Origin of the sequence: Clostridium sp. L2-50 (genome assembly GCF_000154245.1) — a bacterium.
Lineage (GTDB): Bacteria > Bacillota > Clostridia > Lachnospirales > Lachnospiraceae > Coprococcus.
Genome location: NZ_DS480312.1, coordinates 230,686 through 288,356, shown reverse-complemented (window position 1 = coordinate 288,356; position 57,671 = coordinate 230,686). Strand labels below are relative to the sequence as shown.

Below are 57,671 nucleotides of genomic sequence, written 5' to 3'. Positions count from 1 at the left end.
AGCAAGGGCGCAGATATTACAGTTGTATGTAAGGATCTCGAACCGGGAGAAGATGATGTGAACCGTTTCGGTGTAGTACAGATGGATGCGGACAACCGTATCATAGATTTCGAGGAGAAGCCACTGGTTGCAGGCAACAATACGATCTCAACCGGTATCTATGTGATCAGAAGAAGACAGCTCATCGAATTACTGGAAACCTGTGCAAATGAAGGCAGAACTGATTTTGTAAGAGATATTCTTGTAAGATATAAGAATGTAAAGAAGATTTATGGATATAAGATGGATACTTACTGGAGAAACATCGGAACCAAGGAGTCTTACTATAAGACAAACATGGATTTCCTGAACAGAGATGTAAGAAACTATTTCTTCAAGCAGCATCCTGACATCTACTCCAAGGTGGAGGATCTTCCACCAGCAAAGTATAATGGGGAAGCGGTTGTGAATAACAGCCTGGTAGCAAGTGGATGTATCATAAATGGTACTGTAGAGAATTCAGTATTATTTAAGAAGGTATACATTGGCAACAACTGTGTGATCAGAAATTCTATCATTCTGAACGATGTACACATTGGGGATAATTGTGTAATTGAAAACTGTATTGTAGAAAGTAGAGATACGATCCGTGCAAATACAGTTCATCAGGGTAGCCCGGATGACATCAAGGTTATCGTGGAGAAGAATTTCAGATACGCATTGTAGCAGATAAGAAAGACAAGGGGGTACACACGATGCAGGTGACCGATATCAGAGTCAGGGGTGTTGAAAAAGAAGGTAAGATGAAAGCCGTCGTTTCGATCACAATTGATAATGAATTTGTAGTTCATGATATCAAAGTGATCCAGGGTGATAAGGGATTGTTTATTGCGATGCCTAGCCGGAAAGCAGCAGATGGTGAGTACAGAGATATCGCACATCCAATCAATACTGAGACAAGAGAACGTCTGCAGCGGATGATACTTGAGAAATATCAGGAATCACTGGAAGCTTAAGACGTGAAACGGAGCCAGCCACTGTAGATGCAGTGGCTGGCTTTAGTGTTAGTATTGGTATTTATATATGGTAAAGATCTATAACAAGGGGAGAGAAGGTTTATGGAAATAAATAGAGTAATGATATTGTTTTCGGGTTGTTTTTTGATTGTTTGGTCTACTTTCAAATGGAAGATTCCAAATGTGATTTGGAACGCTAAATTAACCAAAGTATGTTCTGTGGCTTTGGGATTGTATAATATTATTTTAGCGATTTGTTATGAAAAAGATTTAAACATTGCTTTATTCATTGTAGACTTTATTCTCTATATTTTATTGGATGTAGGATTTTTAACAGTTAAGTTAAAAAAGGATAAAAAAGGAAAAATAAAGAATCTTCAACTGGGGATTTGCTCCATTTTTGTTATTTTGGCTATGATTATGGTATGTTTTAATTTGAATGAGATTTATGCCAGCATAATGATTTTAGCTGGTGCGATGATGGGGATATCTGTTCCTTTTCAGAAAATGAATTGTGATTAAAGTGTCGATTAATAAAGTGGTTGTGAGACGAAATTCAATAAATAAGTTGTTCATTTAATTTGAGAGGAGATTATATTTATGAAATGTTTATCATGTGGTAAGGAAGAATTTGATGAATGTACGAAATATTTCCACCATATGGTTGAAAATGAAATAGGGATAAAGTAAAATTAGCTGTGGTAATCTCATATTTTATTTGGAGGATAATAGGACAATGCTGAAAGCAATCATCCTTGCAGCAGGCAAGGGAACAAGAATGAAATCTGAAAAGCCAAAGGTTGTGCACGAGGTGCTTGGGAAACCGATGGTATACTATTCGATAGAAGCGGCAAGAGTTGCCGGATGTGATAAAGTCTGTGTGATCGTTGGATACAAGGCAGAAGAAGTAGAAAAAAGTATTAAAGATACTTATGCGAAGCTTGATAAGACAGAAGAAATGCAGGATGTAGTAAGCTATGCACTACAGACCGAACAGCTTGGAACCGGTCATGCGGTCAAGTGTGCTTCTGATTTTATCGGCACGGAGGGAGATGTTGTTGTCCTTTGCGGAGATACACCACTTGTAACCGGTAAGACATTAGAGCAGGCGATCAAGAAGCATGTTGCAGCAGGAAATGGTGTTACGGTTATCTCAGCGATGCTTTCAGATCCATTTGGATACGGAAGAATTATCCGTGATGAGAAAGGCTTATCAAAGATCGTAGAACAGAAGGATGCAACCGAGGAAGAACAGGCGGTTAGAGAAGTAAATTCCGGTATGTATATTTTCAAATGTGATGCATTACTGGCAGCACTTTCACAGATTACAAATGATAATGCACAGGGTGAATATTATCTGCCGGATACCATTGAGATCATCAAGAAAATGGGACTTCCGGTCGATGCGGCAGCCATGGAGGATGCAGATCAGATCAAGGGTGTTAATACACTGGAACAGCTTGCAGAAGCAGAAGAGATAATGAGGTCAAGATAAGATGAAACTGATAGTAGGACTTGGAAATCCGGGAACCAAATATGCGGGAACCAGACATAATGTAGGATTTTCCGTAATTGTAGGACTTGCAGATAAATATAATATAGAATTGAGTGAAAAGAAGCATAAAGCGATCTATGGCAGGGGCATGATAGAAGGAGAGAAAGTGATCCTTGCAATGCCACAGACATTTATGAATCTGAGTGGAGAAAGTGTCCGGGAGCTGGTCGATTATTACAAATGCGATCCATCCGATGTGATCGTTGCTTATGATGATATCGATCTGGCAGTCGGCAAGCTTCGGATTCGTGAAAAGGGAAGTGCCGGCGGACATAATGGAATGAAGAATATTATTTCACATCTGGGAACACAGGAATTTGTCCGGGTCCGTGTCGGAATCGGAAAGAAACCGGATCGTATGGATCTTGCAGATTATGTATTATCCAGATTTGGAAAAGATGAACTTCCGGAGATCAAGGCAGGCTGTGATAATGCCGGTGATGCGATCGCATTGATATTAAAAGACAGCGCGGCAGCAGCAATGAATAAATATAATTAACTGAAAGATAAAATGTGTTGATCGGAACAGGTCGTATACAGGGTAAAGCTGTGGATACGATCAGACAGGTATAAATAATCAGAAAATAAAAAAGAAAGGGAGCCAGGCTGTATCAGCCTGGCATTTGGCGTCGATATGAAGGCAATCAATGAGCCTGTAAAACATACCGAAAATTATATACAGATAAAGGACTGGTTAAAAGAGCAGGATGGCATCGTCAATATATCCGGAAATGACGGAACAGACCGGGTGTATCTGATGCATGCATTTTCATCCGATGCACATGTAAGGCTGGTCGTAACCTACAGCGAACAGAGAATGGAACAGTTATATGAGGACTTCCGTTTCTATGATAAAGCGGTGTATATGTATCCGTCGAAGGATATTTTATTTTACAGCTCAGATATCCATGGAAATTCTATCACCAGACGGCGGATGGATATTTTCAGACGACTGATCGAGGGAGAAGCCTGTACGATCATTCTGACGGTAGATGCGTTATTTGATAGGATGCCGGATCTGTCCTATATTAAGAAAAATGTGGTGACGATCCGTGAGGCAGAAGAACTGGACGTCGAGGCGCTTAAGAAGTGTCTGGTGGAACTGGGGTATGAAAAGGCAGACAGTGTAGATGGTGTCGGACAGTTTGCTGTGCGTGGTGGTATCATTGATATTTTCCCTCTGACAGAGGAATGTCCATATCGTATCGATATGTGGGATACGGAGGTCGATACCATCCGAAGCTTTGATGTGGAAAGCCAGCGGTCGATCGAACAGGTGCAGGAGATCCAGATCTATCCGGCAAGCGAGATGGTGTTGTCTGATCGCAGGACGGCGCAGGGTATCCGTAAGCTTGAGCAGGAGTTCAAGCCATATTATGAGAAGCTGCGGAAAGAGTTCAAGACAGAGGAAGCTGCCCGTCTGAAGAAGCAGATCGGGGAGATCAAAGAGCAGTTGACTGAGTTCCATGGAATGGCTGGAGTCGACAGCTATGTAGAGTATTTCTACAGTAAGACAGTATCACTTTTAGACTGCTTCCGCACAAAGAATACAGTTATTTTATTGGATGAGACTTCGCGGATATCAGATTATGCGGATAACTATATGGCGACCTTCCTTGAGAGCATGGAGAGCCGTCTGGAGGGTGGCTATATCCTTCCGGGTATGATGAATATTTTATTTACTTATCCGGCAATCGTGCAGAAGATGCAGGCGTTTCAGACGCTCGCATTTTCTATTCTGTATCATGAGGATCGGTATTTTACGATCCGGCATGATGTAACATATGACAGCCGTGTAGTTAATTCTTACAGAAATAATTTTGAAGCGTTGATTGCGGATATCGGAAAATGGCGAGAGAAGAATTACCGTATCATATTTATCTCACCATCGACGACCAGAGCAAAACGCATGGTTGAGAATCTGACCAGCCATGATGTGGCGTGCTTCTATTCAGAGGATACCGACCGTGTTCTTTCTGAGAAAGAGGTAATGGTTACGACAGGAAGACTTCGGGCAGGATTTGAGTTCCCGGAGCTGAAGCTGGTTGTGATAAATGAAGGCGACGTCTTTACTGCACGGAGCAGTATGAAGAAAAAGAAGAACCAGAAGCCGCGGTATTCCGGTGAAGTGATCAAGGATTTCTCTGATATCAGCGTGGGTGACTGTGTGATTCATGAACGCTATGGTGTTGGTATCTATGGCGGTATCGAGAAGGTCGAAGTGGACGGTGTCTTAAAAGATTATGTAACGATCAATTATGCAGAGGGCGGAAAGCTCTATGTGCTGGCCTCTGAGGTAGACTGTATCCAGAAATACAGTGATAAAGAGGGCAGACGGCCGAAGATCAACAAGCTCGGCAGCAAGGACTGGGAGAAGACCAGAAGCCGGGTAAAAGGTCATGTTGCAACGATCGCAAAGGAACTGGTGAACCTGTATGCGAAACGACAGGCATCACAGGGCTTTTGCTATTCGAAGGATACGATCTGGCAGCAGGAATTTGAGGAAATGTTCCCGTACGAGGAAACGGATGACCAGAAGAAAGCAATCGCAGAGACAAAGGCAGACATGGAGAGCAGCAAGATCATGGATCGTCTGATCTGTGGTGATGTGGGCTTTGGTAAGACAGAGGTTGCGATCCGTGCGGCATTTAAGGCGGTATACGATGGCAGACAGGTTGCATATCTTGTGCCTACTACGATCCTTGCACAGCAGCATTATAATACATTCAAAGAACGTATGAAGGAATTCCCGGTCGAGATCCGGCTGTTATGCCGTTTCTGTACACCGAAGGAGGTACGGGAGACGATCGCCGATTTGAAGGCCGGAAAGGTGGATATCGTGATCGGAACACATCGGCTGTTGTCCAAGGATGTGGCATTTAAGCAGCTTGGTCTGCTGATCATAGACGAGGAGCAGCGGTTTGGTGTAACACATAAGGAAAAGATCAAGCAGATGAAGACAAATGTAGACGTTCTGACCTTGACAGCGACTCCTATTCCTCGTACACTTCATATGAGCCTGATCGGTATCCGGGATATGAGTGTTCTGGAAGAAGCACCGGTTGACAGACGGGCGATCCAGACCTATGTCATGGAGCTTGATCCCGAACTTGTCAAAGAAGCGATCAAGCGTGAGCTGGCGCGGGATGGTCAGGTATATTATGTATATAACCGGGTAAATAATATAGAGATGGTCACATCGGAGATCGCATCCCTTGTACCGGATGCAGTCGTTGAGTATGCGCATGGCCAGATGCATGAACGACAGCTGGAGGACATCATGTACCGGTTTATCAATCATGAGATTGATGTGCTGGTTACTACGACGATCATCGAGACAGGCTTGGATATTCCGAATGCAAATACCATGATCATTCATGATGCAGATACATTTGGCTTATCCCAGTTGTATCAGCTCCGCGGCCGTGTCGGTCGTTCAGATCGGAATGCATATGCATTTCTGATGTACCGTCGGGATAAACTTATTAAAGAAACTGCGGAAAAGAGACTGAAAGCAATTCGGGAATTTACCGATCTTGGTTCCGGAATCAAGGTGTCCATGAAGGATCTGGAGATCCGTGGCGCGGGAAATATCTTAGGCGAGGATCAGTCCGGTCATATGGAAGCAGTTGGTTATGATCTGTACTGCAAGATGTTAAATGATGCGATCCGTCAGGAGATGGGCGAGAAGGTTGAAGAACGGTTCGAGACAACCGTACAGCTTCCGGTGGATGCTTATATACCGGCTGAATATGTCAAGAATGAATTTATCAAGCTGGATCTGTACAAGCGGATATCACATATCGCATCGGATGATGACTATGACGATATTATTGACGAATTAAATGACAGATTCGGAGAGATGCCGACAGAGGTTCTGAACCTGCTTGATGTATCTTTATTAAAGGCAAAGGCAAATCGTGCCTATATAACCAGCATTATGCTGGCGGGGGCGGAACTACGGTTTTCGATGTTTAAACAGGCGAAGATCGACACAGCAAAGATTGATTCGTTATTAGATAAATATAGAGGAAGCATGAAATTTGTGATCGGCAACAGTCCGTCTTTTGTGCTTAAGATGAAGACGATCACAGAGAAAGAGATCTGGAAGCAGGCGAGAGCGGTTGTAGCCGATATCGCGGAGCTTGCAGAAGAATAAAGGATGATCAGCATACCGAAATCTGTAATGTTTGCAGGGCGATGCAGACACCGAAATCGGTGAGTTGGAAGAACAGGAGGTTTGGTGGATGAAACGTAGAATTCTAAAGGCTATTTCTTTGATCTGCGCATGTGTGATGTTACTTACACTTGCAGCGTGCGGAGAAGAGAGTCAGGATAATACAGGAAAATATATTGTATTCAAATTCGGAAATGACAACATTTATTTGGACGAGGTGTATATCTATGCACAGACAACCATTGATGAGTACGAGAAAGAATACGGCAGCGACATCTGGGGCAAAACGATCGAAACGGATGGCGGTATTGAGATGGATGTCGAGGAAATGGCAAGGCGTGAAGTAATCTCCAACATTGTCCAGACTAAGGCATTGATCGCACAGGCAGATGAATACAAGATCAGCCTGACGGAGGAAGAACAGGCACAGGCAGAACAGGAAGCGGAAGATTTTTATAACAGTCTGACCGATGAGCAGTTGAAGGAAACCGGCATGGAGGCAGATACACCATCCCGTGTTCTTCAGGAGAATGCACTGGCGAAGAAGATTTACGATCATGTCATGAGCGATTCCTCTGCCGAGGTATCCGATGAGCAGGCAAGAATGACGACATTTTACGATATGTTCTTTGAATGTTATTATGAGGATGATTTTGGAAATATCGTAGTGTACAGTAAGGATAAGATTGCAGAACAGAAACAAAAAGCGGACGAGGCTTATACTTCGATCAAACAGCAGTTATCGGACAATCCGAACCTGAATATTACTTTCCTTGGCCACACAAACAACCTGCGATATGCCGGAAGCCATACGATGAGTAAGGATCAGATCCTGGAAAGCTATGGACAAGAGGTGCTGGATACTTTATATGATATGCAGGATGGAGATATCTCCCCGGTTATCGAGACTGAGAATGGCTATCATATCTTTCAGATGACATATCTGACAGATGAGAAAGCAACCGCTACGAATAAAGCGGAGTTGACAAAAGAGGCAAATGATGCCTATTTTAATAATCTTTTAACGAACTGGGTATCAAAGATTGATAAAGATTACACTTATTCCAAGAGCGTAAATACCGATGTGTATAGTATGATCACGTTTAGTTAATGGGATAGAATAAAAATGTCCATGGTACATTTCGTACCATGGACATTTTTTCGTTTGTTTATTTTCTTCCTGTTGAGCCAAATCCCCCTTCACCGCGTACGGTATCGGATAATTCATCTACAGTATGGAAACAGCCGGTAATGTATGGAGTGATAACAAGCTGAGCAATACGTTCGCCACTTTCGATTGTCTGATCAACATTAGAGTGATTGTGGAGTGCTACCATGATCTCTCCACGGTAATCAGCGTCGATAACGCCTACTTTATTGGCAGGTGCAAGACCACGTTTGCAAGCAAGACCGCTTCTTGCATAGACCAGTCCGGCATAGCCGGCCGGAATCTCGATAGCCAGTCCGGTGTGGATGAACTGGGTTTCTCCGGCAGCAATCGTTACAGGCTCATCCATGCAGGCATACAGATCTGCTCCGGCAGCAAATTCAGAACCATAAGAAGGAATCGTCGCATTTTCATTCAGTTTCTTAATGTTAATATCAAATGTGGCCATTAGAAGTACCTTCCTTTCTCGTCCCATAAGACTGCTTTCTTGGCAGTCAGTGATTTTGGAACATCTAATATTCTCTGATTTGTGGAACCCCTGAATCGCAGATCCAGAACTTTTTTCTCTTCAACAAATTCGCCATCGACTAAAACATCCAGATAGGACAGGAATTTGTGAGTGAAATCCCACTGATAATACATCTTGTCCAGAACGTCTTTTTCAAAATCGTAGCCGGTATAGCACCAGATCGTTTTATCCGGGTAAGTAGATTTGAACTGTTCCAGAAGTGGAAGCAGACCCTGCTGGTTGACGAATTCCAATGGCTCGCCACCCAGCAAAGTAAGACCTACAATATGATCCGGCTTACAGAGTTCAATGATCGTATCGATCTCTTTTTGCGTAAAAGGCTTACCTGCGTTGAAATCCCAGGTATCCTGATTAAAACAACCTTTACAGTGGTGTGTGCAGCCGGATACGAACAGAGAGGTTCGAACTCCGGTTCCGTTTGCAATATCACACCGTTTGATATCCATATAATTCATAATTATTATTTCTCCCATACAAAAAGTATGGCCCGCATTGCCCTCTACGACATGCAGACCATACAAATTGAAATTATTAATGCACTTAGTTAAAAATCGGATGTAAACTGTTCATACAAGTAAATACTTTATGCATAGCTTTAATATAAACCAATTTTTTCAATATAGCAAGTGTTTTTATAAAAATTCCGGTATATTCTGATCGTATGTGGTATATGTCTTTATCTGTGGTATGGCTGAACCACATGCATCAGACCTGAATTCTACAGGTGTAATACTCTGGAAGCCATTTCTTTTGTTTTGCCGACGTTCCAGAAGTTCTCACCGAGATAACCACAGGTTCTTCTTGTAACGTTCATTTTTGCATGGTCTTTGTTACCACACTGAGGACATTCCCATTCGCCGTCTGAATTAATGATAATCTCACCATCATAGCCACATACATGGCAATAGTCAGACTTTGTATTGAATTCAGCATACTGGATGTTCTCATAAATGTAACGAACCACTTCTGCAAGTGCATCCAGATTGTTGCGCATATTTGGTATCTCGACATAGGAGATTGCACCACCGGATGAGATCGTCTGGAACTGACTCTCAAATCTGAACTTGCTGAATGCATCGATCTTCTCACGTACATCAACATGGTAAGAGTTCGTGTAGTAGCCCTTATCTGTAACATCCTTGATCGTACCGAAACGCTCTTTATCAATACGGGCAAATCTGTAACATAAGCTTTCGGCAGGTGTTCCGTATAATCCGAAACCAAGTCCGGTATCAGCCTTCCATTTATCACAGGCTGCACGCATTCTATTCATAACCTTTAAAGCAAATTCTTCACCGACAGGATCTGTATGGCTGACACCCTTCATCAGGATAGAAGTTTCATACAATCCGATGTATCCAAGCGACAGAGTAGAGTAGCCGTTGTGAAGCAATGGATCGATAACCTCACCCTTCTTTAGTCGTGCAATTGCACCATATTGCCAGTGGATAGGACTGACATCGGATGTGATACCCTCCAGAGCTCTGTGACGGCACATCAAAGCGTCATAACATAACTGGAGTCTTTCGTCTAAGAGTGACCAGAATTTATCCTCATCACCTTTTGCCAGAATTCCGATCTGTGGAAGATTCAGGCTGACAACTCCCTGATTGAAACGACCTTCCCATTTGTAGTTGCCATTTTCATCCTTCCAAGGAGAAAGGAAAGAACGACAACCCATACATGAGAATACATTTCCTTCATAGTTCTCACGCATCTTTTTGGCGGAGATGTAATCAGGATACATTCTTTTTGCAGAACACTTAATGGCAAGACGAGTGATATAATCATATTTGCCACCCTTTAAGCAGTTGTGTTCATCCAGAACGTAGATCAGCTTTGGAAATGCCGGTGTCACATAGACACCAACTTCGTTCTTGATACCCTCTAAACGCTGACGGAGGATTTCTTCTATGATCATGGCATTTTCTTCGATATATTCATCATTTGGATCAAGATTCAGGAATAAGGTTACAAATGGAGACTGCCCATTTGTAGTCATTAAGGTGTTGATCTGGTACTGGATTGTCTGAACACCGGAACGAAGTTCATCGTTCAGCCTTTCTTTTACCAGTTCCTCTAATGTATCAGCATCCAATCTGTCTCCAAATTCTTCCTGATATAATGCTTTATATTTGTTATAGCTCTTGCGCAGATATTTTCCAAGGTGACGGATATCAACGGACTGACCACCATACTGGCTGGAGGCAACGGCTGCAATGATCTGTGTAACAATCGTACATGCAACCTGAAAGCTCTTAGGGCTCTCGATCAATTTGCCGTTCATGACAGTGCCGTTGTCGAGCATATCTCCAATGTTGATCAGACAGCAGTTGAAGATAGGCTGTAAGAAATAATCTGCATCATGAAAATGAATCGCACCTTCTTCATGGGCTTTTGAGATCTTTTCCGGAAGCAGGAGCCTCTTTGTAAGATCTTTTGAAACCTCGCCTGCGATCAGATCACGCTGGGTAGATGCAACTGTTGCGTTTTTATTCGAATTTTCTTCCATAACATCTTTGTTTCTGTTCTTGATCAGACTGAGGATCGAATCATCAGTTGTGTTTGCCTTACGAATCAGTTCACGGCTGTATCTATATATAATGTAAGTCTTGGCAAGAACAAACTTCCCCTCTGCCATGAGCTTTTGTTCAATGATATCCTGAATATCTTCAACCAGCATTCGTTTTCTGTTTTTTGCTTCGATGCCGTCTATGATCTCTTCGATTTTTTCTTCAGAAATTTTTTCGCAGTCTTCAACTTCGGCATTTGCCTTCTGAATGGCAACGATAATCTTGCTGCGATCATAGGATACGGCTCTTCCGTCTCTTTTGATTACCTGCATTTTTCTATTCTCCTCCTAAAATGGTTATCTAGATATTGAGTGCAATATTTGCTCGCCCCACAACATATTGCGTCGTGCGCGAAAAAAAGACAAAAAAATGAACGATTTAAAATCTGTGAGACTAAAAAATCGTTTTGAATATTTTGTAACTCTATGTCCCCGACAGTTACACATTATAGCATCACCATTCTGGTTTGTCTATATCAAATGGTACAAAATATTGAGAAAAAAATAAAGAAACAATACTAGATATTGTGTTGCATGGGAAAATGTGATTTAACGTTCGAGCGGTGCTTGATAATATGTGAAATTGTCGGAAATTGTATTCGGAGGACCGGATACTGTCGAAGTATTGCAAACAATTGAAGATATAACGATAATGTTATATAGTTTGTGACATTTCTATGAATTGCGTAAAATAGCTTTATTTTTAATAGAAAGTGTGATATAAAGCTATGATAGGTGATACCTAATTTTATAATAATATAGAGGTAAGTACAATGAGAAAATTAAAAAAGGGATTTGCGGTTGCTCTTGCAATGGCAATGACAGTATCCATGGTTGCAGGTTGTGGAGATAAGGGTAAAGATGTGACCGGTAATTTGAATAAAGCGACACAGACGGATGCAACAGAGGACAGTACAGAAGCTGATCTGACAATTGATGAATATATTGCCAAGTATGCGGAGGGAGTAACTCTGGGGGAGTATAAGGGTATTGAATATGAGTATGCTCCTGCAGAAGTAACTGAGGATGATGTACAGAAGAAGGTAGATGATTTTGTTGAATCCTGTGCGACATATAATGAGGATAAAACAAGTGCGGCAAAATCAGGAGATACAGTAAATATTGATTTTGTAGGTACTGTAGATGGTGTAGAATTTGATGGTGGTAATACGAACGGTTCAGGATATGATGTAACACTTGGATCAAAATCCCTCATCGACACATTTGAAGATCAGATCGTGGGACATAAGGCAGGAGATACATTTGATGTAAATGTAACCTTCCCGGACGGATATGGCAATGATATGGATGGCAAAGCTGCTGTATTCAAGACTACATTGAACTATATCAAGATTCCTGTGGAAGCAGAGTATAATGATGCGCTGGTAGCTGCGAATACTTCTTATAAGACAACAGCCGAGTATGAGGAATCCATCAGAAGTGAGCTGAAAGCAAGTAATGAAGCAACTGCACTTACATCGGCACAGAATGTTGTTATGACAAATGTTATCAATAAGGCAACAATTGAGGATATTCCGGCAGAAGAGGTAAGTAGTCTGGCAGATGAGATCATTACACAGTTGAAATCACAGGCAAGTAATTATGGCATTGATTATGCAACATTTATCCAATATTATTACGGTTATGAGGATGAAGATTCATTCAAAGAATATGTGAATCAGATCTGTCAGGAATCCGTAAAAGAAAAAAAGGTAGTATGCGCGGTTGCAAAGGCAGAAAATATTACAATTGATTCGGATGATGAAACAGCCTATATCAAGAAACTCGCGGAGGAGAATGACGCAACAGAGGATTCTGTAAAGGAACAGTATTCATCTCAGGATCTGATGTATTATACACTGGCTGACAAGGTTATGACTTTCCTTCTTGATAATGGTAAGAAGACGGAGACAACGACAGAAGCAGCGACAGAAGCAACGAGTTCCGAAGAAGAAACTACAACAGAAGCAATAACAGAAGCAAACTAGAGCAGATGTCGAAACAGAGTTCGGTAAATAAAGAATTAATAAGATGAAGTTCTGAGGAGAAAGATTATATTATGAAAATGAAGAAGGTAATGGCTCTGTGTCTGACTGCGGTTGTCGGCATGGGGGTGCTTAGCGGATGCGGAAGCACAAAGAGTGAATTCAGACAGTATGCAAAATGTGCGGAAGTAAAGGATTATGATGGTATCGAGTATGTACCAACGTCCAGAGAAGTAACACAGGATCAGATTGACGAGAAGATTAATTCATTCTGTACAGATAATAATGTAGAAACAAAGGATTATGACAGCGTGATCAAGGATGGTGACGATGTTAATATCAACTACGTTGAAACCATCAACGGCGAGGAAAAGGCAAAGAACGATGACGAAGCCGGAACCAGTATTGTTATGGGTAAGGATGCGTTAGCACCCGGACTTGATGAGCAGATGATCGGATTAAAGCCCGGTGTACAGAAGACATTCACAATCACATATCCGGACGATTATTCAGATACAACGGTTGCCGGTATGGAAGCAAAATTTGATGTAACGATCAATTATATCAAGATAACGACAACACCGGAATATACAGATGACCTTGTGAAGTCGGCTACGGATGGTAAATATACAACGACAGAGGATTATACCAAGTATCTGACGGATGAGCTTCAGAAGGATACAGATAAATCGGCAGACAGTACTGACCGAGCTAATGTGTTAAAAGCAATTAAAGAGAAAACAACGTTTACCAAATATCCGGAAGGCGAGATTGATGCATATGTAAAGAGTGTTATGGATAATATCGAATCCAGTGCTTCTCAGTATGGAATCGGTGTACAGACATTCCTACAGTATTTTTATGGATACACAGACGAGGCCTCATTTGTTTCCTATCTTCAGAGCACAGTTGAATCTGTAATGCAGGAGAAGATCGTTGTCAGCTCGATCGCGTTAGAAAAAGATCTGGTCGCAAATGATAAAGAGACTGATGCATATAAGCAGAAGCTGATGGATGATAATGAAGTAGACGAGGATACGATCAACTCCAAATATTCAGCGAGCGATCTGAAATTCTATGCAACAGAGGAAAAAGTTCTTGATTATCTGATGGGTACAGCTGTTCAGGTAGATTCAACAGAAGCAAGTTCAGAAGATGCATCGGAAGATGGTTCCACTGAAGCAGAGAGCACAGAGTCAACAACAGAGACAGCTTCAGAGGCAGAATAAAAAAATTAACGTTTTTACAAAATTTGTTTTGACAAGAAGCAGATGACGTGCTATATTAAACGAGTGCGTGAGATAAAGCACGTTTTCATGCAGTTGTGGCGGAATTGGCATACGCGCATGATTCAGGTTCATGTCCACTTACGTGGGTGTGGGTTCAAGTCCCATCAACTGCATTGATAGAAGAAAAAGAAGTCTTAGCTTTAAGGCTTCTTTTTTTCTGTATACAGGTTTGACATTACAGGGAAACTGGAATATAATGTAGGATACTTGTGAGAACTTAACGGAAAACACAGATATTGTTTAGGAGGTAGTCGGCGATGGCTGAAAAGAAACAGGTAGTTACCTATACAGGACTTAAAAAAATTGAAGAAGAACTTCAGGATCTGAAAGTAAATAAACGTAGAGAGATTGCTGCCAAGATCAAGGAAGCAAGAGAGCAGGGAGACTTATCTGAGAATGCTGAGTATGATGCGGCAAAGGACGAGCAGCGTGATATCGAAGCAAGAATCGAGCAGTTAGAGGCTATCCTGAAAAATGTAGAGGTCGTTGACGAAGATGAGGTTGATACAGAGGTTGTCGGTATCGGCCGTACCGTAACAGTATATGATTATGAATTTGACGAGGAAGTTGTATTCCACATCGTTGGTTCAACAGAAGCAGATATCATGAAGAATAAGATTTCTGATGAATCACCGGTTGGTATGGCATTAAAGGGTGCGCGCGTTGGTGAAGAAGTAATAGTAGAAGCACCGGACGGAGAATTCAAATACAGAATATTAGATATCAAGAGAGCAATCTAATAAACAGAATAATCAATATAGTAGAAAGAGATTAAACAAAGATGGCAGAGAATAAGCAGAATAATCAGGCTAAGCCACAGGATGTAAATAAGCTGTTACAGGTTCGTCGTGAGAAGCTGGCAGATTTACAGGCGGCAGGCAAAGATCCATTTGAGATTACAAAGTATGATGTGACTTATCACAGCACAGATGTAAAAGAAGCATATACAGCGCATGAGGCAGAGCTTCTTGCAGGCAGACAGGAGCCGGACGTAGAGGGACTGGATGATGCACAGAAGAAGGAAGTGCTGAACAACGATTATAACGAGAGAAGAGCAATCATGGATGCATCACCGATCCATGTAAGCATTGCAGGACGTATGATGTTCAAGCGTGTTATGGGTAAGGCATCCTTCTGTAATATTCAGGATCTGAAGGGTAACATTCAGGTGTATGTTGCAAGAGATCAGATCGGTGAAGAAGCTTATGCAGATTTCAAGAAATCCGATATCGGTGATATCTATGGTGTAAAGGGCTGGGCATTCCGTACAAAGACAGGAGAGCTTTCTATCCATGCAGAAGAAATGACACTTTTAAGTAAGTCATTACAGATTCTCCCGGAGAAGTTCCATGGCTTAACAGATACAGATGTCAGATATCGTCAGAGATATGTAGACCTTATCATGAATCAGGAGAGCAAGGCTGTATTTATTAAGCGTTCACAGATCTTAAAGGAGATCCGTAACTTCCTTGCAGACCGTGATTTCATGGAGGTTGAGACTCCTATGCTTGTTGCAAATGCAGGTGGTGCGGCAGCAAGACCATTTGAGACACATTACAATGCATTAAATGAGGACGTAAAGCTTCGTATCTCTCTGGAATTATATCTGAAGCGTCTGATCGTAGGTGGACTGGAAAGAGTTTACGAGATCGGACGAGTATTCCGTAACGAGGGTGTTGATACAAGGCACAATCCGGAATTTACGTTGATGGAATTATATCAGGCATACACAGACTATGAAGGTATGATGGAACTGACAGAGTCCATGTTCCGTTATCTTGCTGAGAAGGTTTGTGGAAGCACAAAGATTTCCTATAATGGAATCGAGATTGACTTCGGTAAGCCGTTTGAGCGTCTGACCATGAATGATGCGATCAAGAAATATACCGGAATCGACTTCGATCAGGTAGAAGATGATGCAGCAGCTAAGAAGCTGGCTGATGAACACAATATTGCATATGAAGAACGTCATAAGAAGGGTGATATCATTAACCTGTTCTTTGAGGAGTTCTGCGAAGAAAAGCTGATCCAGCCTACATTTATCATGGATCATCCGATCGAGATCTCACCTTTGACCAAGAAGAAGCCTTCTGATCCAAGCAAGGTTGAGCGTTTCGAGTTGTTCATTAACACATGGGAGATGTGTAATGCATACTCCGAGCTGAACGATCCGATTGATCAGCGTGAGCGTTTTGCAGCACAGGATGCAAATGCAGCAGCCGGTGATGATGAAGCAGAGCACACAGACGAGGATTTCTTAAATGCATTAGAGATCGGTATGCCTCCTACAGGTGGTATCGGTTATGGTATCGACCGTCTGGTTATGCTGTTGACTGATTCACAGGCAATCCGTGATGTGCTCCTCTTCCCGACTATGAAGTCGTTGAATAGCGAGAACTAGGATTTATGCGGGTTTGCAGAGATATTACAGGAGATGGTACGACACTTAGTACGACAAAATTCAAAAACAAAATACAATAATATTCCGCTTAGTGCATAGAAATTAAATATTTGCAAAATTTTAAGGACACTTTCCATTAAGAAATTATTGGAAGGTGTCCTTTTTGTGTCATGAGATAAAACTAAGAGGAGTGATCAGATGTTAAAGATTAGACTTCAGGGAACAAAGAATGATATACGCTGGTTTGTCCGTCTGCTTCAGAGAGATAAAAGATTTGAATTGAATAATGTCTCGACATTTTTTGACAATGTGGGGACAGATAAATACAAGCGTGTATATGCAGAAGTGTCGAGAAAGAAAACGGATTCTGATAAGAAATCCATCAATGCAAAACAGTTGAATGAACAATGCCACTATGTAGGAAGTGGCATGGTGATTCGATAGGGAATGGAGGTACAACGGTATGTGTAAAGTAATAGCAATCGTGAATCAAAAAGGTGGCGTAGCAAAGACTACGACAACAGTGAACTTAGGTATAGGTTTGGTAAGAGAAGGCAAGAAGGTACTACTTATAGATGCGGATAGTCAGGGATCCCTTTCATCAAGCCTTGGCGTAGCAGAGCCTGATGAGCTTGATGTTACTCTCTCGACGATCATGGGTAAAGTGATCAATGATGAAGATTATGGAAAGCGGGAAGGGGTTATTGTACATGAGGAGGGAGTATCTTTTCTTCCATGCAATATCGAACTTTCCGGACTGGAAGTCACATTGGTAAATACCATGCGGAGAGAGTACATATTGAAAGAGTACATAACAAGTGTGAGAAACTTGTATGACTATATCCTGATTGACTGCAATTCCAGCCTTGGCATGGTGACAATGAATGCCCTGACTGCGGCTGATTCGGTCATCATACCGATAGAAGCAGCGTACCTTTCCGTAAAGGGGTTGCAACAGCTTATCACTACCCTTGGCAGGACAAAGAAATATCTGAATCCGAATCTTGGGATAGAGGGAATCGTTTTCACAAAGATGGTTGGACGTACCAATTACGCAAAGGAAATCAAGTCCATGGTGGAAGAAATCTATGGCAAAAATGTCCGTGTGTTTGGTGCGGTTATCCCACATTCTGTGAGAGCGGCAGAGACTTCCGCAGAGGGTGTGAGTATATTCAAGCATGACCCAAGAGGAAAAGTTGCGGCGGCGTATAAGAAGCTCGCAAAGGAGGTGCTTGCAGATGAATAAATCCAATAGTGCTTCCAAGATAAAGATGAAATCATTTGACGATCTGTTTGGTACAAACGAAAATCTGGAACAGGCAAATGCAAATGGTGGTGAAATCCGAGAAATACCTTTAGCAAGTCTGCATACATTCAGAAATCATCCGTTTCAGATCCATGAAGATAAGCTAGAGGAAATGGTAGAGAGTGTCAGACAGTATGGCGTGCTTGTTCCAGGAATTGCGAGAATGCGACCGCAGGGTGGTTATGAAATTATTGCCGGACACACAAGAAAGGCTGCCTGTGAACTTGCCGGTCTTGATACCATGCCGATGTTCATTCGCAATCTGAATGATGATGAAGCTACCATTGTCATGGTGGACAGTAACATTCAGAGAGAAGATATCTTTCCAAGCGAAAAGGCAAGGGCGTATAGTATGCGTTACTATGCCATGAAACATCAGGGCATTAAGGGAGATAAGGGTAGTAGCCTTGATATCATGAGTGAGGAAACCGGCGAGAACGCAAAGAAGATTCAGCGATATATCAGACTTGCAAAGCTCTCTGATGAACTGCTTGACTTTGTTGACAGGAAAAAGATTGGTTTTATTCAGGGTGTTGATCTTTCGTATCTGAACGAGAAGCAGCAGCAGTGGGTACTCGATATAATACTCGACAGGAATATATTCCCTAATATAGAGCAGTCGGCAAGACTAAAGGCATCCTGCCGGGAAAATATGCTTACACAGGAAGAAGTGAGGAACATCATGCTTCCGGAACAGGTGTTAGCAAAGCCGAGAAAGGTAACGTTCAAGGCAGACAGATTGGATGACTACTTTGATGAAGGATATACGGAAGAAAAGATTACAGAGGTTATAATAAACCTCTTAGATGAATGGAAGAAAAGAGGTGAGAGGGCATGACTAATATTGTAAATACCGGTAATGCGTCGGTGGATGCGCTGGCAGAGATGAGCATTAGTGGCAATGTTACACCGGTAAATTGGTATAAAACAATTTTGCGTGAAAATGGCAAGCCATACCTTCTCGCTATCTGTGTGTTGTCGGAAATCGTGTATTGGTATCGTCCTGTGGAAGTACGGGACGAGCATAGCGGCATGACAATTGGTTACAGAAAAAAGTTTCGAGAGGATTTGCTACAGAAAACCTACAATGATTTTGCCGAGCAGTTTGGAGAATCACGGAGAAGTGTGAAGGCAGCGTTTGACAGACTAGAGGAAATCGGTGTGATCCGTCGTGAATTCCGTAACATAGAAACAAATAGCGGAATGGTCTTAAATAATGTCATGTATATTGATCTATGCGTTGATAGACTTTACACATGTACATATCTGGACATACCAGGAGATGACGAAGATGTAGAAAACACAGGGGAAGAAATACAAAAACAGGCTGAAAACCAAGCAAATAAGCCTGTTACAAAATTTTGTACCTCCTCATACAAAACTTTGTATGACCCTCCTACAAAATTTTGTAACACCCCCTACAAAACTTCGTATGACCCTCCTGCAAAATTTTGTAACACCCTCCCACAAAACGATGTACCACCTCATACAAAGTTTTGTAAGACAAATACAGAGAATACTACAGAGAATACGGAGGAGATTACCTATCCTATCATTCCATCAGGCACAGGCGTGAAAACTGATACGATGGATAGGATGGATGAAGTGCGCTCATTTATCAAAGACAATATTGATTATGACGTATTGCTTCAGTGCCATCCTACAGAGAAGATGGACATAAACGAATTGGTGGAGCTGATGGTTGAGACCATAGCGGTTAAACAGCCAGTAATCCGTATCAATAAATATGATTTCCCATATGATGTTGTTCGGAGCAGATTGGAGAAGATAGATTTTCATACGATGGAGTATGTGCTGGAATGCCTTCGCAACAATACTACAAAGGTACGCAACATACGAAGCTATATGCTCACGACACTGTATAATGCTCCGGTAACATGTAGTAATTACTATAAAGCAGAAGTAAACCATGACTTCTATGGTAAGTAACGATTCATAGCTGCTGGAAACAGCAGTTGACTATATATTTTTCACCTTCCCTTCCTTTTGAGGGGCAGGAGGGCACACCTGCCTCTCGTTTTAAGGGGATTGCTGCAAGTATGATTCTTTGATATAATCAATGCAACAGTTTTACAAATCGGAATTTGTGAGGGTAATTATGATAAATTTTTTGAATGATATAAGGAATGCAGAAAATCCAATATCCAATAATAGAAAACTTATAAATACCATAGCGATATTGTTTCTCGGAATAGCTTTGGGAACTTTCTCAAAATATCTGGATTTTCGTCAAACTGAACTTCCAGGTGTGCTTATGGCAATAAATGGAGTCTTAGATATTGGTAATTTTCTTGGGCGTTTTGCAATCTGGATATTGATTGCACTGTGTATTTCTATTTATAGCAATTCTGCAATAAGAGCAAGCATCAATGTTTTTGTATTCTTTGTTGGTATGGTTGCAAGCTACTATTTGTATTCAAACTATATTGCAGGATTTTTCCCAAGAAGTTATGCGATGATTTGGTTTGGATTTACAGCTGTTTCTCCATTATTGGCTTTTGTCTGTTGGTATGCAAAGGGGAAAAGCAAACTGGCATTTATACTATCAGCGCTGATTTTGGCAGTATTGTTCAATATGTGCTTTGTATATGGATGCTGGTATTTTAATGCAAAATCTGTTTTGGAAGTGATAGTCTTTATTATTGGACTTATTGTTTTGAGGAGAGACACATTGAGGAGTTCTGCGCTAATGGGAACGATTAGTATAGTTCTTGCAGTTTTACTTGATATGGTTATTCCATTTCATTTTGGATAAACAACTTCCAGTTTGTCGAACACATGAAAATTTGAATTTAACGCACATCTAAAAAACGAGAATTCACAAAAACGTAGCCATAAAATGGTGATGAAAGGACGTATAACTTATGAGTAAAAAAGTATTTGTTTTGGTACACGATTACTGGCATCACGATGATTCCATCAAGCCTATGATGAACTATCTGTTTAACGCAGATTATGAAGTAACATTCACAAAGAATCCAAATGATTATTTCAAGGGGCAGTTTGATTTGTTTTTGTCTTTCAAAGATCCTATTGAAAATGATCAGATTCCTACTCCAATCTGGTGTGATGAAAAATGGACGGAGAAATTTCTGAATGATATTCAGAATGGTATGGGAACGATTATGCTTCACGCATCACTTACTGATTACACAGAAAATCACGCAATCCTCACAAATGTTGTAAGAAGTAACTTTATCACTCATCCCGAACAATGTCCGCTTACTGTAAAACCGATAGCAGAACATCCGATTATTGAAGGCATTGGCAAATTCACATTCCCTGATTTTGACGAACATTATGTAATGAAAATGATTCCGAATGCTGATACAACGATTCTTGCAGAAACCGTTTCAAAGAACGGCGTTCAGCCTGCTGTATGGATTCACACCTATGGCAAGGGAAAAATCTGCTGTATCGTTCCTGCACACACTACCCAAAATCTGACCTGTGAACCATTTGTCAAACTTGTAAAGAATGCTATTGATTGGGTTTAATAGCATTAATAGAGCGTCAAATTCCAGTTTGGAGAATTGAGAAAATCGGAATTTTATGAAATGTTAAGAGAAAGCTAATGAGAATGATGGTAGAAAAAAAGAAATCAATAGCATTAATTATTATTTTACTTACAATTGTTGTTATTTTTATTTGTGGTCGATATTATTTTGCACACAATAAAAGTTATAAAAATGAGGCAATTGAAAAAGGAGATTATATATATCTTAATGGAGTAAGATATTCTCAAACATCGAAACTGGAAAATTATAAAATATCAAATGTGGTAATTTGTACATCTGACAGTGGGAGAAAATTATATGAGATAGAAGAATATCCTGATTATGAATATATCGCGGGATATTATGCATGGGACGGCGTAATATATAAAAAAGATGAAACAGATTGATAACTTCCCGTTTATGAGGATAAAAGATGAAAATTATAGAAATCACAGAAAGTAAAAAACAATATCTTGAGTTGCTCTTATTGGCAGATGAGCAGGAAAATATGATAGATCGCTATCTTAATAAAGGCAGAATGTATGTGTTAGATGATAATGGGATTAAATGCGAGTGCGTCGTTACCAATGAAGGAAATGGAGTGCTTGAAATAAAAAATATTGCGACTGCTCCGGAATATCAAGGGAAAGGATATGCAAAAGCCCTGATTGATTTTATTGTTGAGAAATACGGAGAACAATATGCTATTCTGCAAGTAGGAACAGGAGATAGCCCACTTACAATACCATTTTATGAAAAATGTGGTTTTGTCCGTTCGCGTATCATTCCCCATTTTTTTACAGAAAATTACGATCATCCAATATACGAAGATGGAATACAATTGGTGGATATGGTATATTTGCAAAGAAAGCTATAAAGAAACATGTTCTAATAATCCGTTGACATTTTAAAATTGCCGTGGGTATACATATGCACATACCTATATTGAGTACATAGAAACAACCTATGGTTGGAATGCTGTTTTGAACATTATACAGAGCGGGGATTATGAAGCGGTCTTTAGAAAATCGAAACGGGATATATACGCTGAATGGGTAGCGTGCGTGATATAAGAAATGCTTCGGTGCATAGTAATTGTTTAATCAATAAGTTGTTTGAAGAATTACCAGCTACACAACAACCAGATGCGGAGATAACGGAATATGTGAAACGGATAAAAAATATTCCTTCATCGACTAGAGCTAAGAATTTGAAATATAGAGTCGTATATGATTTTGTAACATTGTTATTTGTGTATAATGAAATTGTGCCGGAAGGGGTGGCGAAAAGACAAAGACATAAAGAAATACAAGAATCCAAGGCAGCACGAGATGCATTTGCTGAATTTGTATTAGAGAGGAGAAAAAGTGAATAAAAAGGCTTATGTAAGTATTATTATTGTTTTAATAGTTTTGGTATTGATTACTGGCTCATATACTGCAATTCATTATTTTTTTAATTATTCAACAAAAGAATGGTTTAGAGAGAGTATTAATGCCGGAGATTACGTGATTGTTGGTGAAGAAATAGGTGATACAATATTTGATGGTGACACTCAGGTTGAAATCTCTATTTTTGACCACATTAATAAGGTCCATATGATCTCCTTTAAAACAAGAATTAGCAATCAAGGGGAGAAGCTGTCAGCTAAAAATTATGATATTGAATGTACTGACGAATATATAAAAATTGAACTGATTAATTTTGATGGTACAAAAAAAGTGGCATATCGCTTTTTCTTTGAAGATTTCAAGTATTAATATTTTTTATATAAAACACAAATGCTAGGTGGATCAGAGAAGGATGCTTGAAAAAAGCATGTCGGATTTCGATGATCCACCTTGTTTTATTAGTAAAAAAGATTTACCTATACTTATGGTAAACGTCAAATCATCCAACCAAGGTTCAGAATTAAAGTAATCATGCCGATATATAATGAAAATCAGTAAATTGTAAACGGAGCATCAATAATTCAGAAGGAGAAAGGATGGGTATAGGAGCAGATGGGGTAATGATGTTTCGGTATAAGACAAACCTCTGAGTATAAGGAGTTTGAAGAGAAAACAAAGAACTGGACGAAAGACGATGAAGCTACTGTTGCAAATGAGTTTATGCAATTATTTGTTGAATTCGGACAAATGAAAGAAATGGACCCAGAAGATGAACAGGTGCAGTTGCAGGTAAGGAAACTTCAGGATTACATTACAGATCATTTTTATACATGTTCTGATAAGATTTTATGCGGTCTTGGAAGAATGTATGCCGGTGGAGGAGAACTTACGGAAAATATTGATGATGTTGGAGGAGTTGGCACAGCAGAGTTTGCAAGTAAAGCTATTGATATATTTTATATGAGCGGAAGGTAAATTCAAGTTTGTAACGAAGGTATTTGCGATGAAAGGAATTAAGATTGAGTTATTGGGGATTGCAATAATACCTTTAGGAATTGCTGTGACAACAAATAATTTTTGGGGATAGATGGTATTTCACAAAAGGTTTTGACAGATAGTTTAAGACAAATGATGAGTGATGGGCTGGCATATCGCCACGATTACCATGAGCAGCCACCGAGAGTTGAATACGGCTTAACGGAACTCGGAACAAAAATGCTTCCAATTGTTAATTCACTTGCTGACTTTGGTAACTACTATAAATCAATTATTGAACAGAATTAAGGACGTTAGTATTTGAAAAGCTTGAACAATTCCAGTTGATATTTCACTTATTTTAGGAAATTTAATAACTGTTATATTTGATTATCAAATTCCTCACAAACCCTTGAAAATACTAAGTTTGTAGCAAGTGAACTTTCCCTTACTCTTTCCCTTGTATTATATTCTCTCATTGGTTTTCATGAACCTTAATATGGGAAAAATTAAGGGAAAGAAAAATTCGTACATAGTATAACATATAACAATAACGACATGGTGAACTGAATGAAATGTTTTCGATATTTAACTCTGTAAATGATTATTAAAAAATGGAGATAAGATACAATGAGAACAATTTATGCAGAATACAACATAAACCACGATAGTATTGATGTTTACACAAGTGCCGGATATATGCTTCGCATTAATTGTTGGGAAGCTGAAAAAAATTTAAAAACCACATATGGATCAGAATGTGCGCTTACTTCATTGGCTGTGGATGAGCCTTTGGAATATGCAAGATTATATCTTGATGGCAATTTACAGATGTGGGTGGATGCAGAAGATTCACTTGAATTATAGGCAATTTAAACAAAAGTTTATATCTGATTTTCGATTATCCATATGAACACTTTACTTTCAAGCATTTTGAGAAATATAGAAAAACGCTAATTTTACCACTAATAAATGAGCCTTGATATGACACTAAAAACAATATGGGAGATAGCACAATATCTGTGTATCTCCCGTTTTTCATTTTTGTAATATAATTACTTCACTCTAATTTTTATATTTTCTTATTTTTCAATAATCATAGGACTTATTTCTAAATCTGCCATAGACTGCTTTGTTTGGTATGGCTTTCGGGATATGATTACACACATCATAGTGTGGATAGTAATAGAGCATAAAACATGTAGAGTAAGGTTGCTACAACTCATATTGCCATATATAATAACTAATGACATCGAAAATTAAAGAAATTGATTAGAAATAGATTTTTGTTTGATAATCTTAAATCAGATATTCACAATGGAGGCATATTTATGGCGCAGAGTATTTTAATTGTAGACGATGAAAAAGAAATTGTATCAATGCTGTATTGCTATTTCAGCAAACTTGGATATACGGTATATACTGCAACAGCAGGAAATGCTGCATTAAAAGAAGTAGAAAAAAAACCTGACATTATTTTGTTAGATGTCAATATGCCAGATATAGATGGATTTACTGTTTGCGAAAGGATACGGGATTATGTTTCATGCCCTATAATTTTTTTAACAGCACGCATTGAAGATAGTGATAAAATAAAAGGATTTTCTATTGGCGCAGACGACTATGTAATAAAACCATTTTCTGTTGATGAATTAGAAGCTCGCATTGCAGCACATCTTCGCAGAGAAAAAAGACACAATATATCTTCAAAGGTGCAATTTGATGAAGATATGGTTATAGATTATTCCTCACGTATTGTGTTTTATCATAATAAGGATATGGCTTTTACCAAAAAGGAATTTGATATAATATCTTTCCTTTCGCAAAACAAAGGAATTGTTTTTGACCGGGAAACTATTTATGAAAAAGTTTGGGGATTAGACGGCATTGGTGATAATACAGTTGTTACAGAACATATCAGACGTATTAGGGCAAAATTTTTATCTTTAGGCGATAGACCTTACATTGAAACTGTTTGGGGGTGCGGATATAGATGGAAAAATTAAAGAGAAGCAGATTGTTCAATCGGTTAAATAGCATGAGTATTAGAATGACCTTTGTTCTTTATGCTTTGTTTTCGTTGTTGATTGGAATAATTATTTGTATACTTTTAATTTCAATGGTTGACAGATACAGAATAAATTTAAACTATAAGTATGAAAATCTGTCAACGAGGTATGATATACCGGAAAATGGCTCATTTACCGCCACTTATAGTAATGACCAAACAAAATACACAATATTTGACACGAAAGGAAACGAGATATGCAAGTTCAATGTTGATTATCAAAAAGAACGCCCAGTACACGAATATGTCTATCCGAACCATGTTTCATATATCGAAGTTTTACCTAATTTTACAAACCGGGATAGGCTTATTGACAGTGCTTTAGGTTCATTAAATATTGCAATTATTCCTATCGTATTATCTATTAGTATGATATGTTGTGTAACATTTTTTATAAAAAAAAATTATCGAAACCTATTAAGCTATTAACTAATGCGTATCATAAAATTGAAGCAAATGACTTAGATTTTACGTTATCATATCCATTAAATGATGAAATGGGGAAACTTTGTCATGCCTTTGAAAAAATGAAAGACTGTTTGTCGAAAAATAATGAAACTATGTTTCGACAATTTGCTGAACAGCGCCGTCTAAATGCTGCTTTTTCGCATGACTTACGCACTCCTTTGACTTTACTAAAGGGTCATGCTACTATGCTGCTTTCCTTTATTCCCAAAGGCTTAGTATCACAACAAGAAATATTAGATGAAATATCAGTAATGTCAAAAAATATTTCACGTCTTGAAAAATATGTAAATGCTATGACGAACTTATACAGGTTAGAGGATATTGATATTCCACGACAACAGATTACATTTCATTCACTTATTGATAATTTTAATAACACAGCAGAAGCACTTTGTTATGACAAACATTTTTCAATTACTACAAGCGGTAATAATATAACCTTGTTTATCAATTTAGATACAGTCATGCAGATTTATGAAAACTTACTCTCTAATAGTATTAGATACGCAAAAAGTGATATTGCTATTAGCGTAGTAATAGAGAATGATAATTTAGTTATATCTGTTTCAGACGATGGTTGCGGGTTTAAAAATATTGATATTGAAAAGGCGACATTACCATTTTATAAATCATCGAAAGATATAGCTACTGAACATTTGGGGTTAGGGCTGAATATTAGTAAGATTTTAAGTGAAAGACATGGCGGAAATATCCAAATTGCTAATAATAAAGCAGGGGGAGCATGTGTTACAGTGAAAATAAATTGCAATGAAAGTTGATTGAAAATAGACATTTTATTGCTATTATAAATTTAAAAGAAAGGAGATAAGGACAAATGAAAAAAATAATATGTATGTTTCTAACCTTATTGTTATTGGTGTGTATTGTTGGGTGTAGTCAAGCAAAGGACAGTGATAATCATGTAGTACAAGATTATTCCGAAGAATATGAGGTTTCTCCTTATGGAAGTGAAGAAGCGCTTGACACTTTGGGCGATTTGAAGATTTCAATGAGTACAGAAAAGGATTTAGACTTAAAGCACCTTTCATTTCTAATAGAAAATACTTCTGATAAAGAATACCAATATTCACCAGATTATTTTGAAATAGAAGCTGAACAATCCGGCACTTGGTATCAACTTAAACAGCTTGATGACCCCTCAAAGAGCAATGAAAAGGATTGCTTTATTAAGCCTAACGAACGATTAACATTAGAAATTGATGTTAAAAGTTTTTATGGAGAATTGCCTGCTGGACACTATCGTTTGATTAAACAATTTGCGTTCTTTGAAAGTGAAAGAGATTGGGATTACGATACATATAATTTATCTTGCGAATTTACGATAAGGTAAAAATTCTCTACTTCATAAGCATGAAAAAAAACCGCTTATGAAGTAGAAAGTTCTCATGCCATTTTAACGGCGGTTTTGAAATAACAATCAAAACCGCCGTTTTCTTTTGTAAAAATGAGAATACGGAGGGTGTGTTAAAGTCGCCCTTTTTCAAGGATACGGTGGTATCAAGGAGGTATTGCCATGTCCTTTTTTATGTACCATGTGGAGCATATTTATGTCTAGGAAGAAATACAGTAAAGCATTCAAACTAAGGCTTTTAAAAAAGCATAATGAAACAGGCATATCCTACTAGAAATTGGAAAAGGATAATATAATAGCAGGGGACGATGTGTGTTTTTATCCCCTGCTTTTATACGTTTTTTATCATATTTTGATCAATATAGCTTGGTATTTAACTGATTTTTCAAATAACATCTAAGTCCAACATATACTCCTTGCGAAAGTACAAAAAGCAATAGAAGATTTACTGACAGTGTTTTTTTGATGGATTCTCCAAAATAAATGATGACAGCAGCACTTGTCAGTATCATCAGTAGAGTAATAAAATCCCAACAGTTTTTCTTATATAATTCTATAACCTTTATTTCTATCAGTATCACCAGTATCCCTGTTCCTGCTACGCATATTCCGACAACCAATATCAGCAATAACCAATATATGATTTCGGCTATAAACGCATTTGGAATTTTGGTACTAATCTGTGCCGCAGAATGTCCGGCAGCAATCGTCCATCCGATAAAAGTTTGTATGAATGACGCTGCATCATGGAAGAATGATTTACAATCGGAAAGGAACACATCTGACTGTACTGCCTGAAAAAGAGTGGTTGTCAGCGAATACCATGCAAGAAGGAACAAGGTTGTTTGGAATATTACCGTTTTTGCTTTATACTGTCCTGCAAGTCGCTCTTTTTGTGTTTCGTATTTCGCTTTTTCATTCTGATAGGCTGTCCGGTCACAGGCTTCACATTTTTCATAGAGTACCGGCTTTTCTACCGGTATCTCTACGATTTTCTGATGTGTCCGGGCATAATCCCGTTGTTGTGTTAAGCATCGTATTTTATCTTGACATTCCCCTATCGTGACGTTTGCGCTTCGCAGCTTCTCTTTCTCGATCTGCAATGCTCTGTCTGCCAGCTTCAAGTCGTTCTTTAATGCTTGAATATTCCCGGCTCTGTTCTCTTTGTTTAATTTCTCGTTCAAGGTCAGAGATTCGCTGAGCTGCGTCTTCAGTTCCACGATAAGCTGGTCTTTCTGTTCCAGTTCTTCTTGTATCTCCTCGGTCAAGAGCAGAAGTTCTTCCAACTGTTCGGCGTTCTTTGATTCTCTGGATTCGTTCATCTATATCACGTCCTTTCCTTATTTGCTGTTCCAGTTCAGCAATTCGGTGTTCTGTTTCAGCAATAAACTGTTTTCGCTGTTCAGATTCTGTGCCAATTTCTGCCATTGCTGATTTTCGTTTTCCAAAAGTTCTATCTTCGTTTTCTGTTCTTCCATCTTGGAAAGCAGTTCCTCGGTATTTGGCAAAATGTTGAGCAGCTCGGATAACTCGCTGTTTAATTTTTGCAATTTCTGATTCTGTTCCTGCATAAGAGAGAGTTGGGTGTCCCGGTTCTGCATTTCCAGAAGCATTTCTGCCATTAAGGTCTGCTGTTCTTCGATTTGCCCAATCATGGACTCCATTAAGGGTATAATTTCCCGGCTTTCTTCTAATGTCATTTAATCGCTCCTTCCATAATGATAATGCACCTGATACTTTCCCAAAGGTGTCCAGTATCTTTTGCAATAACGTGTTTTGTTGTTTTATGATTTGATTTTCCGCTACTTTCCACGAACCTTTTATTTCCTGCCCGACAAGAAACTTTTGTTCAATCTTTCTTGCGTCAGCACCTTCATGGATGGTAGGAATCTGGAGTTTTCCCTGTTTTTCATAAGAACGGTGATCGACCTGATTATGCAAAGAAAGATGTTCATTACACACCTTTGCCCACTCACTCCGCCATAGTTCACAATTTTTTGGATTGTTCCATCCAGTAGCATCGGTCAGCACCCGTTTCCATTGCAGGCGGTTTCTTGCACCAATCTTCTGAATTCCGTTTTCGTCTAATACAGGGATACGGATTCCATGACGGTCAGGGTTTTTCTTATCCTGCCACCAGTTCGGATGGGATTCATCAATCACGATATTTCCGTTTTTATCTCTGACAAAATCCCAATCCTTGACTTCTTTCTTTCCCCAAGAATGATCCGGGTTAAAAGGACGCATAGTCAGAAGCAGATGGACATGGGGGTTGCCATCCCCTTTATCGTGGATACTCCAATCAGCGCACATTCCTCTATCTACAAAAGTTTTTTGGATATAGTCAGTTGTACATTGAATTTGTTCCTGTCTGTTCCATTCTTTGGGAAGGGCAAATTCAAATGACCTGCCAAATTGGGCATCCGCACTTTTTTCAATCTTCAATACCTCATTCCATAACCTCTGTTTCTGAAATGTGATTTTAAATTTTTCTAAAGCAGCTTCTTTATCTGCTGACTTTTTGTATCGGACAGATTTCTGAAAGCGTTTTATATTTTCCTCTGGTACTATCTGCCATTCAGGAGGTGCGTTTTCGCACATCATCAGACTGGTGTAGACCACTTCTTTTTTAGAAGTGTAATAACTGATTCGCCCGGTTTCCTCATTTTTCATCACATCCCCATTGAGATATGCGGAAGCGGAGATAACAGATTTCCCTTTACTACGTCCGACTATTTTGACTGTGTAATGAAAAATCGCCATGTCTGGATGCCTCCTTTCTGCACATCCGGCATAGATTTCCGGCAACATTGCTTTCGGTTTTAGGAAAAGCAGCATTGCCGGAACGCCCTCTGCGTAAGAGTGCCCTGCGCATAGCAGCCTGCATGGAATGCGCCCCTCTGGCGAAGAGTGCCTCCTGCGGCATGAGCAGGTCTGGCTGAAAGCCCCGCCGACGGAACGAGCCCGGCAAGCGTGAGCGCAGACCGGTTGCCACTTGTGGCAAACTTATTGGGACGACCTCTGGTTGTCCATAAGTGCGCCCTTCATAAAAAAGCAATGAAGGGAATGAAAACCTCATCCCCTCCGCCATTACACTTCCTCCATATCGGTATTTGTTTCTTTCTGCATTGCCTTTGAGAAAAATTTCCCGTTGGCTTCCTGCTTTTTCAGAAAACCAATCAGCTTTGGGATGTCTTCTTCCTCAATAGGCGAACCAAGAACGGATTCCACCGCACCGCCAACCTGACAGAGCCTATGGGTTCGTTTTTTACTTTCTTCGGCTTTCTTTCGCTTCAGAAGTTCTTTCTTCTGTGCTGCATATCTTTTCGCCTTTTCAAGGCTTTCCTGCTCTTTCTTTTCCATTTCAAGCATTCGTTCTTCATAACTTTTTGTTGATTTTGCCATTATTACATTCTCCTTTCTCTTGCAAACATAAGTTCTTGGTTGCGTATCAGAAGAAGCACATGGTATAATCTTCTTGCGTGTAGGTATATCATGGCTTCGGTCTGATAGAACCTTTGGCGGTTTCTTTGGAAGCCGCCTTTTTAATTTGCCGCAGTTCTTGTTACGGCTTTTACATTTCCTCTATCCCTCAAATCACGACCTTCATTCGCTTCCATAAACATTTCCAGAATATCGGTTTTAATCAGGACTTTGCGACCAACCTTTAATACTGGAAGTTTCTTCCATTCTACAAGCTGTCTTAAGGTGTTTCTGCCGATTCCCGTATAGTCAGCAGCTTCTTCGATGGATAATGCAATTTTTCTTTGCGTCATATAATCACCTCCTTATAAATTGCATTATGCAATTCTTGTGATGTAAGTATATCCTTTTCACATCTTTTTGTCAAGCGTTACGAAATATTAAAAGCAAATATTATATTGCATATTGCAATTTTGAAAAAACAATGCTATAATTCATACATACCGAAAAAGGAGGCAGTCAGCATGAAAGATAAAGAATTACGCAAGCTGATAGGGAGCAGAATAAAACAGCGCCGTCTGGAATTGAATCTGACACAGCCTTATGTCGCAGAAAAGATGGGGGTTACCGCTTCTACAATCCTGCGTTATGAGAATGGTTCGATTGACAATACGAAAAAAATGGTGCTGGAAGGTCTTTCGGAAGCACTTCATGTATCTGTGGAATGGCTCAAAGGGGAAACAGATGAATATGAAACCGACATTACGGATAAGAGAGAGTTACAGATTCGTGATGCGATGGGAGATATTCTGGAACAGTTACCGCTTGCCCTTACCAAAGAAGAAGATGCTTTTTCAAAAGATTTATTACTGCTGATGTTAAAACAATATGGTCTGTTTTTGGATTCCTTTCAGTTCGCCTGCAAAAACTTCAAGGGGAATGATGGTCAGACGGATATTGCCAAAACAATAGGGTTTGAATCGAATGATGAATATAATGAGATTATGTTCTTAAGGGAAATCACTCCTACCATCAATGCTTTTAATGAGATGGCAGACGTTGTAAGGCTCTATTCCAAGAAACCAAAAACAGCAGAACAAAGGCTTGCAAATCTTTTATCAGAAGTCTTATACGAAGATTCCGAATCGGTATAGTAAGACAACCGGAGTTATGATATACTTACACGCACGAAGCATTTCATCAGTTCCGATTGTCTAATATCGAAAGGAGACATACGATTATGGCAAAAGGATCTGTAAGAAAAAAAGGAAAGAAATGGTACTACCGCTTCTATGTAGAGGACGCAAGCGGCAATCTTGTTCAGAAAGAATGCGTTGGAACAGAAAGCAAAAGTGAAACTGAAAAGCTGCTCCGTCAGGCAATGGATGATTATGAGAAAAAGAAATTTGTTGCCAAAGCGGAAAATCTCACAGTCGGACAACTTCTGGATGTGTGGGCAGAGGAGGAATTAAAAACAGGTACGCTCAGCAATGGTACTGTGGAGAATTACCTCGGAACAATCCGAAATATTAAGAAACATCCGCTGGCAGAACGGAAATTAAAAAATGTAACCTCTGAGCATTTGCAATCTTTCTTTGATTTGCTTTCCTTCGGGGGAGTTCATCCCGATGGAAAAGAGAGAAAGGGTTACAGCAAAGATTACATCCATTCTTTTTCCGCAGTCATGCAGCAGTCTTTCCGCTTTGCAGTATTTCCAAAACAGTATATTACGTTCAATCCCATGCAGTATATTAAACTGCGGTATCAGACGGACGAAGTTGATTTGTTTTCGGATGAGGACATGGACGGAAATATCCAACCAATTTCACGAGAAGATTATGAAAGACTGCTTGCGTATCTTCAAAAAAAGAACCCAGCCGCAATACTTCCAATCCAGATAGCCTATTATGCCGGGCTTCGTATTGGAGAAGCCTGTGGTTTGGCATGGCAGGACGTAAATCTGGAAGAACAATGCCTTACCATAAGACGCAGCATCCGATATGATGGCTCAAAGCGCAAATATATCATCGGACCAACCAAGCGGAAAAAAGTGAGGATTGTTGATTTTGGAGATACGCTGGTAGAGATTTTCCGCAATGCCCGGAAAGAGCAGTTAAAAAATCGAATGCAGTACGGAGAACTTTATCACACGAACTACTACAAAGAGGTCAAAGAGAAAAACAGAGTGTACTACGAATATTACTGCTTAGACAGAACAGAGGAAGTCCCGGCAGATTATAAAGAAATTTCTTTCGTCTGCTTAAGACCGGATGGTTGTCTGGAACTTCCGACTACTTTGGGGACGGTATGCAGAAAGGTGGCAAAAACATTAGAGGGATTTGAAGGCTTTCATTTCCACCAGTTACGTCACACCTATACAAGCAACCTTTTGGCAAATGGAGCTGCTCCAAAAGATGTGCAGGAATTATTAGGACACTCAGATGTAAGTACCACAATGAATGTCTATGCTCACTCCACAAGAGATGCGAAACGAAAATCGGTTCGGCTTCTTGATAAAGTGGTAGGCAATGATTAAAAAAAATTCCCTTATTTCCCTTGTGATTATCTCATAAGGGCAAAAATAAGGGAAACTACATATCATTTCACTAATGGACAGGCAGGAAAGCCTATAAAATGGGGAAAGTTAGAGGAATAATTATATAAAGTCCAGTTTGTTGAACTGAATCCGAAAAGCATTAGGGCGCAGAGGAGATAGAATCCTTTGTGTAAAAGACTAACGAACATATTTAATGAAACATCGAAACCATCTTTTTTTTGTTGTTTACCTATAATAACGATTGGAGTAGTCGATTATAGACACTGCAATCAAAAAAATCTGAAAATATATTTATCAACATTACATAAAAGTGTGTAGATGCACATAAAATGGGAATGCATATTGAAATTCAGGTCGTTCTGTGATAGGATCTCATTACTAAAAAGTGTGCAGATGCACGGAAAGGGGGAGCGTAACGATGGAGATTAAAAGAGACGCTTACCTACAGCAGCTGACCCTGCGAAAAGATAATGGAATGATAAAGGTGATTACCGGCATTCGTAGATGTGGCAAATCCTTTTTGCTGTTTACCATCTTTAAGAGATACTTACTGGAGAACGGCGTTGATGTTGATCATATTATTGAGATTGCATTGGACGGTATTGAAAATGAGGAACTAAGAGATCCTAAGGTGTGTTTCAAGTACATCAAAGATGCCATGAAAGACGATGGCAAATACTATCTGCTTCTTGATGAAGTGCAGTTTATGTCACAATTTGAGGAAGTGCTGAACAGCCTGCTCCGCATGAGCAATATTGATGTGTATGTCACCGGAAGTAATTCCAAGTTCCTGTCCAGCGACATTGTGACCGAATTCCGTGGCAGAGGTGATGAGATTAGAATCTACCCTCTCTCCTTTGCAGAGTTTTATTCTGTCTATGACGGCGATTATGATGATGCATGGGATGACTACATGATCTACGGAGGATTGCCGCAGATCGTAAGTTTCCAGAGCGAACGACAGAAAGCAGACTATCTGAAGAACATCTTTGCAAATGTCTATCTGAAGGATGTTATTGAAAGAAATAAGATTCAGAACGTGGATGAGATTGGGATTCTGGTTGATGTGCTTGCATCTGCAATCGGTGCACCGACCAACCCTTCAAAGATTGCCAATACCTTTGCCAGTGAGCGTCAGATGACTTATGCTAATAAAACCATCTCCAAGCATATCGACTATTTGACAGATGCCTTTTTGATTTCCAAGGCAAGCCGATACGATATTAAGGGCAGAAAGTATATCGGTGCAAATCTGAAATACTACTTTACGGATCTGGGACTGAGAAATGCACGTCTGAATTTCAGACAGCAGGAGCCTACTCATATCATGGAGAACATTGTTTATAACGAGCTGTTGATCCGTGGCTACAATGTTGATGTGGGTGTCGTGGATATCTTCGATAAGGATAAAGAGGGCAAACGTGTTCGCAAGCAGTTGGAGGTTGACTTTGTGGTGAATCAAGGAAACCAGAGATACTATATCCAGGTTGCATATGACATGACTTCGGAAGAAAAACAGACGCAGGAGTTCAATTCTCTGCGTAATATCCCGGACTCTTTCAAGAAGATCGTCATTGTAAATGGCAGCAAAAAGCCTTGGAGAAATGATGAAGGTTTTGTCATCATGGGAATGAAGTATTTCTTGCTGAATGCGAATAGTCTGGAATTTTAAGTCGATTTGAGTTGTTGCTGTGGTGTTGTTCTATTTCAAAAAAGAGTGAACACGCTGGGAGAATGTCGTGATGTGACAGACCAATATCAAACCGGACGAAGTGCATATTTGCGACTGGGACAATTATTTATGAGATTATTTGCTGGATTGCTATAAGAATCTGATGAAACGACCTTTCAAAAAACAGTTGATTTAGAAGTTAACTGTTTTTGAACCTCTTCTCAGACACAAGAACAGCAGATTGCGGGTCTCGAAGCAACCCAAAGAGAAGTCGATGAGTTTATTAACTTGACGGTAGATCGTGATAATTCGGCATCATCCGAAATCTCACGTGCTAAGAAGGACTTTTACAAACAATACTCTTATCTTAAGCCTGACTGCGAAAAGACCGACTGGGAAAAATTTTGCGAAGGTTTGAAAAAGGTCGGTCAGTGGTGTAAAGATCACTGGAAAGAGATCGTTCTGGTAATTGAAATCGTAGTGGCTGTTGTCTGCATTTGTGTTCCTGGCTTACAGGGTATAGGCACTGGCATTCTTATCGGAGCTTTAAAAGGTGCTTTGACCGGTGGCTTGATTGGCGGAATTACCAGTATGCTAACAGGAGGCTCATTCCTAGAAGGATTTGCCCAAGGTGCATTAGATGGTGCCATAATGGGTGGTGCCTTGGGCGGCGTAGGCGGAATCGCCGGCAAATTCATAACCTGCGGTTCTAAATTAGGAAACGCAATCCAGACAACCTCTAAAATCAGCGGGGCCATTTCTAATAGTATGGATGGTTTTGACATGGTATCATTAGGATTGGGGATGATTGATCCTAATAACCCAATCACGGAACTTAACAACAAAATGCATCAGAGCGATGTATACAACAAGTTCCAGATGGGGGTAAGCTTGGTATCTTCGTTCTCAGGTGCTGCTTCTCAGAATATGGCGTGCTTTGTTGCTGGTACATTGGTACTTACAACTGCTGGTCTGCTCGCTATTGAAAAGATAAATCCTGGTGATAAGGTTATTTCAACTGATCCTGATACGCTTGAAACAAGTGAAAAAACTGTCCTTGAAACATATGTCCGCAAGGTGGACAAACTCGTTCATCTTGTAATCAATGGTGAAGAAGTCATCACCACAGACAATCATCCATTTTATGTGCAGGGCAGAGGCTTTATTGAGGCTGGTAGACTCCTTGTGGGTGATAAGCTTGTTAGCGTTAATGGTGATGATTTATTAATCGAAAAGTATAAGATTGAAGAGTTCGAAATATCTGTAAATGTATATAATTTTCAGGTTGAAAACTCACATACATATTTTGTTGGAAGAAATACCGTATGGGTTCACAATACCGAATGTAAAGTTAGTGATAATAGAAGACGACATATTCTTGAAGGCGAAGGTCCAGATGATCCTGGGCACGGTCCAAATCGCGGATTTGGCAATAGTGCTTTTCCAGATACTTGGTCCGATGATAATGCTATTAAGGCTGTCGGAGATGTTGCGAATAGTCCAAAATCAATTTGGCAACAAGCTACAGGTCCAGGAAGTGGTCGAAATGCACCGAAAACTATTGGTGGTCCAGATCCAAACGCTCCTCTTACCACAAGAAATGGTAGACCAGTTAGATTTACTGTTGAAGGACAAAACCATAGTTTAGATATTAGAGTGATTGTTGAACCAGGCGGTGAAGGGATAGTAACTGGCTTTCCTATTAATCGCTAATTATGAGAGGAGATTAAAATGGTAAAAGACGCATATGATATGTTCTTCAAAAATATCTCTATGCAATTTCATGACGACTCTCTTGTGAATGCTCTTGTGGAAGATGCTGAAGAACTGGCGAAATATGGAGAAAAACGGGTGGCTCTTGAAAATTTTTTGGAGAACGTTTTAGCTAATGAGGTTACGATTTCAAAAGAAGCTGTCACTTTAGCAGAAAAAGCATTCAGTGATGCTCCAAATGATTATGATATAGAGATAATAAACGAACTGAAAAAAACCGATGTTACGTAAGGGGATGATTTGGATGCCAATGGACAAAAAAGATCAACTTGCAGAATTAATTTCAAATGCGGAAACTTCCTTTTATAATGGGCAATTACAAGAGGCGTTCAGTCTTTCTTTATCAGCTATAAAACTCGATGAGAACTGTAACATATCAAAGCTCCCGGCAGAGCTCCAATCATGTTAAGGTACATAGCGGAAATGCTGTCAGAAATTACAAATCACGTTATGGGAAAGGCATTCGGCCAACTTATACGGTGCTGCAGATTAAGGCGGATTCACCGGTCAATGGTGCCGATGTGTTCTGGTATGAGGGAAATTGCAGCATTCTGGGCAGTAAGAATGTTTATATAGGCTATAATGATAATTCCATGTCGGTCGTATCACAGTTTGAACTGGTGATGACGATCATAAGCGGTGCATTTTTATTATTCCATACAGTTTCGGCACGGTTGCTCAGTAAGAAAAATCCATATGGCGGGAAGCTTTTCTGGTTCTTTAAATTTTGACCGGTCCTGTAGTTTATCTTTTGTTTGGATATTTTATTATGTTCGCATGGTTAGCCATAATGATAACCGCAATGATTCTGCTTCGAAAAAATAAAGCAAATTTTCTATCTTTTATAATACCGTGGTTCGTGGGATTCGTTGGATGTTTGGTAGTAGTGTTTGTAATACTTTGATTTTCAACGATTATAAAATATGAATCCGACATGATGGTGAAATTGTAAGGAAAGCTGAAAGATAATGGGGAAATACAAAAGTAAAGTATTAAAGAGAACATGTAAAAGGTGTATGATTGCGGTGCTTATAACGGCTATCCCCGGAATCATTGCCGGACTTTTTAACAGATGGCTTTTTTTAGCTGCTCTCTTTGCAATTATTCCTATCATCTATTTGGTCAATCGATTTTCCGTGATTATAAAATGGAATCTGGTCGAGGGGATCATCGAAGATGTAACGTTAGTTAATGATTTTAACCAGCCCTATACCGAAGCTCATATTATATTTAAGACAAAAGATAATATGGAACATGAGTGCCGCTTCACGATCGGGCATTATGGAGATTACGAAGAAGGAATAGAACCAGAGTTAGAGAATATGCTTCAAAGTGACAAAAAGTTGTTTATGAAGAAGAAAGTTCCGGTTTTTTATTCTCCAAAAGATGTTAACAGATGTATAGTGTATTTAGAAGATTCACAATGAATATAAAATGATATCAAGCGTTTTTAAAACTAAGAAATTGGTATTTGTTAGGAAAGGAACTTTATTTATGACAGCTGAAACAGAGGCAATAAAAGCACAAATTCTTTCAACAGGAAACGCTGAAATATTGCTTGAGGAAAACGATTTTCTGATTGTAAAATGGATAAAACCGGAAATAAAATATAGTATGGCAGCATATCAATACGGGAAAACAGGAATGGCTAACAACTATCCATGGGAATGTAGTTTGACGGAGGAACAAATCGCATTTTTTCTGGAACATATCAATGCAGCTGTCGAGTATTTTAAATCAAAACATCATTATTTCCATCTTGAGGTTAAAGAAGTCTCCTACGAGAATATTGTTTCTATTGATGAGCATGGAATAAAATTTAGTGATTTGCATTGGTTGACATACAAAGAATGTACTATAAATTTCAATCGGAAATATCCCAACAGTAGAGGAAACTGTATCGGAGAAAGAAATATCACTGCCGAACCGCCATATATCGAATTGTATAGCACATACGCACATACTAAAATATTGTTTAATAAAAAAGGACTATTTCGGAAAAATAAAAACATGATAGATTTTCATAATTTGCAAAGACATATCAACGAGTTTGGCTATACAACTCTTGATTTAAGTTAAGAACAATTTTATCATTTATCTAACTGATAATTTCCGAGTTTGCTGGATAGTTGATTAGAAAGAAAAATTGGAATATACGGAGGTGGACTATGAGATTAGATGGATTTGGATTATTTGTTGAAGATATGGCGAAAATGATTCGCTTTTATAGAGATGTTCTTGGCTTTGAGATTAAAGAAAGCGAAGACACATCAAATGTTTATCTTGTTAAGGATGGAACATTGTTTTTGCTATATGGAAGAAAAGATTTTGAAAACATGACACACAGAAGGTATGAGTATATAAAAGGTCTAAATGGTCATAGCGAAATTGCACTCTATGTTGATACTTTTGAGGAAGTTGATATGGCATACAACAATGCTATAAAAAATGGTGCAACGTCTGTATTAGAACCAGAGCTTGAACCGTGGGGACAAAGAACTTGTTATATCGCCGATCCAGAAGGTAATTTGATTGAGATTGGTTCTTGGAATAAGGTATACGAGCAAAAAGATTTATAATTTTATCCAAAACTTAATAAAAAATGGTGCCAAGGTTGAAATGACATATGAGTATGAAGTCAGTGGTTATGGACTCAAGACAGAGCAATTGGATATGAAATCGTTAGCCCGGGTAATAAGGTTTAACAAAGAACTTTGGGATGAAGTCGAAAATAATCCGGATTAATTGTATACACGGATAAAGCGGAAGTTTATGGTATGCACATCTGATAGCGGTATGAAATTATATGAGATAGAAGAATATTCGGATCATGAATATATTACCGGATATCATGCATGGAATGTAACTTATTTTATTGACGTCATTTATGGTGCTGATATGCATTATTATATTAGCATGAAAAGGGGCTTTATTATGACACCTGAAACTGAGATAGTAAAAAAGCAAATACTTTCAACAGAAAATGCGGAAATATTGCTTGAGGAAAATGAGGCAAAAAGGTACTGAAACCACGACTTTATGAGAGAGGAGAAGGAAAGATGACGAATCAGGAATTGTTTGAGAGTATTCAGATGGGACATAAAGAAAAGAAGGTTTTGTCCTTATCAAAGAAACTGGTAAAAAAATGTTCGTTTAATAGAGGATCGGATGTTGAAAATCTTTGCCACTTAGCCTATTGGTTATATGTTTATGGGTGTGAGGACGAGGCTCTTAAGTTATGTGAAATTACTCATGAAGTGGAGTTCCCGGGGAAGGGAGTATGGAATGTCTGGGATAGAATACTACTCATGTGGGGACTGGAAGTTCAAATTTACAAGAATAGAAATATGACAGAGAAGGCAGACGAACTCATCAGGCAGATGGATAATCTGTGGCGATTTCCTCCGACTTTACCGCCGGCAGATTCTGAATTGGAAGCGGAGCGAAGAAATCGATTCACAGTAGAGTTTTGTTCTTATAAGGAAAATATTGAAGGAGAAGATTCGGTGACATCTGCGAATGAATGGAGACTGATTGGATTGATGAATTTGGTAGGGTACGGAGCTACCGGTTTATTCCCGAATCTTGTAAAGGAAAAAGAAACGGTTGATTGTTTGATTGAAGAGTATATGTTGAATCTGAAAAAAGTAAAGTAGTGCCAGAGCTGCAAAAATGACAATCTCTTCAAATAATTTGTTGAATGGAGAAGAACATGAAGCGAATCGGATATGCAATAGCAACTGTGATTTTGTTGCTGACCGAGGTGTTGATTGCGTTATATGTACATGATGCATTTGTAAGACCATATATTGGTGATGTGCTGGTTGTGATTGTGATATATACGTTTATAAGAATATTTGTACCGGAGCGATGCAAATTGTTGCCGCTGTATGTATTTATTTTTGCAGCACTGGTAGAATTTTTACAGATGTTCCATATTGTGGAAGTATTAGGCTGGCAGGATAACCGATTCTTAAGTGTTTTGGTCGGTTCTGTATTTGATTGGAAAGATATCCTGTGCTATGTCGCCGGGTGTATATTGCTTGGAGTGTATGAGGTGTTGGTACGAAATACTGCAAGAAGGAGATAAAAATCGAAATTCTTAAAAGCGATCAGATTCCGTTTTACAGTGCCTCTGTCACGGATTTAGCTTCTCAGGCGGTTGCCTTTAGTAGTGGATATATGCTGTTGTGGACGGATTCTTTTGGTGTTCGGTAGTATAGGATGTAACGATACCAAATCACGATTTACTAAATCGGGATTTAAGCAAGAGATGATTTGCAATAATGGAGGTTACTTATGAGTCTATTTGATGTATTGAGTAAGGGTTTTTGTTCAAAAAAAAGGGAATCAAATGAAATATTATCACAAGAAGAGTATAAAGATAAGTTTTTACATGGTGATGAATATATTAAAAGAGAACTTTATGACGAATACATATCTCGAAGGTTGTCAGAAGAATTCGGGTTGAAATATAATGAAAAGATAAAAAAATGGCACTCTGAATGGAGTGCTAATCGGCGTTTTGTGGTCGAATTATGTTATCCAAGAGGAAATCACATATACTTGCGCTGGGGATATAATTATGATTTTATCCCTGATATCAATAGTAAAAATAAGTTGACATGGCATCGGACAGAAAGTTCTGTAAAAATACACATTGCTGATGCTTGGTATAATCACATAGAGGATGAAAGAGAACAAGACTGTGGATATACAAAGGAAGAATTTTATAATCCAAGGAAATGCACAAGTTTTCAATATCAAATACCTACCTACACGTCCGATATAGAATTTGCATTGGAATATATAAAAAATGTGATAGATAAAAATATCCCACTGATAAGAGAGTGGATAAATAATGTACAAACAGTTGATGATGCCATTACTGTTCTTAATCAGAGGATAGTAACTTTACCCCATATATATGTTCCGTATATGTGTCATATCAGAGCGTTTTTATATGCAAAGAATAACGATATAGATAATGCAATCGAATCTATTAAACAAGGTTATGAAAATAGCGAGATACCACAAGTTATAATTGATAAATTGGTTCAGATTGCTAATGGGTAAGAAAGAGACAAATTCCAGTTTATGAGGCTAAAAGGAGGAGAAAAATGAGATATCCGAAATTTTTAGAAAAAGGTGGAACGATTGGCTTTGTTGCGCCATCTTTTGGTTGTAATATAGAACCATATCGGACAGCATTTGGTCATGCACTTGATACATTCCATGCTAAGGGCTATCAGACGGAGCTTGGTCCGAATTGTTATGAAGGCTGTGGTATCGGTATCAGTAATACGCCGGAGAAATGCGGTCAGGAGATTAATGAAATGTACACATCAAAGAAAAATGATGTTCTGATATCCTGCGGCGGTGGAGAGTTGATGTGTGAGACTCTTGATCATATTGATTTTGAACGCTTAAAGAAAGCAGATCCGAAATGGTTTGTGGGATATTCGGATAATACGAATCTGACTTATCTGCTGACAACGATCTGTGATACAGCTTCTGTTTATGGTCCATGTGCGGCAGCATTTGGCATGGAGCCGTGGCATGCATCGATAGAAGATACATTTGCACTGCTTTGTGGTGAGAAGAAAAGCCTGCAGGGATATCGTGGATATGAGAAGGAATCCCTGAAGGATGAAGAACATCCGCTTGCACCATATAATATCACTGAACAGAAGGAACTTCACCTGTATGAAACGGATGCGACGCATGGATCGACTACTGTCGATGAAGTATTCATGGCAGGTAGACTGATCGGTGGCTGCATGGACTGCCTGGTGAATCTGCTTGGAACGAAATTTGATAAAACAACAGATTTTCTGGAACACTATAAAGAGGATGGCTTCATCTGGTTCTTAGAAGCCTGTGATCTGAATGTAATGGCGATCCGCCGTGCTATGTGGCAGATGGAGCATGCGGGATGGTTCCGATATGTGAAGGGGTTTCTGATCGGACGTCCGCTGGTGCATGGGCAGGAGATGATGGGGCTTGACCAGTATCATGCGGTACTGGATATTATCGCCCACCACAATGTGCCGGTTATCATGGATGCCGATCTTGGACATATCGCACCGATGCTGCCATTGATCTCCGGCAGCTATGCGAACATCACCGCCACCGGAAATAACCTTGTGGTTGACATGAAGTTGAAGTAATGTGTGAATTTCACATTTATGGATAAAAATCTAACCGGCTGTTCACCGTGTTAATCTGGCTCAGAATCGACAATAGAAAAACTCGTATAGTATTCTATTTCATGCATATGCCTGATCCGCTCATGCTTATGTGCAAACTCGCCCTACGGGCTCAGACATGCACTCGCATTCGCTGGCAATATGCATGTCATGACGAATCCTATACGAATGTTTTTGTCTATTATCGATCTGAACCGGCTCAACAACAGTGAACAGCCGGGTAGATTTTTTATAGATACAAATATGAGATTCACAAATATAAAATAACATTGTGTTGAGATTATCTGTTCCAAACAGATAATCTCAATTCAGTTTAGTACCCCAAGGGGGATTTTTTAAGTTTGTTTCATTCTAGTGATAAGGCTGATCACGCGTTTATTGATAAGAATATCTTTTAAGTGCACGACAGCCCATCGTTTAAAAATCGATAGTGCAGTCGACTGAGTTTCCTATGATGTTACAAAACGGCTGGATTGGTTATACTCTGGCACTAACAAAACAATAGCATAGATTTCGTTATATAATGCATATTGCCAGCGAATGCGGGTGCATGTGTGAGCCCGTAGGGCGAGTTTGCACAGGAGCATAAGCGGATAAGGCATATGCATTAAATAGAAATCTATGCTAGTTTTGTTAGTGTCAGAGCATAAGCAATTCAGCTGCTTGGAGTATCAGGCTAAATGCAGTATTCATCGCCAGCTTCCGGTCGGCTGTTGCAGAGGTCTGCGATGGTGGTTGTGTCAACAACACTGCAGATCGCACTGTAGAGTTGCTTCCACAGATTGTAGGTGGAGCATATGGATTCACGCTCACATTCAGGCGCATCCTCTTCGACACAGGCAACAGGGGCAAGCGTTCCTTCTGTCAGACGAAGAACTGCACCGACTGTAATGTCTTCCGGTGCTTTTCGTAACAGGTAGCCACCCTGTGGACCACGGACGCTTCGGACAAGTCCGCCGGAATTTAATATAGAAATGATCTGTTCCAGATATTTATCAGAGATATCCTCGTTTTTTGCTACATCCTTTATGCTGACCGGCTTACCATTAGAGTTGGCTGCTATATAGATCATAAGCCGTAATGCATATCTTCCTTTTGTTGATATTTTCAATGTAATACACCTCCAAATTACACGATCATAATTCATACTAATTTTCTATGAATTGATTATACACCAGTTTAAAAGAAAAATCTATAAAAATATTTCCATTATCCTATTGACAAAGTAGGAATAGAGGTGTAATATACATGCATAAGCTAAATCATAGTTTGTTGATAGGAATAAGCGGAAACGAGGTAAAAGGTATGTTGAACAAGTATTATCAACCACAATATTTGAATGAAGACAATCGAATGTGTACTACCAGACAAGCGTTATCAGCAGGCGGAATTTACAGATGTTGTCGCTAGAGTAAGCCCGGATAAGAATATCCATGAATGACGAAATGATAAGCTCCGGCATAGGGAGCAAATAACGAATACAGAATAAAATGACAGATAATAAAACGGCAGTACATAATGATAGAAGAAACGGAAACGTACATCAGCCGGGAGAAAAGAACAGGAGATTAAAAATTATGGCAAAGAAATCATACAGCGAAAGAGATTTAAAATTTGAAACATTACAGTTACACGTAGGACAGGAAACACCGGATCCCGTAACAGATGCAAGAGCAGTTCCGATCTATCTTACATCATCATATGTATTCCATAACAGCCAGCATGCGGCAGACAGATTTGGCCTCAGAGATGCAGGTAACATTTACGGAAGACTTACAAATCCTACAGAAGACATTTTCGAAAAGAGAATCGCAGCATTAGAGGGCGGCGTAGCAGCACTTGCAGTTGGTTCGGGAGCAGCAGCTCTGACATATGCACTTCAGGCAGTTGCACATAAGGGTGACCACATCGTAGCAGCAAAGAACATCTACGGTGGAACATATAACCTTCTTGCACATACACTTCCGGATTTTGGAATCGAGACAACATTCGTTGATCCATTTGACTATGATGCAATCGAAGCTGCTATTCAGGACAATACAACCGGTATCGAGATCGAGACACTCGGAAATCCTAACTCAGAGGTTGTAGATATCGAGAGAATCGCAAAGATCGCACATGCACATAACATTCCATTGATCGTAGATAATACATTTGCAACACCTTATCTCGTTCGCCCGATTGAGTACGGTGCAGATATCGTTGTACATTCCGCTACCAAGTTCATCGGTGGACACGGAACAACGATCGGTGGTGTCATCATCGACAGTGGTAACTTTGACTGGACATCCAGTGACAAATACCCATGGTTAACAGAGCCGAACGTATCTTACCATGGAGTAAGCTTTGCAAAGGATACAGCACCTGCTGCATTTGTTACTTACATCAGAGCGATCCTGTTAAGAGATATGGGAGCAACTATCTCACCGGTACATTCATTCATCTTCCTTCAGGGACTTGAGACATTATCCTTGCGTGTAGAACGTCATGTTGAAAATGCACTTAAGGTTGTACAGTATCTGAAAGATCAGCCACTGGTTGAGAAGGTAAATCATCCATCCATCTCGGAGGATCCTGAACAGCAGGCATTATATAAGAAATATTTCCCAAATGGCGGCGGATCGATCTTCACATTTGAGATTAAGGGCGGAGCAAAAGAGGCACAGGCATTTATCGATCAGCTTGAGTTATTCTCACTCCTTGCAAATGTTGCAGATGTAAAATCCCTTGCTATCCATCCGGCATCAACCACTCATTCAGAGTGCAACGAGGCTGAGCTATTAGATCAGGGTATCAAGCCGAATACAATTCGTCTGTCCATCGGAACAGAGAACATCGACGATATTATCGAAGATCTGGATGAAGCATTTAAGGCAATCGCAGAATAATCAATAATAAAAACAGTAGATAATTGAACATAAAAACAATAAAAAATATGGGTGATCGAAGATCATCGGTCACCTGCAAAACGAAAAATAGAATCAGAATAGGAGATTAAAATTATGAGTAAAATTTATAAAGACGCAACAGAGTTAATCGGAAATACACCATTAGTAGAGTTCAATCACATTGAGAAAAAGGAAGGCTTAAATGCAAAGATCCTTGCAAAGTTAGAGTATTTTAATCCGGCAGGAAGCGTAAAAGACAGAATCGCAAAAGAGATGATCGAAGATGCAGAGAGAAAGGGCACATTAAAGCCGGGCGCTACGATCATTGAGCCTACATCCGGAAATACAGGTATCGGTCTTGCATCTATCGCTACAGCAAAGGGTTATAAGGCAATCATCGTTATGCCGGAGACCATGAGCGTTGAAAGAAGAAATATCATCAAAGCATACGGCGCAGAGATCGTTCTGACTGAAGGTGCAAAGGGTATGAAGGGTGCGATCGCAAAGGCTGAGGAGCTCTCTAAGGAGATCCCTGACAGCTTCGTTGCAGGTCAGTTCGTAAATCCGGCAAACCCGGAAGCACACAGAAAGACAACAGGACCGGAGATCTGGAATGATACAGACGGAAAGGTTGATATCTTTGTAGCAGGTGTTGGTACAGGCGGAACTGTAACAGGTGTCGGTGAATATCTGAAGCAGCAGAATCCGAATGTTAAGGTTGTAGCAGTAGAGCCGGCTACATCACCGGTTCTTTCAAAGGGAACTGCAGGAGCACATAAGATTCAGGGTATCGGTGCAGGATTTGTACCGGATACATTAAATACAAAAATCTACGATGAGATCATCACAATCGACAATGATGCAGCATTTGAAGGCGGCAAAGAGATCGCAAGTATAGAAGGTATTCTCGTTGGTATCTCATCCGGTGCAGCTTTCGTAGCAGCAAAGGAACTTGCAAAGCGTCCTGAAAATGCAGGAAAGACAATCGTAGTTCTCCTTCCGGACAGTGGTGACAGATATTACTCAACTCCGCTCTTTGGCTAAGATGTAATTTAAACGAATGTGAATATATAAGTCCTTTTAGAATAAATCATTTATCTCAAAGCAGACACGCTCCACCATACAGCAATGCGGTGGGGCGTGTTTGATGTTACAGGCATTTGCATCTATATTGTTGTGACCTTTACGCCTGTGCACTGTGTCATGTACCATGATAAAAACTCATGTAAGTTTCTATTCAATGCATATGCCTGATTCGCTCATGCTTCTGTGCAAACTCGCCTTCGGCTCAAACATGCACCCGCATTCGCTGGCAATATGCATTTCATAACGAAACTGACACTAATGTTTTATATCATGGTATATGGCACAGCGGCACAGGCGTAAATGGCACAGTAGTTTAGATGCAAATGCCTGTAACAACAAACAGCCTTTTATGTTGTCGGTGAGCGTGTGGATATGGTATAGTATATTTATATGCGGATATATATGGAAATTAGATAAAAGGTAATAAGTTGAGTATGAAGAAATTAACAGAAACGCAGAAAAGTATTATAAAATGGGCATTTGTGCTGGTGCTTCTTGGCCTGATCGTATATGTGTTCCGGGATATGGCAGGACCGATCGCAAAGCAGCTTGTGAAGACAAGCCCTTGGATCGTCGTGCTGATCCTTGTGGCGACATTGCTGTATGGTGTGTTTGAGAGTACGATCACGATGTTATTTGCCAGACAGTATAATCCGACGTTTACATTCAGACAGGCGTTTGGAATGACATATTTTGTGTCATTTTACAGAACGGCGACGCTTGGAAGCGGAGCGGGTGTGTCGGCTCTGGTTTACCTGAATGAGTATGGAGTGAAGACATCAGAAGCATTTGGTATGTATATGATTGAATATGCAGTGCACAAATTAAGCATCGGAATTATGGCGGTGATCCTGTATCTGCTGCATTTCCATTATATGAATGAAACCTTTGCGGAATATGAAGCATATATTGGAATTGGATTTGTGGCTACGGTTATTATTACGATATGTTTACTGTTGTTTGTATGTGCCGGATGGTTTCATCAGATCTTAAAGAAGCTGATGGATCTGGTGAATTACAAAGGACGATTTACAGAAAAGTTTGATAAAATCAAAGAACAGTGTGATATCATGGAAACGGAATCAAAGAAATTGCTGCACCATTGGAAGCTGCTGCTTGGCGTTCTGCTAATCAATATTTGTAAGTTTTCCTGCTGGTTTATGATTCCGTATATCGTACTGTACAAGAGCGGTGCATTTTCGCCGGATGTGGCACTGGCGATCACGACGGTATCCGTCATGCTGGCGGCAGTTATTCCTACGCCTGCCGGGATCGGTTCCAGTGAGTTTGTAATGATCGCAATGTTTGGTGCGATCGTGGGAAGTGCGAAAGCAGGAGCTATGGCACTGCTATACCGTTTTGCAACATTTGTATTTCCGTGTGCACTGGGCGCGGCCTATGCAGCGAAGTTTGCAGTTATAAAACAGAGAAAGAATAAGAAGAAGGAAGTCTGACCCGTATGAGATGTGGGACGGATGGAAAAATATCCGTCAGCTATATGCTCGATATGATATATGATGGACAGAAACAGGGTAAATACAGATATGAAAAAGTTGGTGGTGGGTATTCTTGCCCATGTTGATTCGGGAAAAACTACATTATCGGAAGCCATGTTATATACGGCAGGCAAGATCCGTAAGCTTGGACGGGTGGATCATAAGGATGCTTACCTGGATACGGATGCACAGGAGCGGGAGCGTGGGATCACGATATTTTCCAAGCAGGCGGTATTTACATATGATGACATGGAGATTACGCTGCTTGATACGCCTGGGCATGTTGATTTCTCAGCGGAAATGGAACGAACCTTACAGGTGCTTGACTATGCGATTCTTGTCATTAATGGCATGGACGGGGTACAGAGTCATACTGATACATTATGGAAGCTGTTGAAGCGGTACGAGATCCCGACATTTATATTTGTAAATAAGATGGATATGGATGGGTCAGATAAAGATGCTGTTTTCCAAAATATACGAAAAAAGCTGGATGGGGATTGCGTTGATTTCTCATCCGAGGACAGAGATGAACAGATCGCGATGGCAGACGAGAGACTGTTGGATACCTATCTGGATAGTGGTACGGTTGAGACAGAGGATATCATCGAAGCAATTCTTGACAGAAAGATATTTCCGTGTTTCTGGGGATCGGCACTCAAACTCTCCGGTGTGCAGGAATTATTGGATGCGATGAATACCTATATGGTGATGCCTGCATATAATGCAGAATTTGGCGGACGGATCTTCAAGATATCGAGAGATGCAAAAGGGGAACGTCTTACCTATATGAAGGTGACCGGAGGATGCTTAAAGTGCAGAGAGCAGATCGAGGGAACTGAAGGAAAAGTCAACCAGATACGGATTTATTCCGGTGCGCGTTACGAGACGGTAGAGGAGGCTCCTGCCGGAACGGTATGTGCGGTCACCGGGCTTGGTGAGACATCCGCAGGTCAGGGCGTTGGATGTGAACAGGAAAATGTATTCGCAGGACTGGAACCTGTGTTATCCTATAAAGTCAGTTATCCGGAGGACAAGGATGCAGTTGTCGTACTCCGGGATATCAGGCAGTTGGAGGAAGAAGAACCGGAGTTACATGTGGAGTTTGCACAGGAGACCCGAGAGATCTTTGTCAAGGTTATGGGACAGGTGCAGCTTCAGGTGCTGACACAGATCATAAAAGACAGATTTGGTTATCTCATATCATTTGGTATGGGAAGGATCATATATAAAGAGACACTTGCAGAACCGGTAATGGGTGTCGGCCATTTTGAACCGCTTCGCCATTATGCCGAAGTGCATTTGCTGATGGAACCATTGGAGCCGGGAAGTGGAATGCAGTTTGATACGATATGTAGCGAGGATGTGCTCGATAAGAACTGGCAGAGATTGATCCTGACACATCTGGAAGAAAAAGAATACCGCGGCGTGTTGACAGGCGCACCGATCACAGATATGAAGATCACAGTGACCGCAGGACGGGCACATCAGAAGCATACAGAGGGCGGTGATTTCCGTCAGGCAACATATCGTGCAGTAAGGCAGGGGCTTATGATGGGGGAATGCAGACTGTTAGAACCCGTGTATGCATTCCGGCTGGAGATCCCTACAGAGATGACCGGGCGGGCGATGAACGATATCACGCGGATGCATGGACGATTTGCACAGCCGGAGATCGAGGGTGAAATGAGTATCTTGACAGGAACTGCACCGGTTGCTACGATGCAGGAGTACCAGCAGGATGTGACGGCATATACCAGAGGACAGGGTAAGTTATCCTGTACCCTGCAGGGATATGAGCCATGCCACAATGAAGATGAAGTGCTGGCGGCAAGTACCTATGATCCGGAGCTTGATATGGCGAATCCGGCATCGTCGGTATTCTGTGCACATGGAGCCGGATATATCGTGGACTGGTACGATGTGTATGATATGATGCATGTAAAAGAAGATCCGGGATTTGCACTTGCGGGAATGGAAGATGTCCTGCGAAATATAACGTCAGAGCCTACTGAGGCAGACGAGGATAACCGAAAACGGATGGCGCGTGAGCGGCAGGACGTAGGTGCTCCGGTGTATGATGAGAAAGAGTTAGAGGATATATTTGTCCGTACCTATGGTTCAAACAGCCGGGAAAATGCAGCTTATAATAAAGCCGGTTTTAATCGGTATAATAAGAGTGTGTCGGAAGCGGACTGGTATGTGAAAAAGGCGGCAGAACATGGCAAGAGCAAGACCACCGGTGCGCAGACACCGGCTGTCGGATTAAAGACGGCGGATACTGGAATTGCCAGACCCGGAGCATACAGGAAGCAAAAGGGCGAGATAGAATATCTGTTAGTTGATGGGTATAACGTGATATTTGCATGGGATGACCTGAAAGCGCTGGCAGCGGTGAACATCGACAGTGCCAGAGATAAGCTGATTGATATTATGTCGAATTATCAGGGGTATGTCGGCTGTGAGCTGATCCTCGTATTTGATGCTTATAAGGTGAAGCAGAATCCGGGCAGCATTACAAAGCATGGAAATATCCATGTGGTCTATACGAAAGAAGCAGAGACTGCCGATATGTATATAGAAAAGACGACACATGAGCTTGGCAGAAAGTATAAAGTGACGGTTGCATCCTCAGATGGATTGGAACAGTTGATCATCATGGGGCAGGGTGCACTTCGAATGTCCTCCCGTGGGCTTCGGGAAGAAGTAGAACGTGTGAACCGGATACTGAGAGATGATTATTTGAAATAAAGGCTGAAGTGTTATGCGGCAAAGCAGATAAGAGAACGATATAAAGTAACGAATGGGCGAAGCAGAGAATATATAATGGAGAAATGGGTATGAAGAAATACATTATGGCACTTGATCAGGGTACGACAAGTTCAAGGGCGATTTTATTCGGAAAAAATGGAGAGATGGCGGCTGTATCACAGAAGGAGTTTACACAGTATTTTCCTGAAAATGGTTGGGTAGAGCAGGATCCGAAGGAGATCTGGGCGTCACAGATGAGCGTGATGATGGAAGCCAGAGAGACACTGGGAATTCCTGTTGAGGAGATTGCTGCGATCGGAATTACGAATCAGAGAGAGACAACGATCGTCTGGAATAAAGAAACAGGAGAACCGATATATCCGGCGATCGTGTGGCAGTGCAGAAGAACGGCAGACCGGATCGAGGCATTAAAAGCAGAGGGCTATGATACAGTGATCCGCGAGAAGACAGGTTTGATCGCTGATCCTTATTTTTCAGCTACAAAGATTGAGTGGATTCTCGATCATGTAGAGGGAGCGAGAAAACTTGCAGAGGATGGAAAGTTATATTTTGGAACGGTTGATACATGGCTGATCTATAAGCTGACCGGAGGAAAGGTTCACGCAACAGATTATACAAATGCATCCAGAACGATGCTGTTTAATATCCACACACTGGAATGGGATAAGGAATTACTTGAGAAATTCCGTATACCGGAGAGTATGCTGCCGGAGGTACATAATTCCAGTGAGATCTATGGCTATACAGACGAGCGGTTATTCGGTGGTTCGATTCCGGTTGCAGGCGTTGCCGGAGATCAGCAGGCGGCATTATTCGGACAGTGCTGTTTCGAACCGGGAGATACGAAGAATACCTATGGAACCGGCTGTTTCCTGCTGATGAATACGGGAGACAGGGCTGTTTATTCAGAACATGGGCTGCTTACCACGATAGCGATCGGACTGAACGGCAAAGTACAGTATGCGCTGGAGGGCAGTGTGTTTGTCGCAGGAGCCGCGATCAAATGGCTGCGTGATGAGATGAAGCTGATCGAGAAAGCCGGTGATACCGAGAGAATAGCATTATCCGTTAAGGACAGCAATGGTGTCTATGTAGTTCCGGCATTTACCGGACTTGGTGCACCGTACTGGGATGCTTATGCCAGAGGTGCGATCCTGGGGCTGACCAGAGGAACGACAAGAGAGCACATCGTCCGGGCAACTGTAGAATCACTGGCATATGAGACTTACGATGTATTAAAAGCGATGGAGAGTGATTCCGGTATCAGCCTGAAGCAGTTACGTGTAGATGGTGGTGCAAGTGCAAATAACTTCCTGATGCAGTTTCAGGCAGATCTGCTGTCCGGCGAGATCATCCGTCCGGTTGTGACAGAGACGACAGCACTTGGTGCGGCTTATCTGGCAGGACTGGCAGTTGGATATTATGATGACATAGAAGAGATAAAGAGCAATTGGAGCGTAGAGCGGGCATTTACATCGGAGATCGATGAGGAGATGCGCCGGATGCGGCTTTCCGGTTGGGAGACTGCGGTAAAGCGGGTACTATTATAAGAAGCGGAATTTATTAGATAGAATCTGTAAGCTGTTTTCAGATAAAAATAGCTTCAAATAGCAGGAGATTGAGACATGACAGATAAGATCAAAAACATACTGGAACAAATGACAATAGAAGAAAAAGCCACTATGGTGTGCGGTGCAAGTAACTTCAGTACCGCAGCAGTTCCTGAGTGTGGTGTACCGGCGATCCGTATGCTGGATGGCGGAACGGGAATTAATTATGAACAGCTGATCGGCGATCTGATCCTTGCATGGAGACAGAATCCGAGGGATGAGGAAGAAGCATGGCTGATGAAAGACTTCAGTGCTACAGAAGAACGTCATGTTATATTTGATTATTTCCGTCCTGATAAGCTGACAGAAAAGGAAATGAAGGTCTGGAAGAAGGTTCGGGATCACTTCAAGGATCAGTTTGTAAAGAATACAACAAATAATGAGACAACACTGGCATTTGTAGAGATGGCAGGGGATGCTGCGGCAGACATTATGTCGCCTGCATGTTTTCCATGTGGGATGATGCTTGGGGCTACATTTAACCCGGATATCGTGAATATGACAGGACATGCACTTGGACGGGAAGCACGGGCGTATGGCGTGCATATGCTCCTTGGAACACCGAATATCAATATCCACAGAGATCCATTGAGTGGAAGATTATTTGAAGGTTTCTCAGAAGATCCGTGTCTGGTGTCGAAGCTTGCACCGGAGTATGTAAAGGGTGTGCAGGAGGAAGGAGTAGCGGCAAATATCAAGCATTTTGCTGCAAATAATCAGGAAAAGAACCGTCAGGGGATCAATGAGACGATATCGGAACGGGCGTTGCAGGAGATTTATTTTCCGGGCTTCCGTGCCTGTGTAGAGCAGGGAAAGCCGGCAACTGTAATGTCAGCATATAATAAGATCAATGGTACGGCATGTACACAGAATAAATGGCTGTTAGATGACATCCTGCGTAAATACTGGGGCTTTGACGGAATGGTTGTGTCAGATTGGGGCGCAGTCTACGATCCGATCGCAGCATTAAAAGCAGGAAATGACCTGAATATGCCGGGAGTTACAGCTGATCCTACAGTAGTCATGGAAGCAGTTGCAAATGGGGAACTGACCGAAGAAGAACTGGATCAGAATGTGGCGAGAATACTGGAACTGGCAGAGACTTACGCTGCACCGGAGTGCTATGATATGTCAGCGCAGTATATCATGGATATGTCGAAGCAGGCAGCCTATAAGACGGCTTGTGAGGGCATTGTTATGTTGAAAAATGAGAATGACATCTTTCCGATTCAGGCAAAGAGCAAGGCAGGAAGTGATTCGGTATTTGAGACAGCTGTGGAAGATGATCTTTTATCGGGTGTCGTTCTTTGCGGAAGCGGAGCTATCCGTTTATATGACTGTGGTACCGGAAGTGCAGGTATTACGACAGATAAGGACAGCAGCATCTACGAGGGGCTGATCCAGAATGGTGTCGAGGTGAGTATCGGAATACCGGCAGTAGGGAAGCGCGCAGGCATTTCCACCTATATCTGCGTTGCCAGAATACCGGGCATGGAAGGAAATGACCGGAAGGATATGAAGCTGTCCGCCGAGGATGCACAGATTTTGAATCAGATGTTAGATCTGAAACGGGAAAATCCACTTGTGAAGCTGGGACTTATCTTAAATGTAAGCGGACCGGTTGATCTGGCACTTTGGGAGCATGAGTTAGATGGCATCTTCTGTATGTTCTTACCGGGTATGGAAGGTGGACATGCAATGGCAGATATCTTAACCGGCAGAGTGAATCCATCCGGAAAGCTGCCGCTGACATTCCCAAAGAAATATCAGGATACACCGACGTATCTGAATTTCCCGGGTGACGGATATCAGGTCAATTATGGAGAAGGCATCTACGTCGGATACAGATATTATGATAAGAAGATGGTAGAGCCGTTGTATCCATTTGGACATGGATTATCCTACAGTCATTTTGAGATCAGCAATGAGCGTGCAATCGGAGAGCAGTCTCCGGTAGAGATCATTTACCCGGATGGCAAAGTAGATAATAAGAAAATGCCGGTATTTACGGATTCGATCAAGATCGCTGTGGATGTGATCAATCAGGGACCGGAAGAATTCTCTGAAGGTATGGAAGTTGTTCAGCTCTATATCAGTGATCCGTATGCATCCATCTCAAAGCCTGTAAAGGAATTGAAAGCGTTTAAGAAGATCCGGCTGGCATATGGCGACCAGGAGAAGGTCAGCTTTACTCTGAAAAAAGAGGACTTTGCTTCATTTGACAGTGACCTGCATCAGTGGGTGGCAGAGGAAGGAATCTATAATATCCTGATTGGAAACAGCTCCCGGAATATCGTGTGCAGCATGCCCGTCTATCTGGATGCAAAGACAGCGTACAGCTATAGTCTGATGACGCCGATCAAGGTGTTGTATGAGAATTCCGTGGCGAAAGCGCATATGAATCATCTGTGGCTCAGACTGGGGCTTGATCCGGCAGATATTGATTACAAATACGAATATGAGCCTCACACCAGACTGATCGATCTGGTTCATTTGAAATGTGAGAATCCGGAGCAGGAAGCACTGGATGAATTCGATCTTCGGGTTGGAAGCCTGAAGCGGGCGTAAAAAACGTCGAAATTTGTTTTTTTACATCTAGTTTTGTTGTTTATGTTCTAGTTTTGTCGAATAACCACAAAGTTTGTATATTTATGTTATATTTTCTATATCTGCAGATAATATTTAGAAAAGGAGATTATAATGTTTATGACAAAACGATTATTAAAGACAAAACGTTACATATTTATCTTAGGCTGTTGCGCCTGTATGATGTTTAGTACAGTTTCATTTGCACAAAGTAGATACGTGGGTAATTTGCCAACGCAGTCTGCGGTCCATGCAGGAATTACTGTAAGGGGAAATGCCAGCTATTTATACAGAGTAACGCGTGACAAAATAAGTTGTTATGCTACATTATCTGGACGAGATAGTGATGAGACTATTTCTAGTGGACCATTTAATGGAGTGAAAATGTTTGGCAATAAAAAATGGTCAGTGTATCGCTAAAGTATATGGAGGACATAGAAGTGCCAGTAAGAGTGAAAAAATTAGCACTGATAATACATATGCTACTGTAAAATTCATTGCGGATGGAAATAAGAAAAAGGAATTTACACTTTATGGTAATTAAAGTCGAATTCTGCTAACAACAAGATTCGTAACCGCGGACGAATCTTGGTTAGCGGAAAGTTGATCAGAGTTAGAGGGGGAAAGATATTGCGTATCAGAGATAAAGAGATTTCAATTTTATTCATTATAGGATTTACATTTGTGTTTATTCTTCTATGTACTGCATATGCCACAGTTTCAAATTGGCTGTGGCAATACAGTAATCAAAAAACATCGTATCAATATTCAGAAAATTTATACATACATTCCATACACTCATATGAGGCAAATTATGTAGACTGGGAGAAAGTTGCAGAAGACGGTTATTTTGAAGTAGATATTGAACAGGAAGCAGAATGTTTGCAGTTATGTAAGGATGATACAGATAGTATGGTTAATATATTATCTGATCAGATGGATACAACCTATATTACAGATATTAGCTTATCCTCTGGTGAAAATGGAGATTCGCGAGATATAAATGTGGTTTTTTCGTATAAAGATGTATGGTTTCAGACACTTGAAAGTGGGGAATATGCATGGACAAATGGGGAAAATCCTGCTGTTGTAATCAGCAAAGATCTGATGGCAGAAACGATTCAGAAAAACAACAAATTATATATGTGGATAGGCGATAGATATATAGAGGTATGTGGTGTATTTGAAAAGTATCAGGCAGAAGATGACTGTGAGATACTTGTTTTGGGAGGACGACAGTTTTATGAAGAATCAAGTATATTTCAGAATAAATTAAATGAAATGTTAAATAAAGATGAGATTCAAATTGTAATGGGAGCTAATGAGCCAATTGAATCACCGGATTTATTTCAAAAAGAGGAAAATGAGAGTGATAGTCTGTATTTGGGTGAGCCGGGATTTTCTATAAGAAAAGCTATGGATAGAGAGCAGTCTGATATATCGGGAAATAAGTGGAAGTACTTATATAATATAAAGACATTGATTGTTGCTGTAATGATTTTGTTTGGAATTATGAATTGTATTATGCTATCAAAAATCTGGATTTTACGGCGTAGAAAAGATTATTTGATCATGCGGATTTATGGTATGAGCAGTTGGAAAATTCTGTCAATGTCATTCAAAGAGATATGTCTGATGGCTGGAATTGGTTTGGGGCTTGCAACCGTGATCTCATTCATATATATACGTTATTTTGGTGGATTTAAGAATATCTCGTATATAATGCATTGGATTTGGCTCGTATTATTATTAGGTTTTATTATAACGGTATTTATTTGTATGCTATCAGTGGCTTTTTTCATAAACAGGAAAAATTATGGACAATTAGTA

General features: G+C 40.3%; 58 protein-coding genes and 1 tRNA gene (2 of these 59 only partly in view). 51 read left to right on the top strand and 8 right to left on the bottom strand.

From position 1 onward, the window contains the following. The 7 genes from glgD to CLOL250_RS01475 form a co-directional block, all read left to right on the top strand. A protein-coding gene (gene glgD, locus CLOL250_RS01505) for a glucose-1-phosphate adenylyltransferase subunit GlgD (RefSeq protein ID WP_008400200.1) crosses the window boundary here: on the top strand, positions 1-705 show its 3' portion. It extends 420 nt beyond the left edge of the window; only the last 705 of its 1,125 coding nucleotides appear in the window; the start codon falls outside the window, past its left edge; it ends in the stop codon at positions 703-705. A 29-nt stretch (positions 706-734) separates the two neighbouring features. After that, positions 735-995, top strand: a complete 261-nt coding sequence (spoVG, locus tag CLOL250_RS01500; protein ID WP_008400199.1) for a septation regulator SpoVG — start codon at positions 735-737, stop codon at positions 993-995. Between the two features lie 102 nt (positions 996-1,097). After that, on the top strand, positions 1,098-1,517 hold the full coding sequence (locus CLOL250_RS01495) for a hypothetical protein (protein WP_008400198.1): 420 nt from the start codon (positions 1,098-1,100) through the stop codon (positions 1,515-1,517). Positions 1,518-1,731: 214 nt separating this feature from the next. Next, a complete protein-coding gene (locus CLOL250_RS01490; RefSeq protein WP_008400197.1) occupies positions 1,732-2,490 on the top strand; it encodes a sugar phosphate nucleotidyltransferase in 759 nt (252 codons plus the stop codon). 1 nt (position 2,491) lies between these two features. Continuing rightward, a complete protein-coding gene (gene pth / locus CLOL250_RS01485) occupies positions 2,492-3,049 on the top strand; it encodes an aminoacyl-tRNA hydrolase (protein ID WP_008400195.1) in 558 nt (185 codons plus the stop codon). A gap of 135 nt (positions 3,050-3,184) precedes the next feature. Further along, positions 3,185-6,709: a transcription-repair coupling factor gene (mfd, locus tag CLOL250_RS01480; RefSeq protein WP_008400194.1), complete on the top strand. Its 3,525-nt coding sequence runs from the start codon at positions 3,185-3,187 to the stop codon at positions 6,707-6,709. An 88-nt stretch (positions 6,710-6,797) separates the two neighbouring features. Continuing rightward, positions 6,798-7,838 carry a peptidylprolyl isomerase gene (locus CLOL250_RS01475; protein ID WP_243104474.1) on the top strand — a complete coding sequence of 347 codons (1,041 nt, stop codon included), beginning with the start codon at positions 6,798-6,800 and terminating at the stop codon, positions 7,836-7,838. 58 nt (positions 7,839-7,896) lie between these two features. Here CLOL250_RS01475 and dut read toward each other — a convergent pair whose 3' ends face one another. The 3 genes from dut to nrdD all read right to left on the bottom strand — a co-directional run bounded on the left by dut (position 7,897) and on the right by nrdD (position 11,269). Next, positions 7,897-8,343, bottom strand: a complete 447-nt coding sequence (gene dut, locus CLOL250_RS01470; RefSeq protein ID WP_008400192.1) for a dUTP diphosphatase — start codon at positions 8,341-8,343, stop codon at positions 7,897-7,899. Beyond that, positions 8,343-8,879, bottom strand: coding sequence for an anaerobic ribonucleoside-triphosphate reductase activating protein (gene nrdG, locus CLOL250_RS01465; RefSeq protein WP_044944584.1), 537 nt, complete (start codon positions 8,877-8,879; stop codon positions 8,343-8,345). Before nrdG ends, dut begins: the two co-directional genes overlap by 1 nt. 263 nt (positions 8,880-9,142) lie before the next feature. Continuing rightward, complete coding sequence (nrdD, locus tag CLOL250_RS01460) at positions 9,143-11,269, bottom strand: anaerobic ribonucleoside-triphosphate reductase (protein ID WP_008400188.1); 2,127 nt, start codon at positions 11,267-11,269, stop codon at positions 9,143-9,145. 500 nt (positions 11,270-11,769) lie between these two features. On the opposite strand from nrdD, the gene tig reads away from it, so the two are divergent. From tig to CLOL250_RS01360, 22 genes are all read left to right on the top strand, one after another. Further along, positions 11,770-12,984, top strand: coding sequence for a trigger factor (gene tig, locus CLOL250_RS01455; protein WP_008400187.1), 1,215 nt, complete (start codon positions 11,770-11,772; stop codon positions 12,982-12,984). A gap of 71 nt (positions 12,985-13,055) precedes the next feature. Further along, positions 13,056-14,210: an FKBP-type peptidyl-prolyl cis-trans isomerase gene (locus tag CLOL250_RS01450; protein WP_008400185.1), complete on the top strand. Its 1,155-nt coding sequence runs from the start codon at positions 13,056-13,058 to the stop codon at positions 14,208-14,210. Between the two features lie 89 nt (positions 14,211-14,299). Beyond that, a tRNA-Leu gene (locus tag CLOL250_RS01445) sits at positions 14,300-14,383 on the top strand. A 144-nt stretch (positions 14,384-14,527) separates the two neighbouring features. Continuing rightward, positions 14,528-15,010: a transcription elongation factor GreA gene (gene greA, locus CLOL250_RS01440; protein ID WP_008400183.1), complete on the top strand. Its 483-nt coding sequence runs from the start codon at positions 14,528-14,530 to the stop codon at positions 15,008-15,010. 41 nt (positions 15,011-15,051) lie between these two features. Further along, the gene (lysS, locus tag CLOL250_RS01435; RefSeq protein ID WP_008400182.1) at positions 15,052-16,671 is read left to right on the top strand and encodes a lysine--tRNA ligase; all 1,620 of its coding nucleotides are present in this window, start codon (positions 15,052-15,054) and stop codon (positions 16,669-16,671) included. Positions 16,672-16,869: 198 nt separating this feature from the next. Continuing rightward, positions 16,870-17,115, top strand: a complete 246-nt coding sequence (locus CLOL250_RS01430) for a hypothetical protein (RefSeq protein ID WP_008400180.1) — start codon at positions 16,870-16,872, stop codon at positions 17,113-17,115. 19 nt (positions 17,116-17,134) lie between these two features. Beyond that, positions 17,135-17,917 (top strand): ParA family protein, encoded by a 783-nt coding sequence (locus tag CLOL250_RS01425; RefSeq protein ID WP_008400179.1) that lies wholly within the window; start codon positions 17,135-17,137, stop codon positions 17,915-17,917. Next, the gene (locus tag CLOL250_RS01420; protein WP_008400178.1) at positions 17,910-18,815 is read left to right on the top strand and encodes a ParB/RepB/Spo0J family partition protein; all 906 of its coding nucleotides are present in this window, start codon (positions 17,910-17,912) and stop codon (positions 18,813-18,815) included. Before CLOL250_RS01425 ends, CLOL250_RS01420 begins: the two co-directional genes overlap by 8 nt. Then, the gene (locus CLOL250_RS01415; RefSeq protein ID WP_008400177.1) at positions 18,812-19,927 is read left to right on the top strand and encodes a DUF6017 domain-containing protein; all 1,116 of its coding nucleotides are present in this window, start codon (positions 18,812-18,814) and stop codon (positions 19,925-19,927) included. The genes CLOL250_RS01420 and CLOL250_RS01415 overlap by 4 nt, the downstream gene beginning before the upstream one ends. Positions 19,928-20,096: 169 nt before the next feature. After that, the gene (locus CLOL250_RS01410) at positions 20,097-20,753 is read left to right on the top strand and encodes a hypothetical protein (RefSeq protein ID WP_004851532.1); all 657 of its coding nucleotides are present in this window, start codon (positions 20,097-20,099) and stop codon (positions 20,751-20,753) included. Positions 20,754-20,862: 109 nt separating this feature from the next. Continuing rightward, entirely contained in the window at positions 20,863-21,495 is a 633-nt protein-coding gene (locus CLOL250_RS01405) for a ThuA domain-containing protein (protein WP_008400174.1), read from the top strand. 83 nt (positions 21,496-21,578) lie between these two features. After that, the gene (locus tag CLOL250_RS01400) at positions 21,579-21,902 is read left to right on the top strand and encodes a hypothetical protein (RefSeq protein ID WP_008402180.1); all 324 of its coding nucleotides are present in this window, start codon (positions 21,579-21,581) and stop codon (positions 21,900-21,902) included. A 26-nt stretch (positions 21,903-21,928) separates the two neighbouring features. Beyond that, positions 21,929-22,372 carry a GNAT family N-acetyltransferase gene (locus tag CLOL250_RS01395; protein WP_008400171.1) on the top strand — a complete coding sequence of 148 codons (444 nt, stop codon included), beginning with the start codon at positions 21,929-21,931 and terminating at the stop codon, positions 22,370-22,372. Positions 22,373-22,546: 174 nt separating this feature from the next. Next, positions 22,547-22,870, top strand: a complete 324-nt coding sequence (locus tag CLOL250_RS01390) for a hypothetical protein (protein ID WP_008400170.1) — start codon at positions 22,547-22,549, stop codon at positions 22,868-22,870. Beyond that, a complete protein-coding gene (locus tag CLOL250_RS01385; RefSeq protein WP_008400168.1) occupies positions 22,863-23,255 on the top strand; it encodes a hypothetical protein in 393 nt (130 codons plus the stop codon). The genes CLOL250_RS01390 and CLOL250_RS01385 overlap by 8 nt, the downstream gene beginning before the upstream one ends. Positions 23,256-23,519: 264 nt before the next feature. Continuing rightward, positions 23,520-23,861, top strand: a complete 342-nt coding sequence (locus tag CLOL250_RS13610; RefSeq protein ID WP_084770625.1) for a TipAS antibiotic-recognition domain-containing protein — start codon at positions 23,520-23,522, stop codon at positions 23,859-23,861. A 102-nt stretch (positions 23,862-23,963) separates the two neighbouring features. Then, positions 23,964-24,170 carry a winged helix-turn-helix transcriptional regulator gene (locus CLOL250_RS13605; protein WP_008400165.1) on the top strand — a complete coding sequence of 69 codons (207 nt, stop codon included), beginning with the start codon at positions 23,964-23,966 and terminating at the stop codon, positions 24,168-24,170. Between the two features lie 321 nt (positions 24,171-24,491). Further along, positions 24,492-24,728 (top strand): DUF6061 family protein, encoded by a 237-nt coding sequence (locus tag CLOL250_RS01375; protein WP_008400163.1) that lies wholly within the window; start codon positions 24,492-24,494, stop codon positions 24,726-24,728. A gap of 464 nt (positions 24,729-25,192) precedes the next feature. Further along, a complete protein-coding gene (locus CLOL250_RS01370; protein WP_044944580.1) occupies positions 25,193-25,867 on the top strand; it encodes a response regulator transcription factor in 675 nt (224 codons plus the stop codon). Between the two features lie 32 nt (positions 25,868-25,899). Beyond that, a complete protein-coding gene (locus CLOL250_RS14040; protein ID WP_274922220.1) occupies positions 25,900-26,358 on the top strand; it encodes a hypothetical protein in 459 nt (152 codons plus the stop codon). Then, the gene (locus CLOL250_RS01365) at positions 26,304-27,176 is read left to right on the top strand and encodes a HAMP domain-containing sensor histidine kinase (protein ID WP_008400158.1); all 873 of its coding nucleotides are present in this window, start codon (positions 26,304-26,306) and stop codon (positions 27,174-27,176) included. The genes CLOL250_RS14040 and CLOL250_RS01365 overlap by 55 nt, the downstream gene beginning before the upstream one ends. 56 nt (positions 27,177-27,232) lie before the next feature. After that, positions 27,233-27,748, top strand: coding sequence for an immunoglobulin-like domain-containing protein (locus CLOL250_RS01360; RefSeq protein ID WP_008400157.1), 516 nt, complete (start codon positions 27,233-27,235; stop codon positions 27,746-27,748). 377 nt (positions 27,749-28,125) lie between these two features. On the opposite strand, the gene CLOL250_RS01355 is transcribed toward CLOL250_RS01360, so the two are convergent. The 4 genes from CLOL250_RS01355 to CLOL250_RS01335 form a co-directional block, all read right to left on the bottom strand. After that, the gene (locus tag CLOL250_RS01355) at positions 28,126-28,872 is read right to left on the bottom strand and encodes a DUF6040 family protein (protein ID WP_008400155.1); all 747 of its coding nucleotides are present in this window, start codon (positions 28,870-28,872) and stop codon (positions 28,126-28,128) included. Further along, complete coding sequence (locus tag CLOL250_RS01350) at positions 28,811-30,532, bottom strand: MobA/MobL family protein (RefSeq protein WP_044944578.1); 1,722 nt, start codon at positions 30,530-30,532, stop codon at positions 28,811-28,813. The genes CLOL250_RS01355 and CLOL250_RS01350 overlap by 62 nt, the downstream gene beginning before the upstream one ends. 327 nt (positions 30,533-30,859) lie before the next feature. After that, complete coding sequence (locus CLOL250_RS01340; protein WP_005337289.1) at positions 30,860-31,174, bottom strand: hypothetical protein; 315 nt, start codon at positions 31,172-31,174, stop codon at positions 30,860-30,862. A 140-nt stretch (positions 31,175-31,314) separates the two neighbouring features. Beyond that, positions 31,315-31,545, bottom strand: coding sequence for a helix-turn-helix domain-containing protein (locus CLOL250_RS01335; RefSeq protein ID WP_004843519.1), 231 nt, complete (start codon positions 31,543-31,545; stop codon positions 31,315-31,317). 171 nt (positions 31,546-31,716) lie between these two features. On the opposite strand from CLOL250_RS01335, the gene CLOL250_RS01330 reads away from it, so the two are divergent. The 14 genes from CLOL250_RS01330 to CLOL250_RS01265 all read left to right on the top strand — a co-directional run bounded on the left by CLOL250_RS01330 (position 31,717) and on the right by CLOL250_RS01265 (position 43,364). Then, positions 31,717-32,346, top strand: a complete 630-nt coding sequence (locus CLOL250_RS01330; protein WP_008400149.1) for a helix-turn-helix domain-containing protein — start codon at positions 31,717-31,719, stop codon at positions 32,344-32,346. Between the two features lie 86 nt (positions 32,347-32,432). Continuing rightward, a complete protein-coding gene (locus tag CLOL250_RS01325; protein ID WP_008400148.1) occupies positions 32,433-33,728 on the top strand; it encodes a tyrosine-type recombinase/integrase in 1,296 nt (431 codons plus the stop codon). A gap of 439 nt (positions 33,729-34,167) precedes the next feature. Further along, on the top strand, positions 34,168-35,421 hold the full coding sequence (locus CLOL250_RS01320; RefSeq protein ID WP_008400146.1) for an ATP-binding protein: 1,254 nt from the start codon (positions 34,168-34,170) through the stop codon (positions 35,419-35,421). Between the two features lie 288 nt (positions 35,422-35,709). Continuing rightward, a complete protein-coding gene (locus tag CLOL250_RS01315; RefSeq protein WP_008400145.1) occupies positions 35,710-37,134 on the top strand; it encodes a polymorphic toxin-type HINT domain-containing protein in 1,425 nt (474 codons plus the stop codon). 18 nt (positions 37,135-37,152) lie between these two features. Then, the gene (locus CLOL250_RS01310) at positions 37,153-37,425 is read left to right on the top strand and encodes a hypothetical protein (protein WP_008400143.1); all 273 of its coding nucleotides are present in this window, start codon (positions 37,153-37,155) and stop codon (positions 37,423-37,425) included. A gap of 128 nt (positions 37,426-37,553) precedes the next feature. Beyond that, a complete protein-coding gene (locus CLOL250_RS01305) occupies positions 37,554-37,925 on the top strand; it encodes a hypothetical protein (RefSeq protein WP_243028957.1) in 372 nt (123 codons plus the stop codon). A gap of 285 nt (positions 37,926-38,210) precedes the next feature. Further along, a complete protein-coding gene (locus CLOL250_RS01300) occupies positions 38,211-38,621 on the top strand; it encodes a hypothetical protein (protein ID WP_227572967.1) in 411 nt (136 codons plus the stop codon). A gap of 67 nt (positions 38,622-38,688) precedes the next feature. Then, a complete protein-coding gene (locus CLOL250_RS13205) occupies positions 38,689-39,273 on the top strand; it encodes a hypothetical protein (RefSeq protein WP_049941073.1) in 585 nt (194 codons plus the stop codon). A gap of 89 nt (positions 39,274-39,362) precedes the next feature. Further along, a complete protein-coding gene (locus CLOL250_RS01290; protein ID WP_008400135.1) occupies positions 39,363-39,773 on the top strand; it encodes a VOC family protein in 411 nt (136 codons plus the stop codon). A 217-nt stretch (positions 39,774-39,990) separates the two neighbouring features. Further along, the gene (locus tag CLOL250_RS01285) at positions 39,991-40,221 is read left to right on the top strand and encodes a hypothetical protein (RefSeq protein ID WP_008400132.1); all 231 of its coding nucleotides are present in this window, start codon (positions 39,991-39,993) and stop codon (positions 40,219-40,221) included. Positions 40,222-40,253: 32 nt separating this feature from the next. Further along, on the top strand, positions 40,254-40,850 hold the full coding sequence (locus CLOL250_RS01280) for a DUF6707 family protein (protein ID WP_008400130.1): 597 nt from the start codon (positions 40,254-40,256) through the stop codon (positions 40,848-40,850). A 56-nt stretch (positions 40,851-40,906) separates the two neighbouring features. Beyond that, a complete protein-coding gene (locus CLOL250_RS01275; RefSeq protein WP_274922219.1) occupies positions 40,907-41,284 on the top strand; it encodes a ribosomal maturation YjgA family protein in 378 nt (125 codons plus the stop codon). 209 nt (positions 41,285-41,493) lie between these two features. Next, positions 41,494-42,270: a hypothetical protein gene (locus CLOL250_RS01270; protein ID WP_008400128.1), complete on the top strand. Its 777-nt coding sequence runs from the start codon at positions 41,494-41,496 to the stop codon at positions 42,268-42,270. 44 nt (positions 42,271-42,314) lie between these two features. Beyond that, positions 42,315-43,364 carry a S66 family peptidase gene (locus CLOL250_RS01265; protein ID WP_008400127.1) on the top strand — a complete coding sequence of 350 codons (1,050 nt, stop codon included), beginning with the start codon at positions 42,315-42,317 and terminating at the stop codon, positions 43,362-43,364. 715 nt (positions 43,365-44,079) lie between these two features. Here the strand turns inward: CLOL250_RS01265 and CLOL250_RS01260 are convergent. Further along, positions 44,080-44,514 carry an RrF2 family transcriptional regulator gene (locus tag CLOL250_RS01260; protein ID WP_021944774.1) on the bottom strand — a complete coding sequence of 145 codons (435 nt, stop codon included), beginning with the start codon at positions 44,512-44,514 and terminating at the stop codon, positions 44,080-44,082. Between the two features lie 466 nt (positions 44,515-44,980). On the opposite strand from CLOL250_RS01260, the gene CLOL250_RS01255 reads away from it, so the two are divergent. The 8 genes from CLOL250_RS01255 to CLOL250_RS01225 all read left to right on the top strand — a co-directional run. Next, positions 44,981-46,291 carry an O-acetylhomoserine aminocarboxypropyltransferase/cysteine synthase family protein gene (locus CLOL250_RS01255; RefSeq protein WP_044944746.1) on the top strand — a complete coding sequence of 437 codons (1,311 nt, stop codon included), beginning with the start codon at positions 44,981-44,983 and terminating at the stop codon, positions 46,289-46,291. Positions 46,292-46,405: 114 nt separating this feature from the next. Beyond that, the gene (gene cysK, locus CLOL250_RS01250; RefSeq protein WP_008400121.1) at positions 46,406-47,335 is read left to right on the top strand and encodes a cysteine synthase A; all 930 of its coding nucleotides are present in this window, start codon (positions 46,406-46,408) and stop codon (positions 47,333-47,335) included. 476 nt (positions 47,336-47,811) lie between these two features. After that, on the top strand, positions 47,812-48,831 hold the full coding sequence (locus CLOL250_RS01245; protein WP_008400117.1) for a lysylphosphatidylglycerol synthase transmembrane domain-containing protein: 1,020 nt from the start codon (positions 47,812-47,814) through the stop codon (positions 48,829-48,831). Between the two features lie 60 nt (positions 48,832-48,891). Then, on the top strand, positions 48,892-51,624 hold the full coding sequence (locus CLOL250_RS01240) for a translation factor GTPase family protein (RefSeq protein WP_008400114.1): 2,733 nt from the start codon (positions 48,892-48,894) through the stop codon (positions 51,622-51,624). A gap of 89 nt (positions 51,625-51,713) precedes the next feature. Next, positions 51,714-53,195 (top strand): glycerol kinase GlpK, encoded by a 1,482-nt coding sequence (gene glpK / locus CLOL250_RS01235; protein ID WP_044944574.1) that lies wholly within the window; start codon positions 51,714-51,716, stop codon positions 53,193-53,195. Positions 53,196-53,270: 75 nt separating this feature from the next. Further along, complete coding sequence (locus CLOL250_RS01230) at positions 53,271-55,823, top strand: glycoside hydrolase family 3 N-terminal domain-containing protein (protein WP_008400111.1); 2,553 nt, start codon at positions 53,271-53,273, stop codon at positions 55,821-55,823. Positions 55,824-55,961: 138 nt separating this feature from the next. Next, positions 55,962-56,261 carry a hypothetical protein gene (locus CLOL250_RS13865; RefSeq protein WP_147554342.1) on the top strand — a complete coding sequence of 100 codons (300 nt, stop codon included), beginning with the start codon at positions 55,962-55,964 and terminating at the stop codon, positions 56,259-56,261. Between the two features lie 210 nt (positions 56,262-56,471). Continuing rightward, positions 56,472-57,671, top strand: the 5' portion of a protein-coding gene (locus CLOL250_RS01225) for an FtsX-like permease family protein (RefSeq protein WP_044944572.1). 9 nt of this gene lie beyond the right edge of the window; only the first 1,200 of its 1,209 coding nucleotides appear in the window; it begins with the start codon at positions 56,472-56,474; its stop codon lies off the right edge, out of view.

What these genes read in the sequence shown, in the direction of transcription:
- spoVG (WP_008400199.1), top strand. Translation starts at nt 735, where the DNA reads ATGCAGGTGACCGATATCAGAGTCAGGGGTGTTGAAAAAGAAGGTAAG.
- CLOL250_RS01495 (WP_008400198.1), top strand. Translation starts at nt 1,098, where the DNA reads ATGGAAATAAATAGAGTAATGATATTGTTTTCGGGTTGTTTTTTGATT.
- CLOL250_RS01490 (WP_008400197.1), top strand. Translation starts at nt 1,732, where the DNA reads ATGCTGAAAGCAATCATCCTTGCAGCAGGCAAGGGAACAAGAATGAAA.
- pth (WP_008400195.1), top strand. Translation starts at nt 2,492, where the DNA reads ATGAAACTGATAGTAGGACTTGGAAATCCGGGAACCAAATATGCGGGA.
- mfd (WP_008400194.1), top strand. Translation starts at nt 3,185, where the DNA reads ATGAAGGCAATCAATGAGCCTGTAAAACATACCGAAAATTATATACAG.
- CLOL250_RS01475 (WP_243104474.1), top strand. Translation starts at nt 6,798, where the DNA reads ATGAAACGTAGAATTCTAAAGGCTATTTCTTTGATCTGCGCATGTGTG.
- dut (WP_008400192.1), bottom strand. Translation starts at nt 8,343, where the DNA reads ATGGCCACATTTGATATTAACATTAAGAAACTGAATGAAAATGCGACG.
- nrdG (WP_044944584.1), bottom strand. Translation starts at nt 8,879, where the DNA reads ATGAATTATATGGATATCAAACGGTGTGATATTGCAAACGGAACCGGA.
- nrdD (WP_008400188.1), bottom strand. Translation starts at nt 11,269, where the DNA reads ATGCAGGTAATCAAAAGAGACGGAAGAGCCGTATCCTATGATCGCAGC.
- tig (WP_008400187.1), top strand. Translation starts at nt 11,770, where the DNA reads ATGAGAAAATTAAAAAAGGGATTTGCGGTTGCTCTTGCAATGGCAATG.
- CLOL250_RS01450 (WP_008400185.1), top strand. Translation starts at nt 13,056, where the DNA reads ATGAAAATGAAGAAGGTAATGGCTCTGTGTCTGACTGCGGTTGTCGGC.
- greA (WP_008400183.1), top strand. Translation starts at nt 14,528, where the DNA reads ATGGCTGAAAAGAAACAGGTAGTTACCTATACAGGACTTAAAAAAATT.
- lysS (WP_008400182.1), top strand. Translation starts at nt 15,052, where the DNA reads ATGGCAGAGAATAAGCAGAATAATCAGGCTAAGCCACAGGATGTAAAT.
- CLOL250_RS01430 (WP_008400180.1), top strand. Translation starts at nt 16,870, where the DNA reads ATGTTAAAGATTAGACTTCAGGGAACAAAGAATGATATACGCTGGTTT.
- CLOL250_RS01425 (WP_008400179.1), top strand. Translation starts at nt 17,135, where the DNA reads ATGTGTAAAGTAATAGCAATCGTGAATCAAAAAGGTGGCGTAGCAAAG.
- CLOL250_RS01420 (WP_008400178.1), top strand. Translation starts at nt 17,910, where the DNA reads ATGAATAAATCCAATAGTGCTTCCAAGATAAAGATGAAATCATTTGAC.
- CLOL250_RS01415 (WP_008400177.1), top strand. Translation starts at nt 18,812, where the DNA reads ATGACTAATATTGTAAATACCGGTAATGCGTCGGTGGATGCGCTGGCA.
- CLOL250_RS01410 (WP_004851532.1), top strand. Translation starts at nt 20,097, where the DNA reads ATGATAAATTTTTTGAATGATATAAGGAATGCAGAAAATCCAATATCC.
- CLOL250_RS01405 (WP_008400174.1), top strand. Translation starts at nt 20,863, where the DNA reads ATGAGTAAAAAAGTATTTGTTTTGGTACACGATTACTGGCATCACGAT.
- CLOL250_RS01400 (WP_008402180.1), top strand. Translation starts at nt 21,579, where the DNA reads ATGATGGTAGAAAAAAAGAAATCAATAGCATTAATTATTATTTTACTT.
- CLOL250_RS01395 (WP_008400171.1), top strand. Translation starts at nt 21,929, where the DNA reads ATGAAAATTATAGAAATCACAGAAAGTAAAAAACAATATCTTGAGTTG.
- CLOL250_RS01390 (WP_008400170.1), top strand. Translation starts at nt 22,547, where the DNA reads ATGGGTAGCGTGCGTGATATAAGAAATGCTTCGGTGCATAGTAATTGT.
- CLOL250_RS01375 (WP_008400163.1), top strand. Translation starts at nt 24,492, where the DNA reads ATGAGAACAATTTATGCAGAATACAACATAAACCACGATAGTATTGAT.
- CLOL250_RS01370 (WP_044944580.1), top strand. Translation starts at nt 25,193, where the DNA reads ATGGCGCAGAGTATTTTAATTGTAGACGATGAAAAAGAAATTGTATCA.
- CLOL250_RS14040 (WP_274922220.1), top strand. Translation starts at nt 25,900, where the DNA reads ATGAGTATTAGAATGACCTTTGTTCTTTATGCTTTGTTTTCGTTGTTG.
- CLOL250_RS01365 (WP_008400158.1), top strand. Translation starts at nt 26,304, where the DNA reads ATGTTGTGTAACATTTTTTATAAAAAAAAATTATCGAAACCTATTAAG.
- CLOL250_RS01360 (WP_008400157.1), top strand. Translation starts at nt 27,233, where the DNA reads ATGAAAAAAATAATATGTATGTTTCTAACCTTATTGTTATTGGTGTGT.
- CLOL250_RS01350 (WP_044944578.1), bottom strand. Translation starts at nt 30,532, where the DNA reads ATGGCGATTTTTCATTACACAGTCAAAATAGTCGGACGTAGTAAAGGG.
- CLOL250_RS01340 (WP_005337289.1), bottom strand. Translation starts at nt 31,174, where the DNA reads ATGGCAAAATCAACAAAAAGTTATGAAGAACGAATGCTTGAAATGGAA.
- CLOL250_RS01335 (WP_004843519.1), bottom strand. Translation starts at nt 31,545, where the DNA reads ATGACGCAAAGAAAAATTGCATTATCCATCGAAGAAGCTGCTGACTAT.
- CLOL250_RS01330 (WP_008400149.1), top strand. Translation starts at nt 31,717, where the DNA reads ATGAAAGATAAAGAATTACGCAAGCTGATAGGGAGCAGAATAAAACAG.
- CLOL250_RS01325 (WP_008400148.1), top strand. Translation starts at nt 32,433, where the DNA reads ATGGCAAAAGGATCTGTAAGAAAAAAAGGAAAGAAATGGTACTACCGC.
- CLOL250_RS01320 (WP_008400146.1), top strand. Translation starts at nt 34,168, where the DNA reads ATGGAGATTAAAAGAGACGCTTACCTACAGCAGCTGACCCTGCGAAAA.
- CLOL250_RS01310 (WP_008400143.1), top strand. Translation starts at nt 37,153, where the DNA reads ATGGTAAAAGACGCATATGATATGTTCTTCAAAAATATCTCTATGCAA.
- CLOL250_RS01305 (WP_243028957.1), top strand. Translation starts at nt 37,554, where the DNA reads ATGAGAACTGTAACATATCAAAGCTCCCGGCAGAGCTCCAATCATGTT.
- CLOL250_RS01300 (WP_227572967.1), top strand. Translation starts at nt 38,211, where the DNA reads ATGATTGCGGTGCTTATAACGGCTATCCCCGGAATCATTGCCGGACTT.
- CLOL250_RS13205 (WP_049941073.1), top strand. Translation starts at nt 38,689, where the DNA reads ATGACAGCTGAAACAGAGGCAATAAAAGCACAAATTCTTTCAACAGGA.
- CLOL250_RS01290 (WP_008400135.1), top strand. Translation starts at nt 39,363, where the DNA reads ATGAGATTAGATGGATTTGGATTATTTGTTGAAGATATGGCGAAAATG.
- CLOL250_RS01285 (WP_008400132.1), top strand. Translation starts at nt 39,991, where the DNA reads ATGAAATTATATGAGATAGAAGAATATTCGGATCATGAATATATTACC.
- CLOL250_RS01280 (WP_008400130.1), top strand. Translation starts at nt 40,254, where the DNA reads ATGACGAATCAGGAATTGTTTGAGAGTATTCAGATGGGACATAAAGAA.
- CLOL250_RS01275 (WP_274922219.1), top strand. Translation starts at nt 40,907, where the DNA reads ATGAAGCGAATCGGATATGCAATAGCAACTGTGATTTTGTTGCTGACC.
- CLOL250_RS01270 (WP_008400128.1), top strand. Translation starts at nt 41,494, where the DNA reads ATGAGTCTATTTGATGTATTGAGTAAGGGTTTTTGTTCAAAAAAAAGG.
- CLOL250_RS01265 (WP_008400127.1), top strand. Translation starts at nt 42,315, where the DNA reads ATGAGATATCCGAAATTTTTAGAAAAAGGTGGAACGATTGGCTTTGTT.
- CLOL250_RS01255 (WP_044944746.1), top strand. Translation starts at nt 44,981, where the DNA reads ATGGCAAAGAAATCATACAGCGAAAGAGATTTAAAATTTGAAACATTA.
- cysK (WP_008400121.1), top strand. Translation starts at nt 46,406, where the DNA reads ATGAGTAAAATTTATAAAGACGCAACAGAGTTAATCGGAAATACACCA.
- CLOL250_RS01245 (WP_008400117.1), top strand. Translation starts at nt 47,812, where the DNA reads ATGAAGAAATTAACAGAAACGCAGAAAAGTATTATAAAATGGGCATTT.
- CLOL250_RS01240 (WP_008400114.1), top strand. Translation starts at nt 48,892, where the DNA reads ATGATGGACAGAAACAGGGTAAATACAGATATGAAAAAGTTGGTGGTG.
- glpK (WP_044944574.1), top strand. Translation starts at nt 51,714, where the DNA reads ATGAAGAAATACATTATGGCACTTGATCAGGGTACGACAAGTTCAAGG.
- CLOL250_RS01230 (WP_008400111.1), top strand. Translation starts at nt 53,271, where the DNA reads ATGACAGATAAGATCAAAAACATACTGGAACAAATGACAATAGAAGAA.
- CLOL250_RS13865 (WP_147554342.1), top strand. Translation starts at nt 55,962, where the DNA reads ATGACAAAACGATTATTAAAGACAAAACGTTACATATTTATCTTAGGC.